The organism is Streptomyces sp. NPDC045287, from assembly GCF_056432325.1.
Window position 1 is genome coordinate 1 of sequence record NZ_JBWKJG010000031.1, and the last position, 49,499, is coordinate 49,499.

Annotated in this window: 39 protein-coding genes and 1 pseudogene; 29 read left to right on the plus strand and 11 right to left on the minus strand. The window is 73.6% G+C overall.

Annotation, left to right across the window (positions count from 1 at the left end; genetic code table 11):
• The 4 genes and pseudogenes from AC07D6_RS31755 to AC07D6_RS31770 all read left to right on the plus strand — a co-directional run.
• Positions 1 to 139: pseudogene (locus AC07D6_RS31755) on the plus strand (flavodoxin-dependent (E)-4-hydroxy-3-methylbut-2-enyl-diphosphate synthase); the annotation flags it as partial.
• A 180-nt stretch (positions 140 to 319) separates the two neighbouring features.
• Positions 320 to 1,165 carry a GNAT family N-acetyltransferase gene (locus AC07D6_RS31760; RefSeq protein ID WP_479050172.1) on the plus strand — a complete coding sequence of 282 codons (846 nt, stop codon included), beginning with the start codon at positions 320 to 322 and terminating at the stop codon, positions 1,163 to 1,165.
• 29 nt (positions 1,166 to 1,194) lie between these two features.
• Positions 1,195 to 1,734 carry a GNAT family N-acetyltransferase gene (locus tag AC07D6_RS31765; RefSeq protein WP_479050174.1) on the plus strand — a complete coding sequence of 180 codons (540 nt, stop codon included), beginning with the start codon at positions 1,195 to 1,197 and terminating at the stop codon, positions 1,732 to 1,734.
• A gap of 117 nt (positions 1,735 to 1,851) precedes the next feature.
• Positions 1,852 to 3,552, plus strand: coding sequence for a proline--tRNA ligase (locus AC07D6_RS31770; RefSeq protein WP_479050176.1), 1,701 nt, complete (start codon positions 1,852 to 1,854; stop codon positions 3,550 to 3,552).
• Between the two features lie 16 nt (positions 3,553 to 3,568).
• Here AC07D6_RS31770 and AC07D6_RS31775 read toward each other — a convergent pair whose 3' ends face one another.
• The 4 genes from AC07D6_RS31775 to AC07D6_RS31790 form a co-directional block, all read right to left on the minus strand.
• Positions 3,569 to 4,516: a slipin family protein gene (locus AC07D6_RS31775; RefSeq protein WP_315876349.1), complete on the minus strand. Its 948-nt coding sequence runs from the start codon at positions 4,514 to 4,516 to the stop codon at positions 3,569 to 3,571.
• A gap of 142 nt (positions 4,517 to 4,658) precedes the next feature.
• Complete coding sequence (locus AC07D6_RS31780) at positions 4,659 to 5,582, minus strand: aminoglycoside phosphotransferase family protein (RefSeq protein WP_479050178.1); 924 nt, start codon at positions 5,580 to 5,582, stop codon at positions 4,659 to 4,661.
• Positions 5,583 to 5,636: 54 nt separating this feature from the next.
• Entirely contained in the window at positions 5,637 to 6,053 is a 417-nt protein-coding gene (locus tag AC07D6_RS31785; protein ID WP_479050180.1) for a DUF4439 domain-containing protein, read from the minus strand.
• The gene (locus AC07D6_RS31790; protein WP_479050182.1) at positions 6,050 to 6,658 is read right to left on the minus strand and encodes a hypothetical protein; all 609 of its coding nucleotides are present in this window, start codon (positions 6,656 to 6,658) and stop codon (positions 6,050 to 6,052) included. Before AC07D6_RS31790 ends, AC07D6_RS31785 begins: the two co-directional genes overlap by 4 nt.
• Positions 6,659 to 6,813: 155 nt before the next feature.
• On the opposite strand from AC07D6_RS31790, the gene rimP reads away from it, so the two are divergent.
• The 9 genes from rimP (at position 6,814) to AC07D6_RS31835 (ending at position 19,346) form a co-directional block, all read left to right on the plus strand.
• A complete protein-coding gene (gene rimP, locus AC07D6_RS31795) occupies positions 6,814 to 7,314 on the plus strand; it encodes a ribosome maturation factor RimP (protein WP_315876353.1) in 501 nt (166 codons plus the stop codon).
• A gap of 2 nt (positions 7,315 to 7,316) precedes the next feature.
• On the plus strand, positions 7,317 to 8,336 hold the full coding sequence (gene nusA, locus AC07D6_RS31800; protein WP_315876354.1) for a transcription termination factor NusA: 1,020 nt from the start codon (positions 7,317 to 7,319) through the stop codon (positions 8,334 to 8,336).
• A gap of 111 nt (positions 8,337 to 8,447) precedes the next feature.
• The gene (locus AC07D6_RS31805; RefSeq protein WP_315876355.1) at positions 8,448 to 8,726 is read left to right on the plus strand and encodes a YlxR family protein; all 279 of its coding nucleotides are present in this window, start codon (positions 8,448 to 8,450) and stop codon (positions 8,724 to 8,726) included.
• Positions 8,727 to 8,876: 150 nt separating this feature from the next.
• A complete protein-coding gene (infB, locus tag AC07D6_RS31810; RefSeq protein WP_315876356.1) occupies positions 8,877 to 11,975 on the plus strand; it encodes a translation initiation factor IF-2 in 3,099 nt (1,032 codons plus the stop codon).
• A gap of 156 nt (positions 11,976 to 12,131) precedes the next feature.
• Positions 12,132 to 12,425, plus strand: coding sequence for a DUF503 domain-containing protein (locus AC07D6_RS31815; protein ID WP_315876357.1), 294 nt, complete (start codon positions 12,132 to 12,134; stop codon positions 12,423 to 12,425).
• A gap of 27 nt (positions 12,426 to 12,452) precedes the next feature.
• On the plus strand, positions 12,453 to 12,911 hold the full coding sequence (gene rbfA, locus AC07D6_RS31820) for a 30S ribosome-binding factor RbfA (protein WP_315876358.1): 459 nt from the start codon (positions 12,453 to 12,455) through the stop codon (positions 12,909 to 12,911).
• The gene (gene truB / locus AC07D6_RS31825) at positions 12,911 to 13,837 is read left to right on the plus strand and encodes a tRNA pseudouridine(55) synthase TruB (protein WP_315876359.1); all 927 of its coding nucleotides are present in this window, start codon (positions 12,911 to 12,913) and stop codon (positions 13,835 to 13,837) included. The genes rbfA and truB overlap by 1 nt, the downstream gene beginning before the upstream one ends.
• A 211-nt stretch (positions 13,838 to 14,048) precedes the next feature.
• Positions 14,049 to 18,353: a trypsin-like peptidase domain-containing protein gene (locus AC07D6_RS31830; protein ID WP_479050186.1), complete on the plus strand. Its 4,305-nt coding sequence runs from the start codon at positions 14,049 to 14,051 to the stop codon at positions 18,351 to 18,353.
• A gap of 39 nt (positions 18,354 to 18,392) precedes the next feature.
• Positions 18,393 to 19,346: a bifunctional riboflavin kinase/FAD synthetase gene (locus AC07D6_RS31835; RefSeq protein WP_315876361.1), complete on the plus strand. Its 954-nt coding sequence runs from the start codon at positions 18,393 to 18,395 to the stop codon at positions 19,344 to 19,346.
• Positions 19,347 to 19,402: 56 nt separating this feature from the next.
• Here the strand turns inward: AC07D6_RS31835 and AC07D6_RS31840 are convergent, their stop codons facing one another.
• The 4 genes from AC07D6_RS31840 to eccE all read right to left on the minus strand — a co-directional run bounded on the left by AC07D6_RS31840 (position 19,403) and on the right by eccE (position 25,260).
• The gene (locus AC07D6_RS31840) at positions 19,403 to 22,348 is read right to left on the minus strand and encodes an SCO5717 family growth-regulating ATPase (protein ID WP_479050188.1); all 2,946 of its coding nucleotides are present in this window, start codon (positions 22,346 to 22,348) and stop codon (positions 19,403 to 19,405) included.
• Positions 22,349 to 22,761: 413 nt separating this feature from the next.
• Complete coding sequence (locus AC07D6_RS31845) at positions 22,762 to 22,995, minus strand: DUF397 domain-containing protein (RefSeq protein ID WP_315876363.1); 234 nt, start codon at positions 22,993 to 22,995, stop codon at positions 22,762 to 22,764.
• Between the two features lie 184 nt (positions 22,996 to 23,179).
• Complete coding sequence (locus AC07D6_RS31850) at positions 23,180 to 23,896, minus strand: hypothetical protein (protein WP_315876364.1); 717 nt, start codon at positions 23,894 to 23,896, stop codon at positions 23,180 to 23,182.
• Positions 23,896 to 25,260: a type VII secretion protein EccE gene (gene eccE, locus AC07D6_RS31855; protein WP_479050191.1), complete on the minus strand. Its 1,365-nt coding sequence runs from the start codon at positions 25,258 to 25,260 to the stop codon at positions 23,896 to 23,898. The genes AC07D6_RS31850 and eccE overlap by 1 nt, the downstream gene beginning before the upstream one ends.
• A gap of 182 nt (positions 25,261 to 25,442) precedes the next feature.
• Between eccE and eccB the strand changes: the two genes are divergently transcribed.
• The 7 genes from eccB to AC07D6_RS31890 all read left to right on the plus strand — a co-directional run bounded on the left by eccB (position 25,443) and on the right by AC07D6_RS31890 (position 32,631).
• Positions 25,443 to 26,975, plus strand: coding sequence for a type VII secretion protein EccB (gene eccB / locus AC07D6_RS31860; protein WP_315876366.1), 1,533 nt, complete (start codon positions 25,443 to 25,445; stop codon positions 26,973 to 26,975).
• 16 nt (positions 26,976 to 26,991) lie between these two features.
• Positions 26,992 to 28,236 (plus strand): type VII secretion-associated serine protease mycosin, encoded by a 1,245-nt coding sequence (mycP, locus tag AC07D6_RS31865; RefSeq protein WP_479050193.1) that lies wholly within the window; start codon positions 26,992 to 26,994, stop codon positions 28,234 to 28,236.
• Between the two features lie 185 nt (positions 28,237 to 28,421).
• Positions 28,422 to 28,835 carry a hypothetical protein gene (locus tag AC07D6_RS31870; protein WP_479050195.1) on the plus strand — a complete coding sequence of 138 codons (414 nt, stop codon included), beginning with the start codon at positions 28,422 to 28,424 and terminating at the stop codon, positions 28,833 to 28,835.
• A gap of 5 nt (positions 28,836 to 28,840) precedes the next feature.
• Positions 28,841 to 30,541 carry a WXG100 family type VII secretion target gene (locus AC07D6_RS31875; protein WP_479050197.1) on the plus strand — a complete coding sequence of 567 codons (1,701 nt, stop codon included), beginning with the start codon at positions 28,841 to 28,843 and terminating at the stop codon, positions 30,539 to 30,541.
• Between the two features lie 26 nt (positions 30,542 to 30,567).
• Positions 30,568 to 31,830 carry a S8 family serine peptidase gene (locus tag AC07D6_RS31880; RefSeq protein WP_479050199.1) on the plus strand — a complete coding sequence of 421 codons (1,263 nt, stop codon included), beginning with the start codon at positions 30,568 to 30,570 and terminating at the stop codon, positions 31,828 to 31,830.
• Between the two features lie 76 nt (positions 31,831 to 31,906).
• Positions 31,907 to 32,266, plus strand: coding sequence for a WXG100 family type VII secretion target (locus tag AC07D6_RS31885; RefSeq protein WP_315876371.1), 360 nt, complete (start codon positions 31,907 to 31,909; stop codon positions 32,264 to 32,266).
• A gap of 62 nt (positions 32,267 to 32,328) precedes the next feature.
• On the plus strand, positions 32,329 to 32,631 hold the full coding sequence (locus AC07D6_RS31890) for a WXG100 family type VII secretion target (RefSeq protein ID WP_315876373.1): 303 nt from the start codon (positions 32,329 to 32,331) through the stop codon (positions 32,629 to 32,631).
• A gap of 376 nt (positions 32,632 to 33,007) precedes the next feature.
• Here the strand turns inward: AC07D6_RS31890 and eccCa are convergent, their stop codons facing one another.
• Positions 33,008 to 36,982, minus strand: coding sequence for a type VII secretion protein EccCa (eccCa, locus tag AC07D6_RS31895; RefSeq protein WP_479050202.1), 3,975 nt, complete (start codon positions 36,980 to 36,982; stop codon positions 33,008 to 33,010).
• A 262-nt stretch (positions 36,983 to 37,244) separates the two neighbouring features.
• On the opposite strand from eccCa, the gene eccD reads away from it, so the two are divergent.
• From eccD to AC07D6_RS31925, 6 genes are all read left to right on the plus strand, one after another.
• Complete coding sequence (gene eccD, locus AC07D6_RS31900) at positions 37,245 to 38,747, plus strand: type VII secretion integral membrane protein EccD (RefSeq protein ID WP_479050204.1); 1,503 nt, start codon at positions 37,245 to 37,247, stop codon at positions 38,745 to 38,747.
• Positions 38,748 to 38,949: 202 nt separating this feature from the next.
• Positions 38,950 to 39,240 carry a 30S ribosomal protein S15 gene (rpsO, locus tag AC07D6_RS31905; protein ID WP_023586232.1) on the plus strand — a complete coding sequence of 97 codons (291 nt, stop codon included), beginning with the start codon at positions 38,950 to 38,952 and terminating at the stop codon, positions 39,238 to 39,240.
• A 364-nt stretch (positions 39,241 to 39,604) separates the two neighbouring features.
• Positions 39,605 to 41,833, plus strand: a complete 2,229-nt coding sequence (locus tag AC07D6_RS31910; protein WP_315881662.1) for a polyribonucleotide nucleotidyltransferase — start codon at positions 39,605 to 39,607, stop codon at positions 41,831 to 41,833.
• The gene (locus AC07D6_RS31915; protein ID WP_479050207.1) at positions 41,830 to 43,209 is read left to right on the plus strand and encodes a M16 family metallopeptidase; all 1,380 of its coding nucleotides are present in this window, start codon (positions 41,830 to 41,832) and stop codon (positions 43,207 to 43,209) included. Before AC07D6_RS31910 ends, AC07D6_RS31915 begins: the two co-directional genes overlap by 4 nt.
• Positions 43,210 to 43,245: 36 nt before the next feature.
• A complete protein-coding gene (gene dapB / locus AC07D6_RS31920; RefSeq protein WP_315881664.1) occupies positions 43,246 to 43,998 on the plus strand; it encodes a 4-hydroxy-tetrahydrodipicolinate reductase in 753 nt (250 codons plus the stop codon).
• 5 nt (positions 43,999 to 44,003) lie between these two features.
• On the plus strand, positions 44,004 to 44,456 hold the full coding sequence (locus AC07D6_RS31925; protein ID WP_315881665.1) for a tetratricopeptide repeat protein: 453 nt from the start codon (positions 44,004 to 44,006) through the stop codon (positions 44,454 to 44,456).
• Between the two features lie 82 nt (positions 44,457 to 44,538).
• Here the strand turns inward: AC07D6_RS31925 and AC07D6_RS31930 are convergent, their stop codons facing one another.
• A complete protein-coding gene (locus AC07D6_RS31930) occupies positions 44,539 to 45,093 on the minus strand; it encodes a hypothetical protein (RefSeq protein WP_315881721.1) in 555 nt (184 codons plus the stop codon).
• Positions 45,094 to 45,187: 94 nt separating this feature from the next.
• Positions 45,188 to 45,427: a hypothetical protein gene (locus tag AC07D6_RS31935; protein WP_315881722.1), complete on the minus strand. Its 240-nt coding sequence runs from the start codon at positions 45,425 to 45,427 to the stop codon at positions 45,188 to 45,190.
• 165 nt (positions 45,428 to 45,592) lie between these two features.
• Here AC07D6_RS31935 and thyX point away from each other — a divergent pair, with 165 nt between their 5' ends.
• From thyX to AC07D6_RS31950, 3 genes are all read left to right on the plus strand, one after another.
• The gene (gene thyX / locus AC07D6_RS31940; protein ID WP_315881723.1) at positions 45,593 to 46,333 is read left to right on the plus strand and encodes an FAD-dependent thymidylate synthase; all 741 of its coding nucleotides are present in this window, start codon (positions 45,593 to 45,595) and stop codon (positions 46,331 to 46,333) included.
• Between the two features lie 208 nt (positions 46,334 to 46,541).
• Positions 46,542 to 47,441 carry a 4-hydroxy-tetrahydrodipicolinate synthase gene (gene dapA, locus AC07D6_RS31945; protein WP_315881724.1) on the plus strand — a complete coding sequence of 300 codons (900 nt, stop codon included), beginning with the start codon at positions 46,542 to 46,544 and terminating at the stop codon, positions 47,439 to 47,441.
• 109 nt (positions 47,442 to 47,550) lie between these two features.
• On the plus strand, positions 47,551 to 49,236 hold the full coding sequence (locus AC07D6_RS31950; protein WP_315881725.1) for a ribonuclease J: 1,686 nt from the start codon (positions 47,551 to 47,553) through the stop codon (positions 49,234 to 49,236).
• Positions 49,237 to 49,499 lie beyond the last annotated feature (263 nt).

The following is a 49,499-nucleotide window of genomic DNA, read 5'->3' on the forward strand; positions in this document are numbered from 1 at the left end:
CTTCGTGAAGGGCGAGGTCATCAAGACCGTGCCGGAGTCGAAGATCGTCGAGACGCTGATCGAGGAAGCGATGAAGATCGCCGAACAGATGGAGAGGGACGGCGTGCTGTCCGGCGAGCCCGAGGTCTCCGTCGGCTGACCCACCCGGCCGCCCGGTCCCGCACCCCGTGCGCCGGCCGCGAAGCCGGGACGCACGGGCGGGAGGGCGCCCCCGCGGGCCGCGGCGGGCCTGGAAACGGCCCGCCGCCACCGCGCCCCGCATGGTCGCGGCGGTGCCGGGTACAGTGCGGTGACCGACAGACCCACTGGTGAGGCCCCCGTGTTGACGCACACCACCACCCGGGTCCTCGAACCCGGGGACCTCGGCGCCGCGCTCGCAGTCCTCGACAGCGAGCCGGTCGCCAACGCGTTCGTCACCGCCCGCGTCCAGGCCGCCGGCCTCGATCCGTGGCGCCTCGGCGGCGAGATGTGGGGCTGGTACGACGAGGGGCGGTTGCGCTCCCTGTGCTATTCGGGCGCCAACCTCGTCCCCGTCTGCGCCACCCCCGAAGCGGTCCGCGCCTTCGCCGACCGCGCCCGCCGCACCGGCCGCCGCTGCTCCTCGATCGTCGGCCCGGCCGAACCGACCGCCGAGCTGTGGCGCCTCCTCGAACCGAGCTGGGGCCCCGCCCGCGACGTGCGGCCCCACCAGCCCCTGATGGTCACCGAGCGGCCCGCCGCCGACGTGGAGCCCGACCCGCTGGTCCGCCGCGTCCGCAAGGACGAGATGGACCTGATCATGCCGGCGTGCGTGGCGATGTTCACCGAGGAGGTCGGCGTCTCCCCGATGGCGGGCGACGGCGGGCTGCTGTACCAGGCGCGCGTCGCCGAGCTGGTCTCCTCCGGCCGGTCCTTCGCGCGCGTGGAGGACGGCAAGGTCGTCTTCAAGGCGGAGATCGGCGCGGCCACGCCCAAGGCGTGCCAGATCCAGGGCGTCTGGGTCGCCCCCGAGTACCGGGGGCGGGGCCTCTCCGAAACGGGCATGGCCGCGGTCCTGCGGTACGCCCTCGCGGACGTGGCGCCGGTCGTCAGCCTGTACGTCAACGACTACAACAAGCCCGCCCGGGCCGCGTACCACAGGGTCGGCTTCCGCGAGACGGGCGCGTTCATGAGCGTGCTGTTCTGAGGGCGCGCGCGGGACGTAGGGTTCGGGCCATGGATGACGTCGTGGTGGTCGGACCGCTCGACCTGACCGCGCGGGTGGACGACGCGCTGGCCGTGCAGGCCCTCGCCTTCGGGCTCAGCGAGGGCGAGGTCGCGGTGCGCCGCCACATCGTGGTCCGCCACATGGCCTGCCGGGGCGCCCGCGCGTACGGCGCGACCACCCCGGACGGACGCCTCGTCGGCTTCGTGTACGGCATGCCCAACGACCGTGCCCACTGGTGGTCGACGGTCGTCCAGCCGTACCTGGTCCGCGAGGGCAACGACGGCTGGCTCGACGACTCGTTCGTCATCACGGAGCTGCACGTCCACCCCGCCCACCAGGCCCGCGGCATCGGCACGGAGCTGATCACCACGATCACCGGCACGGCGGACGAGCCCCGCTCGATCCTCTCGGCCATCGACACGGAGAGCCCCGCCCGCAGGCTGTACCGCTCCCTCGGCTACGTGGACCTGGCCCGCCGGGTGCACTTCCCGAGCGCCCCCCGCCCGTACGCGGTGATGGGCGCCCACCTGCCCCTGCGCCGGGGGTAGGACCGGGCCGCCGCCGCGCCCCCGGGCGGCGCGGCGGCGGGGCCACTGATTTCCGCGGGCCGGGGGCGCCCGGCTAACCTCCTGCCCATCACACTTTTCACCGCAGGAGAGATCCCCATGGCCCAGGTCCAGCGCATGTCCCGGTTGATGGTCAAGACACTGCGCGACGACCCGGCGGACGCCGAGACGCTCAGCCACAAGCTGCTCGTCCGCGCCGGTTACGTCCGCCGCAACGCCGCCGGCATCTGGTCCTGGCTGCCGCTGGGCAAGAAGGTCCTGGAGAACGTCTCGCGCGTCGTGCGCGAGGAGATGGACGCCATCGGCGCCCAGGAGGTCCTCCTGCCCGCCCTGCTGCCGAAGGAGCCGTACGAGGCGACCGGCCGCTGGGACGAGTACGGCGCAGAGCTGTTCCGCCTCCAGGACCGCAAGGGCGCCGACTACCTGCTCGGCCCCACCCACGAGGAGATCTTCACCCAGCTGGTCAAGGACCAGTGCACGTCCTACAAGGACCTGCCGGTGATCCTCTACCAGATCCAGACCAAGTACCGCGACGAGGCCCGCCCCCGCTCGGGCATCCTGCGCGGCCGCGAGTTCCAGATGAAGGACTCGTACTCGTTCGACACGACGGACGAGGGCCTCGCCGAGTCGTACCGCCTGCACCGCGAGGCGTACGTGAGGATCTTCGAGCGCCTCGGCCTCCACCACAAGATCGTCTCCGCGACCTCCGGCGCCATGGGCGGCTCGGCGTCCGAGGAGTTCCTGGCCCCCGCCGCGGCGGGCGAGGACACCTTCGTGTACTGCCCGTCGTGCGACTACGCGGCCAACACCGAGGCCGTCACCTTCGCGGGCGGCGAGCCCGTCGACGGCTCCGCGCACGGCCCGGTGGAGGAGCTGGACACCCCGGACACGCCGACCATCGAGACGCTCGCCGAGCACCTCGGCGTACCGGCCTCCGCGACGCTGAAGAACCTGCTGGTCAAGGTGGACGGCGAGATCGTCGCCGTGGGCGTCCCCGGTGACCGCGAGGTCGACCTGGGCAAGCTGGAGGACCACCTCGCGCCGGCCGTCGTCGAGATGGTCACCGCCGAGGACTTCACGGGCCGCCCCGACCTGGTGCGCGGCTACGTCGGCCCGCAGGGCCTGGAGAAGGTCCGCTACATCGCCGACCCGCGCATCGCCCCCGGCACCGCCTGGATCACCGGTGCCAACAAGCCGGACACGCACGCGAGGAACGTCGTCTGCGGCCGCGACTTCCAGGTCGACGACTACCTCGACGTCGTCGTGGTCGAGGAGGGCGACCCCTGCCCGAAGTGCGGCACGGGCCTGAAGCTCGACCGCGCCATCGAGATCGGCCACATCTTCCAGCTCGGCCGCAAGTACACCGACGCCTTCCAGTTGGACGTGCTCGGCCAGAACGGCAAGCCGGTCCGCGTGACCATGGGCTCGTACGGCATCGGCGTCTCGCGCGCGGTGGCGGCCCTCGCCGAGCAGACCGCCGACGACAAGGGCCTGTGCTGGCCGCGCGAGATCGCCCCGGCGGACGTCCACGTCGTCGCGGCGGGCAAGGCGCTCCAGACGGAGCTGGCCCTGGAGGTCTCCGAGAAGCTCCGCGAGGCCGGGCTGCGCGTCCTGGTCGACGACCGGGCGGGCGTGTCGCCGGGGGTGAAGTTCACCGACGCCGAGCTGATCGGCGTGCCGAGGATCCTCGTGGCCGGGCGCCGCTCGGGCGAGGGCGTCGTCGAGCTGAAGGACCGCCGCACGGGCGAGCGCGAGGAGCTGACCGTCGAGGAGGCGGTGGCCCGCCTCACGGCCGCGTAGCGCTCGGAGGGCACCCTCAGAGGCATCCCGCCGTACCGGCGCCGTCGTCCCGCACCGGGACGGTCGGCGCCGGTGCGCGTACGGGCCGCGCGGTCGCCGCGCGGGGCGCCTCCAGGGACGGGGCGGGGCCGCCGTCCCCGGCCGGGGCGGTGGCGGGCCCGGGGCGCCCGTCCGCCTCGTCCCCGGCCGCCCGGTGCTCGGCGGCCTCCGCCGACCGCTCCAGGAAGCGGAGCAGCTCCACCGGGATCGGCAGCACGAGCGTGGAGTTCTTCTCGGCGGCGACGGCCATCACCGTCTGGAGCAACCGCAGTTGGAGGGCGGAAGGCGTGTCGGCCATCTCGCGCGCGGCCTCCGACAGCTTCTTGGACGCCTGGAGCTCCGCGTCGGCGTTGATCAGCCGCGCCCTGCGCTCGCGGTCCGCCTCGGCCTGCCGGGCCATGGAGCGCTTCATGGTCTCGGGCAGTGACACGTCCTTGATCTCGACGCGGTCGATGGTGACGCCCCACTCGACGGCCGGGTTGTCGATCATCAGTTCCAGGCCCTCGTTGAGCTTCTCCCGGCTGGAGAGCAGGTCGTCCAGGTCGCTCTTGCCGATGATCGAGCGCAGCGACGTCTGGGCGATCTGCGAGACGGCGAACCGGTAGTCCTCGACGCGGATGACGGCCTCGACGGGGTCGACGACCTTGAAGTAGATCACCGCGTCGACCCGGACGGTGACGTTGTCGCGGGTGATGCCGTCCTGGGCGGGCACGGGCATCGTCACGATCTGCATGCTCACCTTCCGCATCCGGTCGACGAACGGGACGACCAGGGTGAGCCCCGGCCCCCGCACCCGGCTCCGCAGCCGCCCGAACCGCAGGACGACGCCCTGTTCGTACTGCTTGACGACCCTGACGGCGGCCCCGACGTACGCGATGGCGGCCGAGCCCGCCAGTACGGCCGCGGTCAGCAGTTCCTCGCCCATGACGACCCCCTGCCGTCGAGTCGAACCCAGGTGCGACACAAGGGTTACGCCCCATAGTGCACCGATATGGCCGAAACGGGCAGTGTCGTGCGGCCGTGTTCTCCGTGCGACGGCGCCCCGGTCGCCCGGAGTCCCCGGCCGGTCACAGCCAGCCGGCGAACTCCAGCAGCGGCTCCGCCTCGCGGTCCCGCCCGGCCGCCAGCGCACGGGTCCCCGACTCGACCGCCCGGAACAGCGTCCAGCCGCGCAACCGCTCCCGGTCCACGTCCAGGGAGTCCGCCAGCCGGTGCACCCGCCGCCGCGCCGCCGCCGCGCCGGACGCCTCCGCCACCAGGTCCTCGACCCGGTCGCGCACCAGCCGCGCCAGGTCGTACGCACGCTCGCCCACCACCGGCTCCGGCCCCACCGCCAGCCACGGAGCCCGGTCACCGGCCAGCACCTTGCCCTGCCGGAAGCAGCCGTGCAGCAGCAGCGCCTCGGACGCGTCCGCCAGCAGCCCGGCGCGGGCCTCCAGCGCAGCCGCCACCAGGGCGCCCACCGCCTCGTCCGCCCGGTACGCGGCCATCGCCTCCGCCCGGGGCGCCGTCCGGTCCGCCACCGACTCGAAACGGTGCCCCTCCGGGGGCTCCACCCACAGCCGCCGTACCGTACCGGCCGCCTCCAGCAGCGCCTTCGCCTCCGGCAGCGACCGCAGCGACACGTCCGGCCGCAGCCGCTCCAGCAGCAGCCCGGGCCCCTCGCCGGCGTCGTCCAGCAGCCGCACCGCGCCCCAGCCGTCCCAGTGGGCGAGCGCCTCCCGCTCCCGGTCGGGCGCGGCGAACGGCGGCGCCAGCTTCAGCGCGGCCGGCTCCCCGCCGCCCCGCCGGGCCAGGACCACCACGCTGCTGCGGCCGCCCGGCTCCACCACCCGCTCGGCGGCCATGCCGCGCCCGGACAGCGCCCGGCGGACGGTGTCCGGCAACCCGTCGAGCCACGTGCTCGCGGCGGCCTCGCCGTACGTTTCGCCGAGCGCCCGCACCAGGCGGCGAGGCGGTTCGGACACGGGGGCGTCAGCGGCGTGGGCCATGCGTGCGGGGCCACCTTTCGGTCCTGCGGCGCGAGCCGCGCGGGGAAGCGGGGCTCACGGTCGCTCGGCGAGCCCAGGAAAGGCTACGCCGCCGCCGCGCCAGCGGACGGCCCGCACCGCCGCCTCCCGCAGCGCGGCCGCCGCGTCCCGGCGCAGCGCGCCCCCGGCGGCCCGTACGAGGTCGGCGTACACGCCCGCGACCCGGTCCTCCAGCTCGGCGGCCAGCCGCACCGCCCCGTCCCCGTCCGCCACCGGGAACGGCAGCGCGTACGCCGGCGCCGACGCGGCCGGCGTGCCGCCCAGGTCCCGCACGGTCCGGGCCGCCGCGTCCCGCCGCGCCCGGTGCGCCGCGTGGGCCGCCTCCGCCTCCGCCCGCCTGGCCGTCCCGACCCGGGCGCCGACGACGCCGTACCCGTACACCGCGGCGTGTTCCGCCGCCAGCACCGCCTGCGCGGCCTCCAGGGCGCTCACGCCCGGCTCCCCTCGCCGAGCAGGTAGGCGTGCGCGGCCCCGGCTGCGGCGACCGACGCCAGCAGGCGGGCCAGCTCCGGGGGCGCGGCCACCAGGGCCGCCGCGTGCGCCGCCGCGGTGCGCGAGGCCAGCGCGGCCAGCTCCCCGAGCACGGCGCCCGGCTCGGCCGGCACGCCGCGGGGGAACGGGCCCGCGCCGAAGCGCGGCGCCGGGGACGCGGCGCCGTCCGCGCCGGGGGCCGTGCCCGTCGGGGTCGGGGACGCCGTGCCCGCCGGGTCCGGGGACGCCGCGCCGGGGGCCCGCTCGCCCGGAGGGGCCAGCGCCGCCACGTGGCGGGCCGTCGCCTCACGGAGCGGGGCCAGCCGGCCGCCCAGCGCGGGATGGGCGTCCAGCGCCTCGTCGTAACCGGCCAGGAGCACCCCGCTCGCCGCCGCCGACCTGCGGCGCAGGACCGTTTCGGCACGCCGTGCCGACTCGGCCGCCGAGGGGCGCGGGAGGCCGCCCCCGCCGGAGCCCGGGCCCGAGCAGCCGGCCAGCGCCCCGGACACCCCGGACGCCGTCGCCACCGCGAGCGCACGCCTCCGCGTCACCTCCGTGCGCCCCACGTTCACTCCTTCGGGTACACCACTTCGAAGATCACCGCAGGCGAGCGTACCCGCGGGCCGGTCCGGGGTGGACGGCAACACCCCCCGGGACCGGATACCCTTTGTCTGACACGCGACGAACCCACAACAGCACACGCGGCCGAGGAGTCACCCGGATGAGCACCACCCAGAGCGAGAGGCTGCGCGGGTTGCTGGAACCGCTGGTCACCGCCAGGCAGCTGGATCTCGAGGAGATCGAGGTGTCCCGGGCGGGCCGCCGCAGGGAGCTGAGGGTCATCGTCGACTCGGACGACGGCGTGGAACTCGACGTCTGTGCCGAGCTGAGCCGCGCCATCTCCCAGACGCTCGACGAGACGGACGCGATGGGCGAGGAAGAGTACGTCCTCGAGGTGAGCTCGCCGGGCGTCGACCGCCCCCTCACCGAACACCGCCACTTCGTGCGCGCCACCGGCCGCCTCGTGAAGTTCCGGCTGCACGAGGGCGGCGACCTCGTCGCCCGCATCCTCGGAGTGGACGAGGAGGGGCTCGACCTGGAGGTCCCGGGCGTGAAGGGCCGCAAGGCCACCGCCCGGCGCCTGGAGTTCCCCGAGATCGCCAAGGCGCGCGTGGAGATCGAGTTCAACCGCAAGGACAAGAAGGAAGAGGAGGAGGCGTAGCCGTGGACATCGATGTGAAGCTCCTTAAGGGCTTGGCACATGAGAAGGAGATCCCCTTCGAGCTGCTGGTCGAGGCGATCGAGTCGGCCCTCCTCATCGCCTACCACCGCACCGAGGGAGCCCGCCGCCACGCCCGCGTCGTGCTGGACCGCCAGACCGGTCACGTGACGGTGTGGGCGAAGGAGGACCCGGCCGACCTGGAGGAGGGGCAGGAGCCCAAGGAGTTCGACGACACCCCGTCGGACTTCGGCCGCATCGCGGCGACCACGGCCCGCCAGGTCATCCAGCAGCGGCTGCGCGACGCCGAGAACGACATGACGTTCGGCGAGTACGCGCGCCGCGAGGGCGACATCGTGGCCGGCGTCGTCCAGCAGGGCAAGGACCCCAAGAACGTCCTGGTCAAGCTGGACGACAAGCTGGAGGCGATCCTCCCCGTCCAGGAGCAGGTGCCCGGCGAGGAGTACACGCACGGCCTGCGCCTGCGCACGTACGTCGTCCGCGTCGCCAAGGGGGTGCGCGGTCCGTCCGTCACCCTGTCGCGCACGCACCCCAACCTCGTGAAGAAGCTGTTCGCGCTGGAGGTCCCGGAGATCGCCGACGGTTCCGTCGAGATCGCCGCGATCGCCCGCGAGGCCGGCCACCGCACGAAGATCGCCGTACGGTCGACGCGCTCCGGCCTCAACGCCAAGGGCGCCTGCATCGGCCCGATGGGCGGCCGGGTGCGCAACGTCATGGCGGAGCTGCACGGCGAGAAGATCGACATCGTCGACTGGTCCGACGACCCGGCCGACATGGTGGCGAACGCGCTCTCCCCGGCGCGCGTCTCCAAGGTCGAGGTCGTCGACCTGGCGGCCCGGTCCGCCCGCGTCACCGTGCCGGACTACCAGCTGTCCCTGGCGATCGGCAAGGAGGGCCAGAACGCCCGCCTGGCCGCCCGCCTCACCGGCTGGCGCATCGACATCCGGCCGGACACCGAGCAGCCCGCGCAGTCCGCCGGGGAATCCCGGGAATCCGGGGAATAGAGACCGCCGTGGTCACGTTGGGCTACAGCGAGACCACGACGGGATCACGACAACAACCGTTCGATTTTTGCCCCAAAGGGGTGAGGTCGGTGCGGGGAGGTAGACTTAAGCGTGTCTGGCCGGACGCATGCCCGCGCATGCCCTGAGCGAACCTGTGTGGGATGCCGGGAGCGGGCGGCCAAGAGCGATCTGCTGCGCATCGTGGCGATCGAGGGTGAGTGTGCCCCCGATCCACGCGGTACGCTGCCCGGTCGGGGTGCCTATGTGCATCCCGTCCAGTCCTGCCTCGATCTGGCGGTCCGCCGCCGGGCGTTCCCCCGGTCCCTCCGGGTCCAGGGTCCGCTCGACACCGCGGACGTGCACCGCTACGTCGAGCAGGCGACACCGTAAGAAAGAAGTACGGCACGGGGAGAGCCCGTGCGGTCAGGTACCTCGCGAGTGGAAGTAGGTCGAGATTGCGATGAGCACTCGATGAGTACGCGATGAGTACGCCCATGAAGTAGCGACGGTCCGGCGGTAACCGGACCTCAAAGGAGCGAAGTGGCTAAGGTCCGGGTATACGAACTCGCCAAGGAGTTCGGTGTGGAGAGCAAGGTCGTCATGGCCAAGCTCCAGGAACTCGGTGAATTCGTCCGTTCGGCGTCATCGACGATCGAGGCGCCGGTTGTCCGTAAGTTGACCGACGCTTTGCAGGGACCCGGCTCCGCCGGCAAGTCCGCTGCCAAGCCCGGCGCGCCCCGCAAGGCCGCGCCCCCCGCCCCCGCCAAGCGCGAGGGCGGCACCCCCGCGCCCGCCAGGCCCGCCGCGCCGTCCCCGGCGCAGGCCGGCGGCGCCCCCCAGGCCCCCAGGCCGGCAGGGGAACGCCCGGCCGCCCCGAAGCCCGGCGCCCCCGCGCCGCGGCCCGCGGCCGCCGAGAAGCCCGCGGCGCCGGCCCCCGGCCCGCGTCCCACCCCGGGTCCGAAGCCCGCCCCGGCCGCCAAGCCGGCCCCGGCGGCCCCGGCCCCGACGAAGCCCGAGTTCACCGCGCCCCCGTCGGCTCCCGCCGCCGGTCCCCGGCCCGGTGCCACCCCCGGCCCCCGCCCCGCCGCGCGTCCCCAGACGCCCGGTGGCCAGCAGGGCGGCGGACGCCAGGGCGCCCCGCGCCCCGGCCAGCAGGCCCCCCGTCCGGGCGGCCGTCCGGCCGGCCCGCGTCCGGGCAACAACCCGTTCACCTCCGGTGGCTCCACCGGCATGGCGCGCCCGCAGGCGCCCCGTCCGGGCGGCGCCCCGCGCCCCGGCGCCCCGGGTGCTCCCGGCGGCCCGCGTCCGCAGACCCCCGGCCAGGCCGGTCCGCGTCCGCAGGCGGGCCCCGGCGGCCCGCGCCCCACGCCCGGCTCCATGCCGCGTCCCCAGGCTCCGCGCCCGGGTGGCGGCCCGGCCGGTAACCGCCCGAACCCGGGCATGATGCCGCAGCGTCCCGCTGCCGGCCCGCGTCCCGGCCCCGGTGGCCGCGGTCCCGCGACCGGTGGCCGTCCGGGTGGTCCCGGCGGTCGTCCCGGTGGTGGCGGCGGCTTCGCCGGTCGTCCCGGCGGTGGCGGCGGCGGCTTCGCCGGTCGTCCCGGCGGCGGCGGTGGCGGCGGTGGCCGTCCCGGTGCTCCGGGCGGTGGCGGCGGCTTCGGCGGCGGCCGTCCCGGCTTCGGCGGCCGTCCCGGCGGCCCCGGTGGCCGTGGTGGCACGCAGGGCGCGTTCGGCCGTCCGGGCGGTCCCGCCCGCCGCGGCCGCAAGTCGAAGCGGCAGAGGCGCCAGGAGTACGAGGCCATGCAGGCCCCGTCCGTGGGCGGCGTGATGCTGCCTCGCGGCAACGGCGAGACCGTTCGCCTGTCGCGCGGTGCGTCCCTCACCGACTTCGCGGAGAAGATCAACGCCAACCCGGCGTCGCTCGTCGCGGTCATGATGAACCTCGGCGAGATGGTCACCGCCACGCAGTCCGTCTCCGACGAGACGCTGCAGCTCCTCGGCGACGAGATGAACTACACCGTTCAGATCGTCTCGCCGGAGGAGGAGGACCGCGAGCTGCTCGAGTCCTTCGACCTGGAGTGGGGCGAGAACGAGGGCGGCGAGGAGTACCTCACTCCGCGCCCGCCGGTCGTGACCGTCATGGGTCACGTCGACCACGGCAAGACCCGCCTGCTCGACGCGATCCGCAAGACGAACGTCGTCGCGGGCGAGGCCGGTGGCATCACCCAGCACATCGGTGCCTACCAGGTGACGACCGAGGTCAACGGCGAGGACCGCAAGATCACCTTCATCGACACCCCGGGTCACGAGGCGTTCACCGCCATGCGTGCCCGCGGTGCCAAGTCCACCGACATCGCGATCCTCGTGGTGGCGGCGAACGACGGTGTGATGCCCCAGACGATCGAGGCGCTGAACCACGCCAAGGCGGCCGACGTGCCGATCGTGGTCGCGGTCAACAAGATCGACGTCGAGGGCGCCGACCCGGTCAAGGTGCGCGGTCAGCTGACCGAGTACGGCCTGGTGGCCGAGGAGTACGGCGGCGACACGATGTTCGTCGACATCTCCGCCAAGCAGGGTCTGCACATCGACTCCCTGCTGGAGGCCGTGATCCTCACGGCGGACGCCTCGCTCGACCTGCGGGCCAACCCGGAGCAGGACGCGCAGGGCATCGCCATCGAGTCGCACCTCGACCGTGGCCGCGGCGCCGTCGCGACCGTCCTGGTCCAGCGGGGCACGCTGCGGGTCGGCGACACGATGGTGGTCGGTGACGCGTACGGCCGCGTCCGGGCGATGCTCGACGACAAGGGCAACAACGTCGAGGAGGCGACCCCGTCGACTCCGGTCCTGGTCCTGGGTCTCACCAACGTCCCGGGCGCCGGCGACAACTTCCTCGTCGTCGACGAGGACCGCACGGCCCGCCAGATCGCCGAGAAGCGCGCCGCGCGGGAGCGCAACGCCGCCTTCGCCAAGCGCGTCCGCCGGGTGTCCCTCGAGGACCTCGACAAGGTGCTCAAGGCCGGTCAGATCCAGGAACTCAACCTCATCATCAAGGGCGACGCGTCCGGTTCGGTCGAGGCCCTCGAGTCCTCGCTGCTCCAGCTCGACGTCGGTGAAGAGGTCGACATCCGGGTCCTGCACCGCGGCGTGGGTGCGGTCACCGAGTCCGACATCGACCTGGCGATGGGCTCCGACGCCATCGTCATCGGCTTCAACGTCCGCGCGGCCGGCCGTGCCGCGCAGATGGCGGAGCGCGAGGGCGTCGACGTCCGCTACTACTCGGTGATCTACCAGGCCATCGAGGAGATCGAGGCGGCCCTCAAGGGCATGCTCAAGCCGGAGTACGAAGAGGTCGAGCTCGGTACGGCGGAGATCCGCGAGGTCTTCCGCTCGTCCAAGCTGGGCAACATCGCGGGTGTCCTCATCCGGTCCGGCGTGGTCAAGCGCAACACCAAGGCGCGCCTCCTGCGCGACGGCAAGGTCGTCGCGGAGAACCTCAACATCGAGGGTCTGCGTCGCTTCAAGGACGACGTCACCGAGATCCGCGAAGGCTTCGAGGGCGGTATCAACCTCGGAAACTTCAACGACATCAAGATCGACGACGTCATCGCGACGTACGAGATGCGCGAGAAGCCGCGCGGCTGACCCAGCCCGCGCGACATCAGGAGCGGAAGCCGGGGCCGGTCGGCGGAAGGAATTTCCGTCGATCGGCCCCGGCCGCTGCGTGTACGGTTCGGATGTCCCCGCCGGTGAACGGCGGGGGCCTACCGAACCCGAACCGGCGGGACATCCGGACTGTCCATGTATGTGGGGACGCTGTCCTTCGATCTGCTTCTCGGCGACGTACGGTCGCTGAAGGAGAAGCGCTCCGTCGTCCGGCCGATCGTCGCCGAACTCCAGCGGAAATTCGCGGTGAGTGCGGCGGAGACCGGCAACCAGAACCTCCATCGCAGGGCCGAGATCGGCGTGGCGATGGTCTCCGGGGACGCCGGGCATCTCACAGGGGTACTGGACCGGTGTGAGCGCCTCGTCGCCGCGAGGCCCGAGGTGGAGCTGCTGTCCGTACGGCGGCGCCTGCACACCGATGAAGAGTGAACGCAAGACGGAAGAGGAGACGGACCGGTGGCCGACAACGCGCGGGCCCGCAAGCTGGCCGATCGCATCCAGGTCGTGGTCGCGGAGACCCTGGACCGGCGAATCAAGGATCCGCGGCTGGGCTTCGTGACCATCACGGACGCCCGCGTCACCGGCGACCTGCGGGAGGCCACGGTCTTCTACACGGTCTACGGTGACGAGGAGGAGCGCGCCGCGTCCGCGGCCGCGCTGGAGTCCGCCAAGGGCGTCCTGCGCTCCGAGGTCGGCAAGCAGACCGGCGTCCGCTTCACGCCGACGCTGACGTTCGTCCCGGACGCCCTGCCCGACAACGCCCGCACCATCGAGGACCTCCTCGACAAGGCGCGGGCCAAGGACGCCGAAGTACGCCAGGTGTCCACCGGCAAGACGTACGCGGGCGAAGCCGACCCGTACCGCAAGCCCGGCGAGGACGAGGCCGAGGACGACGAGGACGGCGCCGGCGCCTGATGAGCAACGCAGCACACGCCCTCCCGGCCCGGGCCGGGAGGGCTCCCCAAGACGGCCTCGTCATCGTCGACAAGCCGTCGGGGTTCACCTCCCACGACGTCGTGGCCAAGATGCGCGGCATCGCCCGCACCCGCCGCGTCGGCCACGCCGGCACGCTCGACCCCATGGCCACCGGCGTCCTCGTCCTGGGCGTCGAGAAGGCCACCAAGCTCCTCGGCCACCTCGCGCTGACGGAGAAGGAGTACCTGGGCACCGTCCGGCTCGGCCAGAACACCCTCACCGACGACGCCGAGGGCGAGATCACCTCGTCCGCCGACGCGTCCCGCGTGACCCGCGAGGCCGTCGACGCGGCCGTGGCCAAGCTGACCGGCGACATCATGCAGGTGCCGTCGAAGGTGAGCGCCATCAAGATCGACGGGAAGCGGTCCTACGCGCGCGTGCGGGGCGGCGAGGAGTTCGACATCCCGGCCCGCCCGGTGACCGTCTCCCAGTTCACCGTGTACGACATGCGCGACGCCGTCGCCGACGACGGCACCCCCGTCGTCGACCTGGTCGTCTCCGTCGTCTGCTCGTCCGGCACGTACGTCCGGGCCCTCGCCCGCGACGTCGGCGCCGACCTCGGCGTCGGCGGGCACCTCACCGCGCTGCGCCGCACCCGCGTCGGCCCGTACAAGCTGGACGCCGCGCGCACCCTGGACCAGCTCCAGGAGCAGCTCACCGTCATGCCCATCGCGGAGGCGGCAGCCGCCGCCTTCCCGCGCTGGGACGTCGACGAGCGGCGCGCGAAGCTGCTCCTCAACGGCGTTCGGATCGACATGCCCGCCTACGAGCGGGGCCCCGTCGCGGTCTTCGGACCGCAGGGCCGCTTCCTGGCCCTGGTGGAGGAGCGCGGCGGGAAGGCCAAGAGCGTCGCCGTCTTCGGCTGACCCCCGCCCCGGGGCTCCGGGGCGGGGGCCCCACCGTGGAGCGGGCCGGTCGCCCGCGCCCGCTCCACGATCCCCCTCCTGATGTCTCTGTCCGCGCCGGGATGCCTATTCACCCACTTGGCCGGGCGCTCGGAGTGAACAAGGGGGCATTTGGGGGCGCGTCCGATGGACGCGTTTCCCGGCGTGATCGGCCCGGTCCTACGGTCGACCCATGGCACGACAGGACCGGACGACACTGGTACGCATCTGTGATCAGGCGGGCCGGACGCGAGGCTCCGGCTTCGTCGCCGACCACCTCGGCACGGTCGTCACCAGCCACGAAACCGTCGACGGCCTGGAGCGGATCGTCGTCCGCACCCCCGACGGACGCGCCCACACGGCGAGGGCCGACGCCGTCACCGCCCTGCCCGCCGACGCCCTCGCCCTCGTCCGCACCGACGGGCTCGGCGTCCGCCCCCTGCCCATCGCCTCCCGCCCCGCACCCGCGGCGGGAGCGTACGTACACGTGTACGCCCACGGCTGGCGCGAGGCGCGCGTCCTCGGCGTCGCGCGGGCCACGTACACCGGCGCCGAGGGCTCCCACCCGGTCGACGAGGCCCTGGTGCTCGCCATCGGCACCGAGGGCCGCGAGGCGCTGCGGCGCGGCGGGGAGGCCGCCGGGGGACCCGTCCTGGACGCCGCCACCGGCACCGTCCTCGCCGTCCTCGCCGGCGCCCTCCGCACCGACCACCGCGCCGCCGGGCTCGCCCTGCCCCTGGCCCGCGCCGCCGCCCGCGCCCCCGGCGGCCCGCTCGCCGCCCTCCTCCACCGCAACGCCGCCACGGTCCCGGCCCACGGCCCCGACCTGAACCTCGCGGGCGCCCTCGAACTCGCCGCCCTCACGCACCCCGCCCTCCCCCTCGCCCGGACCGTCGCGCGGCCCGGCATCGCCCACCGCCTCGACCTGTTCGCCGCCGCCCCCCACGGCCCGGACCACCCCGTCGTCTGCGGGGTCGTCGGGGAACCCGGCACCGGGCGCACCACCGCCCTGGGCGCCCTCGCCCACCGGCGCGCCGCCGCTGCCGCCCCCGAGCCGACCGTGTGGCTGCGCGGCGCCGACCTGCGGCCGGGCGACGTCTCCCTGGGGGACGCCGTGAGCCGCGTCCTGGACCGTGCCGAGCGGGCCGCCACCGAGGCCCGCGGCGACCGGAACGCCCACCCGGAGGCCCGTGCCACCGCCCCGGGCGCCCTGGCCCGGCACGTCGCGCGGATCGCCTGGGACGCGGGCCGGCCGCTGCTCGTGCTGCTCGACGCCCCCGAGGAGGCACCGCCGCCCTTCGCGGACCGGCTGCCCTCCTGGACCGCCGAGACGGTGCGCTGGCTGCGGCGGCACGGCGTACGGCTCGCCGTCGCCTGCGGGCCCGCGCACTGGGGGACGGCCGGTGCCCTGTACCCGCCGGGCGCGCTGTACCGGCCCGGCGCGTCCGCCGGTCGGTTCCCCGCCGCCGTGCCGGTCGGGGACCTGACGCCCGAGGAGGCCGAGGAGGCCCGCGCACGGTACGGGCTGCCCGCCGGGACCCTCGCGGCGGCCGACGCGCGCCACCCGCTGGCGCTGCGGCTCCTCGCGGACGTACGGGCCGCGCTGCCCGGCGCGGTACCGGGGCGGGCCGGGCGGGCCGACGTCTTCGCCGCCCACCTGGACCTGCTGTGCCTGCGCGTCGCCCACCGCGTCGCCGCCGGGTGCCGGCCGGCGCTGTCGGAGGCGGAGGTCCGCGGCCTCGCCGCCCGGGCCGCCGACCGCGTCCGCGAGGCGGCCCGGCGCTGTCTCGGCCCCGGCCACGGCGAACTGGACCGGGCCGGGTTCGAGGAGTTGTTCCCGTGGGGCACCGGTTGGGCGTCGGCGGTGCTCGCGGAGGGGCCGCTGGTCGCGGCGGGCGCGGGCTACCGGTTCGCGGACGAGGAGTTCGGGGAGTGGCTCCAGGCCCTCCACGTCGACGTGGACGCGGCCCTGGACGCCCTGGTGCACACCCGCCGCGACACGGCCCCGCCCCCGGACCGCCTGCCGTGCGTCCCCCCGGCCCCGGGCCGCGTGCCGGCGCCGGCGATCCCGGCCGCCGGTCCGGCCCCGGCCGCCCTGCCCGCGCGCCCGACCGGGTACGCCATCCCGCCGGTCCCGCCGGTCCCGCCGTTCCCCCCGGCGCTGCCCGGGAGGGCGGGCCCGGTGGGCCACGGCCCCCGGCCGCACGCGGCCGGGCCGGAGCCGGCCACCGGACCCGGCGGACACGCGGTCGCGCCCGGAGTCGTGGCCGGGCCCGGGCACCCGGTCCCGCCGGGTTACCCGGTCCCGGCCGGGCACGCCTTCCCGCCCGGCGGGACGGTGCGGCCCGGGAACTCCTCCGCGCCCGGCGCGCCCGCCCCGCTCGACCACGGCACGTCCCCCCGGCCCGGCCCGGAGGGGCACATCGCCCTGCCGGGCCGGGCCGCCTTCCCCGACACCGCCCTGCCCGGTCACCCGGTCCCGCCCGGCCACCCGGCCCCGCCCGCGCGGTTCGCCCGACCCGAGTACGGCGGAGTGCCCAGGCAGACACCCCCGGGCGGGTACGCCGTTCCGCCTGGGTACGCCACTCCGTCCGGGTACGCCGCTCCGCCCGGGTACGGCACGCGGTCCGAACGGCGGGCGCCGCTCGGCCAGGCCGTCCCGCCGACCGTCCCGCCGCCGCGCACGGCCCCGCCCGGACCGGCCTCCCGGCCCGGTCACGGCGACCCGCGCGGTGCCCTCCTCCCGGCCGGGCCCGTCGACCGCCCGCTGCCGCCCGGCGTTCCCGCGCCGCGCCCCGCGGGGGTGCCCCCGCACCGGGTCGGCGTCGTGGTGGGGGCGTTGCTGCTGCTGGAGGGGGGCCGGGGCGCCGAGGCGCTCGCACGGAGGCTGGAGCGGCTCGCCCGCCACGAGGGCGGGCCCGCCGACGCCGGCTGGTGGGCGGGCCGGCTGCTGCGGGACACGCTGCTGCGCGTCCGGGACGCCCGGCCGTACACCGGTGTCCTGCGGCAGTTGGCCGAGCGCCTCGCGGCACGGCCGGCCCCCGGCGACCCCGACGTGTACGGGGCGCCCTTCTGGGAGCGGCTCCGCCTCGGCGAGGACGAGCGCCTGGACCTCCTGCGCCGCGTCCTCCCCGCCGACGCCCCGTCCCGCGCCCCGCGCCGCCCCGGCTACCTGGAAGCCGTCGCCCGGCGCCTGGCCGCCGACCCGCGCGGCGTACAGCCCCTGCTGTGCCGGTGGTTCACCGACGAACGGCCGCTCTCCGCCGAGCCCGGCTCCCACGTCCGGCCCACCGTCGCAGGCGTCGCCCAGGCACTGCTCCACACCCACCGGGACCTCGCCGTCGACGACCTGTGCGAGGCCCTCGTCACCACCGCCCACCCGCGCGCCGACGAGCTCCTCACCGGCCTCGTCCACGACGACCCCGCCGCGCTGTGCCGCGCGGTCGACCGCTGGGCGCACGACGACGCGCGCCCCGCCCGCCGTGTCGCCGCGGCGGCGTACGGGCCGCTCCTCGCCGCCCGCGTCACCGACGGCGGCGACCGCGAACTCCTCCGGTACGCCGCCCTCGCCCTCCTCGCCCGCCCCGGGGACCGTTCCCTGCACGGCGCGGCCCTCGCCGTCCTCGTCCACGACCCGCACAGCCGCACCCGCCACCTGGCCCAGGCCCTCGCGGCGTTCCGGGCCGGCGACCGCGGACTGCCCGCCCGGGCGCTGACCGCCGCACTCGCCACCCACCCCGAGCCGGTCCTCGCCGCCTTCCGCGCCCGGCTGCGCAGCGGCGGCCCCGCCGTGGCCGCCGACGTCCTCGGCGCCCTGGCCGACGTGGACACCCCCGAGCTCGCCGGGTGCGCCGCCGCCCTCGTCCGCGGGTACGTCGACGGCCACCCGGAGGGCGCCGCGCACGCCGCCGCCCACGTCGACCGGCGTCTGGAGCGGGGCCCCGCCGTCCGCGCCGACCTGTTCCCGCTCGTCACCGACCTGCTGCGGGGCCGCCCCGCCGAGGTGCGCGCCGCGCTGGTCCCGGTCCTGGCCGCACCCGGCACGCCCGCGTCGCGGGCCCTGCGCGGCGAACTCCTCGACGTACTCCTCGACCTGGAGCGGGACGAGCGCCCCGACCCCGCCGTGCCGGAGGCGCTGTTGCGGGCCGCCGCCCACGGCGCGGCGGGGCGCCCGGAGTCCCGCACCCGGAACCTGGTCCTGCGGAGCGGCGAGCTGCTGGCCCGTACGGCCGAGGGCGCGGCGGTCCTCGACCGGCGGCTGGCCGAGCTGGCCGACGAGGTCCCCGGCTTCGCCGCGCTGCTGGGCGCCTGGTTCGCCGGGGACCCGCGGCGGTGGGCGGCCCTCGCGGGCCCCGCCGTCCGCCGCGCGGTCGAGCGGCACGCCGCGCCGGGGCCCGGTGACGGGGCCGCCGCTGTGGCCGGGCGGGTACGGACCGCTATGCCGATGCGGAACGAACCACGGGGGCATGGCACCCTTAGACCTGCGTATCGGTCATGACGCATTGACGTACACGGGTTCGGGCGAGGAGCGGTCACAGTGCAGCGCTGGCGAGGCTTGGAGGAGATTCCCCAGGACTGGGGGCGCAGCGTCGTCACCATCGGTTCCTACGACGGCGTCCACCGCGGGCACCAGCTCATCATCGGGCGGGCCGTGGAGCGCGCCCGTGAGCTGGGCGTCCCCGCCGTCGTCGTCACCTTCGACCCGCACCCCTCCGAGGTCGTCCGCCCCGGCAGCCACCCGCCGCTGCTCGCCCCGCACCACCGGCGGGCCGAGCTGATGGGGGAGCTGGGCGTCGACGCGGTGCTGGTCCTGCCGTTCACGACCGAGTTCTCGAAGCTGTCGCCGGCCGACTTCATCGTGAAGGTCCTGGTCGACAAGCTCCACGCGCGCGTGGTCGTCGAGGGCCCCAACTTCCGCTTCGGCCACCGCGCCGCCGGCAACGTCGACTACCTCGCCGAGCTGGGCGCCACGTACGACTACGAGGTCGAGGTCGTCGACCTGTACGTGACGGGCGAGGCGGGCGGCGGGCAGCCGTTCTCGTCGACGCTGACCCGGCGCCTGGTCGGCGAGGGCGACGTCGCGGGCGCCGCCGAGATCCTGGGCCGCCCGCACCGCGTCGAGGGCGTCGTCGTCCGCGGCGCCCAGCGCGGCCGCGAGCTGGGCTACCCGACGGCGAACGTGGAGACCCTGCCGCACACGGCCGTCCCCGCCGACGGCGTCTACGCCGGCTGGCTGACCGCGAACGGCGAGCGGATGCCGGCGGCGATCTCCGTCGGCACGAACCCGCAGTTCGACGGGACGGAGCGGACCGTCGAGGCGTACGCCATCGACCGCGTCGGCCTGGACCTGTACGGGCTGCACGTGGCCGTCGACTTCCTCGCCTACGTGCGGGGGCAGAAGAAGTTCGACTCGATCGAGGCGCTGCTGGAGGCCATCGCGGACGACGTGAAGCGCTGCCGTGAGCTGACCGGGGAGTACGACGCCCGCTGAGGCCGTACGAGGAGGGCCCGCACCGTGGGGACGGTGCGGGCCCTCCTGTCGTGCCGTCACTCCCGGGGCGGGGCGGGGGCCTGCGGCGGCTGCTGGGGCCAGGCGGGGGCCGGCGCGGGCGCGTCGGGGTCGCCGTACGGCACGCCGCCGGACTGGGGCGGCTGCTGGGGCTGGGGCGGCTGGTCCGGCCAGTTGGCCGGGGGCTGCTGCGGCCAGCCCTGCGGGGGCACATCCGGCTGGGCGAACTGGGCGGGGGCCTGCGGCGGCTGCCCGTACGGCTGCCCGGGCGCGGGCTGTCCGGGTACGGGCTGCCCCGGTACGGGCGGCTGACCGCCGTACGGGGGCTGACCGCCGTACGGGGGCTGGGCGGCGTACGGCTGGCCCTGGCCCGGGTGGCCCGGCATTGGCGGCTGGCCCTGGCCCGGGTGGCCCGGCATCGGCGGGGCCATCTGCGGCGGCATGCCGCCGTGCCCGTCACCGGTCCACAGCCCCTGCGCCTGCTGCGCGCGCGTGAAGTCCTCGGCGACCATCGCGGCGAGGTTGAAGTACGCCTCCCGCGTCTTCGGCCGCATCATGTCCAGGTCGACCTCGGCGCCCGCCGCCAGGTGCTCGTCGAACGGCACCACGACGACACCCCGGCAGCGCGTCTCGAAGTGCTGGACGATGTCCTCCACCTTGATCATCTTGCCGGTCTCGCGGACACCCGAGATGACGGTGAGGGAACGCTGCACCAGCTCGGCGTACCCGTGCGCGGAGAGCCAGTCCAACGTCGTGGACGCGCTGGAGGCGCCGTCGACGGAGGGGGTCGAGATGATGATCAACTGGTCGGCGAGGTCGAGCACACCGCGCATGGCGCTGTACAGCAGACCCGTGCCGGAGTCGGTGAGGATCACCGGGTACTGGCGGCCGAGCACGTCGATCGCCCGCCGGTAGTCGGCGTCGTTGAACGTCGTGGAGACGGCCGGGTCCACGTCGTTGGCGATGATCTCCAGTCCGGAGGGCGCCTGCGAGGTGAACCGGCGGATGTCCATGTACGAGTTGAGGTACGGGATCGCCTGGACCAGGTCGCGGATGGTCGCGCCGGTCTCGCGCCGCACGCGGCGGCCGAGCGTACCGGCGTCCGGGTTCGCGTCGATGGCCAGGATCTTGTCCTGGCGCTCACTGGCGAGGGTGGAGCCGAGCGCCGTCGTCGTCGTGGTCTTGCCGACGCCGCCCTTGAGGGAGATGACGGCGATCCGGTAGCAGGACAGGACGGGCGTGCGGATCAGTTGGAGCTTGCGCTGGCGCTCCGCCTCCTCCTTCTTGCCGCCGAGCTTGAAGCGGGAGCCGGCGGAGGGGTTGCGGCTGCTCTTGGGCTTCTGCTTGGTGTTGCGGAGCAACCGGTCGGAGGAGAGCTCGACCGCCGCCGTGTACCCGAGCGGGGCGCCCGGCACGGACGGCTGTCGCTGGTCGTGCGCCACCGGGGAGGGCCAGGCGGCGCCGGTACGGGGGTCGGCGGCGGGCGCGGGGGAGGGCGCCTGGGGCTGGGCCCGGCCCTGGGGGTGCGGGAAGCCGTACCCGTCCTGTGGCTGGCCGGGCTGGCCGGGCTGGCCGGGCTGGCCGGGGTGGGCCTGCGGGGCGGGGTGGCCGGGGTGTTGCGGGGTCTGGCCGGGGTGGACCGGTGCGCCGTACCCGCCCTGCGGCTGCGCGGGCGCGCCCTGCCCGGGCGCCTGGCCCGGCGGGGGGCCGTACGGGTTCTGGGGCTGGGCGGGCCGGGGCTGTTCCGGCACCTGGCCCTGCGGGAAGCCGTAACCGCCCTGCGGCTGCCGGGCGTCGGGCGCGGGCGGCTGCGCGTGCGGGTGGGGGAAGCCGTACCCGTCCTGCCCGGTCGTCCGGCCCGCCGGGAAGCCGTACCCGCCCGGCTGTACGGCGGCCTGCGGGTTCGGGAACGGGGCTGCCGGCGGCTGCGGTGCGCCGGGCGCGGGAGCCGCCCCCGGCCACACGGGCGCGGGCGCCGGGGCGGGCGGGGCCGACTGGTCGGCAGTGGGCGCCGGTACGGGCCACTGCTGCGCCCCGGGCGGCGCCGCCGGCTGGAACGCGGGCGGCAGCGGCGGCAGACCCGGCACGGCCGGCCCACCGCCCGGGGCGTCCTGCTGGGCGGGCTGCGGCGGCCACGGCTGCGACGTGGGCTCACCGGCTGCCGGAGTGAAGTCCTGCGCGGGCGCGGCGTCCGCCGCCGGCTGCTCGGCGGACGGCTGGTCAGTGGACGGCTGGTCAGTGGACGGTCGGTCGGTGGACGGCTGGACGTCACCGCCGTCGGCCGGCCCGTCACTCCGGTCACCACCGTCACCGGAACCGTCCGCCGGCGCCTCGTCCCGAGGCTCCGTACCGGCGCCGGACCCGTCGGCCCGGTCGTCACCGGCCTGCCCGTCGTCCGCCGCGTCGCTGGCCGGTACCCGCTCCTCGTCCGGGGCGACGGCGCTCTCCGGGGCGACGGCGGTGTCGCCCTCCGCCGTACCGCCGTCCCCGGCCCGCCTCTCGCCCTCGCTCCCGCTCTCGGCCCCGCCTGCGGCCTCTGCCTCCGCGCGCTTTGCGGCCTCGTCCGTCTCGTGCTGCGGCGCGGCGGGGGAGAAGCGCGTCGTGGCCCCGCCCCCCGCGTCACCCCCGCCGAACGGCTGCGCCGCGGGAACAGGGGCAGGGGCAGGGGCCGGCTCGTGCACCGCGGGCGGGGCGGCGGGCGGCGCGGACGGCACGGGCGGCACGGGCGGCGGCGTGGAGTGCGGCTGGAACCCCCCGCTCTGCGGCAGGCCGGGAACGGCGATGGGCTGCCCGGTCGGCGGCGGGGGAGGCGTCACCGCACCCGGCGACGGGGCGTCCGCGCCCCCGGCGTTCTGCGTGTACCAGGCGGGCGGGGTGTAGTCGATGGTGAACTCACCCGTCATCTCGGCGGCGTCCACGTCGGACGGATCGTCGACGGGAGGAGCGTTCCATCCCCGGTGGATCTCGTCCCGATCGCCGTTCACTTTGCCTCCTGGTGTGGTCGAGCACCCTTGTGCCGTCGTGGGTGTGGGCGACCGTTCCCGTCGTCCGCGGCCCGGCTCTCCCCTGCGGGCACCGCACGCCCGCGCGGGGTCACGGCCGGCCCCTCCCACCCTAATCGCCGACGGCGCCCGCGCGTCAGGCCCGTCGATCGGCGAGGGCGCCACCGGACCGGTGGACCTCACCGCCATGTGACGCCACCACACCCCTGTGTGAGGAGAGGGTGGAGCGAAAGCCTTCAAAAGCCGACATGTTGACAGCGTCTCACGGCTCCGCGCACCGGTGCGGCCTCTCCAACAATCAGGTCTCGGCCGCCCGCCCCTCCACGCGGAAGGACCCCGCCCGCCCGGGGGTCCCGGGCCGCGGGGTCCGCCGCCACCGCCGTGCCGTCAGCGGTTCACTTCAGGTCGAACTCCCCGTCACGCGCCCCCAGGACGAACGCCCGCCACTCCGCCTCCGTGTAGCGCAGGACCGTGTCCGGGTCCAGCGACGACCGCATGGCGACCGCGCCGCCGGGCAGGTAGGCGATCTCGACGCGCTCCTCGTCGGGGCTGGTGCCCGGAGGGCCGTGCCACTCCACCCCGGAGATGTCGAGGGCGTACAACTCGTCCTTCTCCTGTGCGCTGCCCATCGCTCGAGTCCTTTCGGTAACGGCTGGGACGAACGTGCCCCTTCAGGAGCCCCGCCCGGTCGGCTGCGACGGCGGCTGCGGCTGCGGCACGCGTCACGTCCCGGCATCTTAGAGCCGGACGCGCCGCGGGGCCGGGCCACTTGACAGACGGCACGGAACCCCTCGGCGGTTCTCCGCCGCGGCCTCAGTCCATCCGCCGGGCCGCGCCCAGCAGCCCCGTCTCCGCGTCGGTGCCGCTCGTCATCACCCAGTGCCGCTCCCGCCCCGCGCACCACAGCGTCACGCCGTCCGCGAGCGTCGGCAGGGCCTCGTACTCGGCCCGCGCCAGTCCCAGGATCCGGCCGATCTGCTCCGCCTCCTGCGGGGAGACCCGCTGCACGCCCACGAGCGTCGCGGCGCGCATCAGCCGGGGCGCGACCGGACTCAGGTAGGGCAGCAGCGTCAGCACCGACTGCCACGGCGACGACACGACCCGGCCCCGCGGCGGCCGCATGCCGCAGTCGCGGACGACCACGACCGGGCTGCCGACCGTGGCGCCCATCGGCGGCACCCGGCCCACGTCGTGCAGCGTGACGCACTCCAGACCCGCGCCGGCCGCGTGCGCCAGCGCCGTCCACGCCTGCGCCCGGCCGGTCTCGACGGCCACCCGGGCGCCCGTGCCCGCCGCGCGCAGCGCCAGCACCTGCGCCGTCCACAGGCCGCCGATGAGCAGCACGTCGTACGGGGTGGAGCGGTGGAAGCCCACGATGCGCGGGTTGCCCTCCGCGTCGTCCCCGATGACCACGCCGTCGTCGCCGACCGGCAGGGACAGGGCGCCCATGCCGTCCGCGGCGACGCTGTGGCCCGCGTGGCGCGGGCCGAACAGTCCGCGCGGGGCGCGTGCCGACCGTGCTCCGAACATCACTGCGTCCCTCCCAGCGGTAGCGTCGCCAGCACCCCGGGCAACTGCTCCCGGTCGAGCCGCACCAGACCGACCTTCGCCGACCGGGCGGCCTGCTCCAACGCCCGCCGCACCCCGATGAGTTCGGTGTCCGAGCCGCCGGTGATCCGCACGTACCCGGCCACGTCCACGGTGCCCTGCCGCGATCCGCGGCGCATCGCGAGGCCGAACGTCGTCGCGTACGCGGGCGTCGCCGTCAGCAGCGACACGAGCCTCGCCAGCGGGGACCCCTCGCCGCCGTCGGCCAGGTCCGGCCAGCGGCCCACCGCGTACGTCGTGTGCCAGCGGTCGTCGCACCGCCACACGCGCGCCGTCTCCACCGTGCGGCGCTGCGGCGTGGCGTCCGGGCGGTGCGCGCGGGCCGCCAGCCGGGGGCTCGCGCACGCCGCGGTCGCCATCGTGGAGTTCAGCTCCTCCTGGTCCAGTACGACGGCCTCGAACCCGGCGCCCGTGATCCTGCTCGCCACGTGGTCCGCCGCGCGCACCAGGCACCGCTGGGCGCCCTCGAGACCGCCGCCGCGCGCCGCGATGGCCTCCCGGCAGCGCTCCGGGTCCAGCTTCAGCGCCACCCACGTCATCCGCAGGGCGGGCGCCCCGGTGCGCTGCTGCAGCGGCGCGTACGAGAGCCGGGCCACCGCCTGCTGCGGCAGGTGCGGCGCCGGTGCGGAACGCACCTGCTGCACCAGTTGCGCCGACTCCAGCACGATGTCGTCGACCTCCAGCGCCCCGCCCAGCAGCGACAGCGGGAGCGTCCGCGCGCCGAACGCCGGCCGCGGCGCGGCGCCGCCCGCCTCGACCCGGACGACCGCGGTCAGGAACGTGCCGTCGCCGAGCATGCCGACGGTGCGCCGCTTCCGGTCGACGTAGGGGAACGGCCGGAACCCCGGCAGCCCCTCCACGATCGGCGCCAGCGACGGGTCGACGTCCACGGCGGAGGGCGCGGCCGCCCGGCGGCGGGCGCGCAGGGCCAGCGCCGTCGACGCCCAGTCCGGCACGGCCCGGCCGCGGCGGCGCACCACCGCGAGCAGCACGAGCACCACGGCGACGGACAGCGTCGGGACCAGCCACAGGCCCCGCAGCGCAACCCCGACCGCGGCCAGCGCCAGGGCCAGTTCGACCAGGACCAACTGGCGCAGTTGGAAGGGCCCCACGCGGCCGACCCGCGACAGCGGGCGCGGAACGGGGGCGGGCGCGGAGCCGGGCGCCGGGGAAGCCGGGGCGGAACGATGTCCTCCGGTCCGGCGGCCGTTGCTGCGTTGCCGGCGGGAACGGGCGGGGCGTCCCTCGCCGGACCGCCTCGTGCGCGCGCGCGTCGCCGTACCCATCGCCGCGTTGCCCCCTCGTGTCCGTAAAAGCCGAATTCACACGGCCGTTGACCGGGCGATCACCCTACCTGAGCAAAGCGGCCCGGCCGCCAGCAGGCATAGTAGGGGGCGGTTACGACGGCCGGTGCCCCTTGGGGACCAGGGGGACGCGGCGGCCCAGCGGGGAGAGGGACAGCGGATACATGGCATCGCGTCGGGACGAACTCAACGCCTACACCTTCGCGAAGCGGAGGCTCGTCGCCCAATTCGTCCAGCCCAACTCCACCGGCTCGGAAGAAGGCGCGCCCCGCCCGCTGCGCGCGGTGCTGCCCGGGATCATCGTGGGCGTCGTGGTGCTCGCCGTGTTCGGCGCGTGGGGAATGTTCCGCCCGGTCGCCCCGAAGAACTGGGACCGGCCCGGTGAGAACGTCATCATCGCCAGTAAGTCGACAACACGCTATGTCGTCCTGGAAACCGGCAGGACGAAACAGCTGCACCCGGTCCTCAACATGGCCTCCGCGAAACTCCTGCTGAATCCCGACAAGGGAACGGTCATCAAAGTCGACGAATCCGTACTCGACAGCGGAAAGATCCGGCACGGCGCCACCCTCGGAATTCCGTACGCGCCCGACCGCCTCCCCGACGCGAAGGAGGCCGGCACCGCCAAGCGCTGGGCCGTGTGCGAGCGCCCCGTCGAGGGCGGCCGCGCCATCCAGAAGGCGGCGTTCGTCTTCGCCGACCGCGAGAAGGGCAGGACCGAGGGCCCCGGCCGGCTGAGCGGCGGCGACCTCCTGTACGTCGAGGGGCCCGCCCCCGACCGCACCCGGTACATCGTGGACGCCCAGGGCACCGCGTACCCGGTGGAGAAGAACGAACTGCTGCTCCGCCAGCTCGTCGGCCAGGGCCGCACCCCGCAGCGCGTCTCCGCCGGCTGGTTGGAGACCCTCCACGAGGGCGACGAGATCACCTTCCCCACCATCGACGGCGAGCCCGGTTCCCCCGCCGGCGTCCCCGGCGAGCTGGACCCCGAGGTGAACAAGGTCGGCATGGTCCTCACCGCCACCGACGGCACCAGGAAGCAGCAGTACGTCGTCCTGCCCGGCCGGGTCGCGCCCGTCTCCGACTTCACCGCGAAGCTGCTGCTGAACAGCCGCGAACTGATCGAGCTCGGCCAGGACGGCCAGGCCACGTCCGTCAGCGCCGCCGCCTTCCGGCCGGGCGAGGCGTTCGGCCGCGACAAGAAGTGGCCGCGGGACGCCCCGAAGCCGGTCAACTCCGCGAGCACCGGCGAGGGCAGCCGCAACACCGTCTGCAACGTGCTGCGCGAGGTCGACGAGGACAACGGCTCCACCACCCTCGGCACCTGGGTCGGCGAGGACTTCCCGGCGCCCCTGCCGACCGGTTCCAGCAGCGCGTACGTCACCCCCGGCACGGGCCTCCTCTTCCGCCAGTTCACCGGCTCGCGCACCGACGCCGGCTTCCTCTTCCTCGTCACCGACACCGGCCTGCGGTACGCGATGCAGTCCAACGGCGACAACCCGGCCGACGACTCCGGCATCGGCTCCTCCGGCTCCGAGGACGAGAAGAAGGCGCGCCTCCTGGAGGCGCAGCAGGCCCAGAACCGGCTCGGCTACAAGGACGTCGACCCGCAGCCCGTACCGGCCGCCTGGTCGGCGTTCCTGCCGACCGGTCCGCGCCTGTCGACGGCGGCGGCACGGCAGCCGCAGGGCTCGTGAGGCGGAGGCGTACGCGATGAGGTCCACGAACAGGCGACGGGCGGCGGCCCTGGCGGCGGCGGCGTTCCTCGGGGTCGCCCTGCCCGCCCCGCCGGCCGCGGCGGACACCCCCGGCCAGTGCACGTACCCCGGCAAGCCCTACGAGGGCCGGCCCTGGGCGCTCCAGCGGGTCCTGCTCGACGAGCTGTGGAAGCAGTCCACGGGCAAGGGCGTCCGCGTCGCCGTCATCGACACGGGCGTCGACGTGAAGCACCCGCAGCTGAAGCCGGCCGTCGACACGGGGAGCGGGATCAACCTCATCCCGAAGGACGCCGAGGACGAGCACGGCAACAAGGTGGAGCGCGGCAGGGAGGACGGGACGACCGACACGGTCGGCCACGGCACGAAGGTCGCCGGCATCATCGCCGCGCGCCCCATGAAGGGCACCGGCTTCGTCGGCCTCGCCCCGGACGCGACGATCATCCCCATCCAGCAGAACGACGCCGACGGCAACGGCACGGCCGCGACGCTGGCGACCGCCATCCGGCACGCCATCGAGGAGGAGGCCGACGTCATCAACATCTCCCAGGACACGGCGAACGCCATCGAGCCGACACCGCTCCTGAAGGACGCCGTCCAGGAGGCCCTGGACAAGGAGATCGTGGTCGTCGCGTCCGCGGGCAACGACGGCCTCGACGGCAACGTGAAGAAGACGTACCCCGCCTCCTACGAGGGCGTCCTGGCCGTCGCCGCCTCCGACCGCAACAACGAGCGCGCCGCCTTCTCCCAGTCCGGCGACTTCGTCGGCGTCGCCGCACCCGGCGTGGACATGATCACAACGGTGCCGGGCGGCGGCCACTGCGCCGACAACGGCACCAGCTTCTCCGCCCCGTACGTCGCGGGGATCGCCGCGCTCATCAAGGCCAAGCACGAGGACTGGACGCGCAAGCAGATCGTCGCCCAGATCCAGCAGACCGCGGAACGCTCGATCGCCGGCCACGACCGGCTCGTGGGGTGGGGCGTCGTGGACCCCGTGCGGGCGCTGACGGAGGACGACAAGCCCATCGAGGCCCCGGTCGCCCACGAGGGCGTCACCAAGGCGGAACCGCCGACACCGGCCGAGCTCCACCTGGGCGAGACGCCCGAACAGCGCAACGCCCGCCTCGCGACGTACGTCGTCGTGGGCGGCGGCGTCCTCGTCGCCGCCATCGCCGGCACCGCGATCGCCCTGCGCGACGCCCGCCGCCGCAGCCGTACGACGACGCGTCCCGCGAACGGGTGAGGACGTGCGCGGCCACACCGCAACCGGGGGGCCTTCCCGCGCCGTCCACGCAGAAGACGCGTCACGGGCAGGCCACTTGGGGCTGTCGGAGGCACTGGATAGAGTGGCGGGCGTGCGATCGGTGAATAGCGCAAGAGTTTGATCGCCATGCGTGACCGCTGGAACAACGGGGAGGGACAAGGGTCATGGGCGACCTTGAGCGCGGCGCAGGCGCGCTACGAAATTTCCAGTCCAAGATCAACGCGCTGCTGACGGAATTCGAGAACGGCCCCGGCGGCAGCCAGAAGGTCGCCGAGCACACCATCGAGCGCGGCGCCTTCAGCGGCACCGGTCTGCCCTTCGCGGAAGCGGACGGCTTCTTCGCGCAGTACGCCCGCGTCCACAGGGAACTGGTGTCCCTCTCCAAGCTCCTGGCCGACCAGATGGAGCTCCTGCGCCTCGGCGCCCACGCGGCCGACGTCGGCTTCGACAACGTGGACGAGGACACGCGCCGCCGCTTCCACGCCATCCAGGACCGCCTGGAAGTGGCGGCGGAGGAGCGGCAGAAGCAGGAGAAGCCGGACCACGACATCCAGACCGGTACGAAGGACCTGGGGTAAGGCCGATGGGAACCGAAGACAAGAACCTCACCCCCGAGCAGCAGCAGAGCCAGGAAGCGTCGAAGATCCGGACGACGTTCACCGCCACCGACCGGCTGGAGCGCTTCTCGGCCCAGTTCGAGCGCATGGGCTTCGGCACCGGCAGCGGCCCCGGCGGCTTCTTCGGCAAGACCAACTTCGAGAACGCCCCGCTCAACGCGATGCTGGACCTCCTCGAAGCGGCCAACCCGGCCGACCTGGAGGCCGCCGGCACGGCCCTGGAGGCCGCCCGCAAGGCGCTCAACGACGCGGCGCGCGACCTCAAGAAGGACGCCGCGGCCGTGGACCTGAAGGGTGAGGCGGGTACGGAGTTCCAGCGCTTCGCCGCCGACCTCGCGACGTACACGTACAACCTGGCGAGCTTCGCCAACGTCGTGGGCGCGCAGATGAAGGTCGCCAGCACGGGCCTGGCCTCCGTCCGCAACGCCCGCCCGCCCCGCGACAACCGCCCCGACCCGAAGAAGCCCACGGACTTCCCCCCGTCGGAGCGCACGGCGGACAACGAGGACTACCAGAAGGCCGTCAAGGCGGAACGCGACCGCCAGGAGGCCATCAACCAACTGAACCGCCTGGCGTCGTTCTACGCGGTGTCGGAGCAGACCCTGGCGTCCCAGGAACCGCCGAAGTTCCCGGAGCGGCTGAAGGCGGCGGTGCCGCCGCCGACGGGCACGGGCGCCGTCGGAGACGGCAGCGGTTCACGGGCGGTGCCGCCCACGGGCGTACAGCGTGGTACCGGCGCCGAACAGCCGCAGGCCGCCTACGGGGCCGAGCGCGGCGGTACCACTGGTGTGCCGCCGCGTGCGGACGTCCTCGGCCCCACGCCGCCACCCGCGACGCTGGACCCGTCGATGCAGATCGACACCGTCACCGCCCCGCCCCCTCCGGTGACGGCCCCGCCCGCACCCACGCCCACGCCGACCACTCCCACGGGTGGTGGCGGTCCGGTCACGCCGCCGCCCATGGCTCCCGGACTCCCGAACACGGGGAAGGGGCCGGGTACCAGCCGTGTTCCCGGCACCCCGGCGGTTCCGCGCCCGGCGGGCCCGGCCACCAGCCAGGTCGGCCGTCCGGGTGTTCCCGGGGGCCCGCACGCGGGGCAGGGCGGTCCCGGCCAGGCGGGGCGCACCACCGGACCCGGTCAGACGAACATGGTCGGCCGGCCCGGAGCGCCCGGCACCCCCGGTACGCCCGCCGCTGGACGCCAGGGCGTGATCGGTGGCCAGGGCCCGAACAACATGGTGGGCCGTCCCGGTGCCCCGGGCACGCCGACCGCCGGACGTACGGGCGGCCCCGCACCGGTCACCGGCCGGGCGAGCGGAGGGATCGTGGGCGGCACGCCCCAGCCGCGCACGGCCGCGGGCGGTGCCGGCGGCTCCCGTATCCCCAGGGGTACGGTGATCGGCGGCGAGGGCGCGGCACAGGGCCGGCCGTCGGCTGCACGACCCGTCACGGGGGGCGTCATCGGGGCGAACCCGGGTGCGGGGGCCCGTTCCACGGGCCGGGGCGCGCCCAGTGTGAACGGCGTCGTGGGCACCCCGCGCTCGCAGCGGAACAAGGGCCGGAAGGACGAGGAGCACACCGGTTCCGAGCGTCCCGACTACCTCGTGGAAGACGAAGAGACGTGGACGGCCCGGCGGCGCGGCGCCGTTCCTCCGGTGATCGACTGAGGACAGGAAAGGTGCGGGGAGCCAGGATGACAGCAGGAACGACGCGTCGGTTGCGGCGGCGGGTCACATGCGCGGTCGCGTTGGTCGGCGCGTGGGCCATCGGATTCGTCGGCCTGGCTCCCTCCGCCGTCGCGGAGGACATGCGCGCCCAGCAGTGGTACCTGGACGCGATGCACGTCGACAAGATCTGGAAGAAGACCACCGGCCAAGGCATCAAGGTCGCGGTCATCGACACGGGTGTCAACGCGTCCACCCCCACCTTGCGGGGACAGGTCCTCAAGGGCCTCGACGCAACGAAGGTCAACGGGAAGACGGACGACAACAGCGGCCATGGCACCACCATGGCGGAGCTGATCGCCGGCACAGGACGGGCAGGCGGCATCCAGGGGCTGGCCCCCGGAGCCAAGATCATCCCCTTCCGCACGAACGTGTCCGGCTCCGACGAACTCGACAAGAACCCGTGGGCGCTCGAAGACGCCGTTCGCGCCGCAGCTGACAGCGAAGCGCAGATCATCAACATGTCGTTCGCCTACAGGTACAAGACGGACCGCATGGTCGAGGCGGTGAAGTACGCCCAGAGCAAGGGGAAGTTGATGTTCGCGGGCGTGGGGAATGACGGCGACGGGGAGAACAAGCGACTCTACCCGGCGGCCTTTCCGGAAGTCGTCGGAGTAGCGGCAACCGATCGTGAGGGAACGGTGGGCGAGTTCTCCCAGCACGGCAGCTTCGTCGATATCGCCGCGCCGGGGAAGGGCATTCCGGGCTGGTGCGACGCCAAGTTCGACGGGTACTGCATCAATCAGCAGGGCACGAGCCATGCCACCGCCATCGCCTCCGCCACCGCCGCGCTGATCTGGTCCCTGCACCCCGACTGGACCGCGAACCAGGTCCTGCGCGTCATGTTCGAGAGTGCGGGCCGGAGCGAGGGCTGGAAGCCCGGCACGACGAGCAGCTACCTGGGCCACGGCATCGTCCGCCCCGGCGCCCACATCAACCGGGGCCTCGGCAAGCCCGGTGACCCGGACATCAACCCGTTGACGAACGAGGACACGTCCGGCGCGGGCGGTGGTTCGTCCGCGTCACCCGCATCGTCCGCCTCACCCGCCGCGTCTGCACCAGCTTCGTCACAAGCCCCGCAGGGCCAGGCCACACCCGGCGCGACCGTGGCAGGCTCCAGCGAGGAAGCCGGGGACGGGAGCTCCCTCGGCCTCATTCTTGGCGGCGCCGCGGCCGTGGTCGTCGTCGCGGGGGGAGTCTTCCTCTTCGCCCGCAAGCGCCGTACGCCATAGCGGCAGGAACCGAGCCGCCCGTACCCGACGGTGGCGATCAGACCCACCGAGAACCTCCAGAGAGGAAGCACATCGCATGGCAGTCCAGAAGGTTAATGGCGTTGCCCTCAAGGGGTTGCAGGACGAGCTCACCCGCAACTTCGACGACGTGAAGAGCCAGCTGTCCGTCCTGCAGGCGACCATCGACAGCCTGGAAGGCGCCTGGGCCGGTATCGGTGCCGGTGCGTTCAACCAGAAGCAGGACGCGATCAACCGCAACATGGTGGGCATCGGCAAGCTCCTGCTGAACTTCCAGGAGGCCATCGAGGCGGCCCGCACGATCGCCGGCAACACGGACACCGAGGTCGAGGCCGCCCTCCGCGGTGTCGACGTGGCCGAGGGCTACTCGGGCGACGCCAAGGCCGAGGCCCGCACGTCGAACCTCAGCAACTACTGACCTCTCCCGGCCGCGCACCGTTCGCGGCCGGCACACGACAGCTCGACGCGGTTGGAGGACCGATGGCGAACAACAACGACGGCACGATGATTGTCACTTACGCGAAGCTGGAAGACGCCGCGCGTGACATCAAGAAGCAGGCCGACCGGCTCGACCAGAGCCTGAAGAACATCCAGGCGAAGATCAAGTCGATCTCGTCCCTCTGGGAGGGCGAGGCCCGCGAGGCGTACAACACCGCGCAGGCCGACTGGGACCGCAGGGCGATGCAGATCCACACGTCGCTGGTCCAGATCTCCAACGCGGTCCGCGAGGCGGCCCCCGCGTACCAGCAGGGCGACAAGAAGGCCGCGTCGAACTTCATGTAGGAAGCGGCACGGCCGACATCGGCGGCAAGGGGCGGACACGCGCGGGAGGTGTCCGCCCCGACTGCTGCCACCGTCGCCCCCGCCCCGCCCCCGCCCGCGCCGACGGGATCCGGCGCCCGGCATCGGGATCCGGCGCCCGCCCCCGTCACGCCGGTACGTCGGATGCGCGCCGCGCGGGGGAGCCACCGGCCGCGCGCCCCGTCGCGCCGGGAAGCCGCCGCCGACCGCGAACCGCGCCGCGCTCTCCCGCGGCGGCCCGACCCGTCCCCGCCACCGCGCCCGTCCCCGCCACCGCGCCCGTCCCCGCCACCGCGCCCGGAACCACCGAGGGGCGCCCGCCTCTCCAGGCGGGCGCCCCTCGGTGGTTCCGTGATGCCTACCGCACGTCCGACGGCATCAGACCCGTCTGCACCAGCGGGTTGCCGCGCTGGCGGGAGACGAAGACGCCGCGGCCCGGGGGCATCGGACGGGGGCGGACGCCGCCCAGGACCTCGCCCTCGTGCGGGTCGCCCGACAGGATGACGCCCTGCGCGCCCAGCTCCATCATGCGCTGCATGAACGGCTCGTACGCCGAGCGGCTCGCGCCCGCCGAGTTGCGGGCGATGATGAACCGGACGCCCACGTCCCGCGCGAACGGCAGCAGCTCGGTGAGCGGTGCCAGCGGGTTGCCGCTGGACGTCGACACCAGGTCGTAGTCGTCGACGACCACGTACACCGTCGGGCCCTGCCACCAGCTCCGGTCCCGCAGCTGCTGCGCGGTGACGTCCTCCGCCGGCGTGCGGCGCCGCATCAGCCCCGACAGGGCCTCCACGTGGTGGTCCATGTTGTTGGACATCGGCACGTACTCCGCCAGGTGCGTCGGCGGGGTGGCATCCAGCAGCGCGCGCCGGTTGTCGATGACGAACAGCTTGCAGCTGTCCCCGTCGTACCGCTCGCTCAGCTGCTTGACGAGCAGCCGCAGCAGGTTCGACTTGCCCGACTCGCTCTCGCCGAAGACCAGGAAGAACGGGTCGCGTTCGAAGTCCACGAAGACCGGCGCCAGGTTGTTCTCGTCGATCGCGAAGGCGACGCCGCGCTCCGGGTGGGCGAAGCCCGCGGGCAGGTTCGCCGCCGGCAGCTCGCGCGGCAGGAGCCGCACGCCCGGCGCGCCCGGCAGCGTCCAGTGCCGGGACACCTCCTGCGCCATCGCCGCCGTCGCCTCCGACAGGTCGCTGTCCGAGTTGATGCCGTCGATCCGCGGCACCGCCGCCATGAAGTGCAGCTTCTCCGGGGTGAGGCCCCGGCCCGGCACGCCCGCGGGCACGTTTTGCGCGACCCGGCGGTCCAGCTCGGAGTCCATCGGGTCGCCGAGCCGCAGCTCCAGCCGGTTCATCAGGTGGTCCTTGAGGTTGGCGCGCACCTCCATGGACCGCGACGCGGTGAGGACGAGGTGGATGCCGTAGCCGAGGCCGCGCGCCGCGATGTCCATCACGAGGTGCTCCAGCCCCTCGTAGTCGGAGCGGAAGCTGCCCCAGCCGTCGATGACGAGGAACACGTCGCCCCACGGCTGGTCCGTCACCGGGATGTCGCCGCGCGCCCGCAGCCGCCGGTACGTGGCGATCGAGTCGATGCCCGCGCTGCGGAAGTACTCCTCGCGCCGCGACAGGATGCCGTACACCTCCGCGACCGTGCGCCGCACCCGCTCCGGGTCGAGGCGCGAGGCGACACCGCCCACGTGCGGCAGCCCCGCGACCGCCGACATGCCGCCGCCACCGAAGTCCAGGCCGTAGAACTGCACCTCGTGCGGCGTGTGCGTCAGCGCGAACGCCGAGATGATCGTCCGCAGCAACGTCGACTTGCCGGACTGCGGACCGCCCACGATCTGCATGTGGCCCGCCGCGCCCGAGAAGTCCCGGTACAGCGTGTCGCGACGCTGCTCGAACGGCTTGTCGACCACGCCGACCGGCACGACCAGCCGGCCCGCGCCCTCGAAGCCCGGCTGCGTCAGCCCGCGCCCCGGCACCTCGGCCAGACCCGGCAGCAGCTCGTCCAGCGGCGGCGGGTTGTCCAGCGGCGGCAGCCACACCTGGTGCGCCTCCACGCCGCGGCCCTCCAGCCGCCGCACGATCACGTCCAGCACGGAGTCGGCGAGCGCGTCGTCCTCCGGCCGGCCCCCGTCCGGCCGCGCGGCCCGGGCCGCCGGCTGCACGTACCGGATCGGCACCGGCGCCGCCGTGAACGGCACCGGCCGCCGGTCCACCGGCAGCGAGCCCCCGGCCTCCGCCAGCGCCTGCGCGTTGGAGCGGTACACCCCCGACACGTACGCCGCCTTGAACCGCACCATCTCGTCCGTACCGAACTTCAGGTACCCGGAACCGGGCACGTTCGGCAGGTGGTACGCGTCGGGCACGCCGATCGCCGCGCGCGACTCCGCCGTGGAGAACGTCCGCAGGCCGATCCGGTACGACAGGTACGTCTCCAGGCCGCGCAGCCGGCCCTCCTCCAGCCGCTGCGACGCCAGCAGCAGGTGCACGCCGAGGGACCGGCCGATGCGGCCGATCTGCACGAACATCTCGATGAAGTCCGGCTTCGCGGTGAGCAGTTCGCTGAACTCGTCGATGACGAGGACGAGCGAAGGGATCGGCTGGAGGGGGGCGCCGGCCGCGCGCGCCTTCTCGTAGTCGTGGATGTTCGCGTAGTTGCCCGCGTCACGGAGCATCTCCTGGCGGCGGTTCAGCTCGCCGCGGATGGAGTCGCCCATGCGGTCGACGAGCGTCAGGTCGTCCGCCAGGTTGGTGATGACGGCGGCGACGTGCGGCATCTGCGACATGCCGGCGAACGTCGCACCGCCCTTGAAGTCCGCGAGGACGAAGTTCAACGTCTCCGACGAGTGCGTGACCGCCAGGCCCAGCACCAGCGTCCGCAGCAGCTCCGACTTGCCGGAACCGGTCGCGCCGACGCACAGGCCGTGCGGGCCCATGCCCTCCTGCGCGGCCTCCTTCAGGTCCAGCATGACCGGCGAGCCGTCCTCGCCGACACCGATCGGCACGCGCAGCCGCTCCGACTGCGACCGCGGCCGCCACGTCCGGCTGACGTCGACGGAGGCGGCGTCGCCGAGGTTCAGCAGGTCGGTGAAGTCCAGGTTCGCCAGCAGCGGCTCGTCGTCGTCGCCACCCGACGCCATCCGCAGCGGCGCCAACTGGCGGGCCAACGCCTCGGCGGCCTCCGGGCTCAGCCCGTCCGGCGTGCCCTCGTACACGAGCCCGTGGCCCGACTCCAGCCGCAGCTCGCCGGGGTGGACCACCACCGAAAGCTGGCCGCGCGCCCCGGCGCCCTCGCCCCGGACGACCTCGACGATCGTGACGCCCTGCAGGCCCTCCGCGGCGGCCAGCGGCGACATCGGCGGCACCGTCTGCCCGTCGAGCACGACCACGACGTGCGGCCGGTCCAGCAGCGGGTGGTCGCCACCCTGGAAGCGCGGCCGGCCCTCCAGCAGCCCGGCGAGCAGGTCCTGCAGGTCCATCGGGTCCGTGGTGATCAGGCGCCGCGTGCCCGCCCCGTCGACGGCGCCCCGCGCCTGCACGTGCGGCAGCCACTTGGCCCACTCCCACCGCGGCGCGGCGTCCTGGCCCGCGGCGACGGCGATGACCAGGTCCTCGGGCGAGTGCAGCGACGCCAGCGAGGCGACCATGGCGCGCGCGGACGCCCGTACGGACTCCTGCTCACCGCTCACCGTCACGTGGTAGAAGGCGCGCAGCGACACCGCCATGGGCAGCCCGTCGAGCGTGCCGTGCGTCGCCAGGAACTGGCGCATCGCGCCCGCCGTCAGCGGCTCCAGGTCGTCCACCGGCGCCGTCTCGGGGGCGACCAGCGGCGTGGCGAGCTGCTGGCTGCCCAGGCCGACGCGCACCTGCCCGAAGTCGTCGTCGCCCACGCGCCGCTCCCACACCCGGCTGCCCTCGGCGACCAGCGCCCACAACTGCTCGGGGGAGGGGTGCAGGTAGAACTGGGCGTCACGCTGGAGGCGCGCGGTCCGCAGCACGGCACGCCGCGTCTGGTTCAGGTACTTGAGGTAGTCGCGCCGCAGGTCGGCGAGCTGTCCCTGGGTGCCGCGCCGGTACCGCACCAGCATCGCGATGCCCATGCCGACGGTCGACGCGATCATCACCATGCCCATGATCCGCATGATCGGGTTCGGGGTCATGAAGAAGAACACGACGGAGCCGCCCATGCCGAGCATCGGCAGGATCTGCATCAGCGCCCCCTCCTGCTGCCCACGGGGCAGCTCGGGCGGCGGTTGCACCTGCACCTGCTCGCTGGGCACTTCGGACGGCAGGACCCGTGGTGGGCGCTTGACGACGATCTGGCTCACAGCTCACCAATTCCCTTGCCGGACGGAAACGTTCCTATCGGCGCCCCCGTGGCGACGGGTTCCATCCGCGGTTGGGGATCCTACTTGCGTGGGGGGTGACGGCCGGGCGGTAGGGTGACGCGACGGATTTGCGGACCCGTGAACTACCGCAAAACAGGGGGCATTCGAAGCGCAGGCAGGCGCTTTGGCCACGACGGCGCCGGCACACCGCCGTCCACGCCCGAGAAGTCACCGTTCTCACGAGGGGAAGCAGAAGGTGAGCATGACGGCCCAGGCGGCGGCCACCACGACCGGCCACCCGGCTCCCGCGACGCCGTCCGGCGGCGGAACCGGCTTCTGCCGCGTCACCGTCGTCGCGCCCGACGGACGCGTCGACGTGGCGCTGCCCGAGGACATCCCGGTCGCCGACCTCTACCCGGAGATCCTCCGGCTGTCCGGCCAGAGCCCCGCCGAGGGCGGCCCGGTCGGCTACCACCTGGTCCGCCGCGACGGCACGGTGCTCGACGCGGCCAGGTCGCTGGCGGCCCAGCGCATCCTCGACGGCGAGCTGCTCTCCCTGCGGCCCTTCGCCGAGTCGCTGCCGCCGGCCGTCTTCGACGACGTCTCGGACGCCGTCGCCTCCGCCGTCGCCCGCGACCGCCGCTTCTGGACGGACGCGCTGATGCGCGGCTCCGGCCTGTTCGGCGGCTCCGTCCTGCTGGTGCTGCTCGCGTTCGTCCTGTGGCAGGCCGACCCGCGCCACGACACGCACGGACTGCCGGGCATCCTCGCCGGCGTCGCCGCGCTGCTCCTCCTGGCGCTCGCCTGCGTCCGCGCCCGCGTGTACGACGACCGCGGCTCGGCCGTCGCCCTCGGCCTCGGCGCGATGGCGAACGCCGCCGTCGGCGGCTCCGGACTGCTGTCGTTCGCCGCCGGCCAGGGCCCGGGCCGGCTGCAGTTCCTGCTCGCCTGCGCCGCCGTCCTCGTCACGTCGCTGATCCTCATGCTCGTCGCGCCCTCCGGCGACGGGCCGTTCGTCGCGTTCGTCTTCGCCTCCGCCGTGGGCCTGCTCGTGACGTTCGCCGCGATCCTGACGGGCATCGGCCCCGTGGAGACCGCCGCGGTCTGCCCGCCCCTCGCCGTCGGCGCGCTCGCCTTCCTGCCCGGCCTGTCCACCCGCCTCGCCCGGCTCCCCATCGGCTTCGACCCGCCCCGCACCACCGTCGGTGGGTACGACGGCGGCGACGGCGCCCCGCAGGGCCCGGTCGACGCCGCCCGCATCGCCGCCCAGGCCCGGCGCGGCCACGAACTGCTCGTCGGCCTGGTCGGCGGCTGCGCCCTGGTCGCGGTCACCGCGGCGGGCGTGCTCGGCTTCTCCGACAACGTGTGGGGCCAGCTCCTCGCCCTCGCCACGGGCGCCGCGATGATGATGCGCGCCCACCTGTTCCGGTACTCCGCGCAGGTCGGCTGCGCGCTGGCCGCCGGCCTCGGTTCCCTCGTCCTGCTCGGCCTCGGCCTGTGCGTCAACCCGCCGGAGGGCGTCGTCCGCGCCGCGCTGCGCGGCGACAGCGGGGCGCTGGACCTGCGCACGGTGTGGCTGGCCGCGGCCATCGCCCTCGTCGCGGCCCTGATCGTCGCCATCGGGCTGATCGTGCCGAACAAGGGCGTCACGCCCTTCTGGGGCCGCTTCCTGGAGATCGCGGAGGGTTTCTTCCTGCTCACCCTGGTCCCGCTCTGCCTGGCGGTCTTCGACGTCTACCACGCGATCCGCGCCCTCACCTCGTGAGCGCCTCGTGAGCACGCCGCACGGCGGCACGTCGTACGGCGCCCACGCGGACTGGTACGCTGTGTGACGGCCGTTTGTGTACGCGCCCCCGGAGCATCTGGGAGCAGCGCTCATCGAGCCTTCGCCTCCGAGTCACGGAAGTCCCCCTGAGACCAAGACCAGGGGCACTCGCGGGCGCATCGAACACCAAGAGGAGTACCGAGTGTCTCTCGACGCCGCCACGAAGAAGCAGATCATGGCCGAGTTCGGCACCAAGGAGGGCGACACCGGCTCCCCCGAGGTCCAGGTCGCGCTGCTCTCCCGCCGCATCTCGGACCTGACCGAGCACCTGAAGACCCACAAGCACGACCACCACTCCCGCCGTGGTCTGCTGATCCTCGTCGGCCAGCGCCGCCGCCTGCTGCAGTACCTGGCCAAGAAGGACATCCAGCGCTTCCGCGCGCTGGTCGACCGCCTCGGCATCCGCCGCGGTGCGGCCGGCGGCGCCAAGTAAGACGCCGTGAGGGGAGCGGTTCCCGACGACAGGGAGCCGCTCCCTTTGCTGTACGCGTGTACCGCACGCGGTGATCGGAATGCGATCCTGGGTACAGGCTCAGTAATCTGGTCGCACAACGACACAACGAACACCCCATGACGCGGACGGAACCGGACGCGTTCATGGCACGGAGGAGAGGCCGCCTCGCCGTCGCCGGTCCTCGGTAGTGGCCCCCGGGCCCCATGGGACGCAAGGTCCCAGGGCGCACCCGGGTGCTTCGATCGAAGACCGGCCCGCAGACAAGGCGAGATCTCTCCGCTCCCCGTCCCGCGCCACACGGGCGCACGGACGAAAAGACGACAAGCAAACGGAGAAACCGCTGGTGGAGAACGAGACCCACTACGCCGAGGCCGTCATCGACAACGGCCCCTTCGGCACCCGCACCATCCGCTTCGAGACGGGCCGCCTGGCCAAGCAGGCCGCCGGCTCGGCCGTCGCGTACCTGGACGACGACACCATGGTGCTGTCGGCCACCACCGCGTCCAAGAAGCCCAAGGACCAGCTCGACTTCTTCCCCCTGACGGTCGACGTCGAGGAGCGGATGTACGCGGCCGGCAAGATCCCCGGCTCGTTCTTCCGCCGCGAGGGCCGGCCCTCCGAGGACGCGATCCTCACCTGCCGCCTGATCGACCGCCCGCTGCGCCCCTCCTTCAAGAAGGGCCTGCGCAACGAGATCCAGATCGTCGAGACGATCATGGCGCTCAACCCCGACCACCTCTACGACGTGGTCGCGATCAACGCCGCCTCCTGCTCCACGCAGCTGGCCGGCCTGCCCTTCTCCGGCCCCATCGGCGCCACCCGCGTCGCCCTCATCAAGGGCCAGTGGGTCGCCTTCCCGACGCACACCGAGCTCGAGGACGCCGTCTTCGACATGGTCGTCGCGGGCCGCGTCCTGGAGGACGGCGACGTCGCGATCATGATGGTCGAGGCCGAGGCCACCGAGAAGACCATCGAGCTGGTCAAGGGCGGTGCCGAGGCCCCCACCGAGGAGGTCGTCGCCGCCGGTCTCGAGGCCGCGAAGCCGTTCATCAAGGTCCTGTGCAAGGCCCAGTCGGACCTCGCCGCCAAGGCCGCCAAGCCGGTCGGCGAGTTCCCGATCTTCCTCGACTACGAGGACGACGTCCTGGAGGCGCTCACCGCCGCCGTCAAGACGGAGCTCGCCCAGGCGCTCACCATCGCCGGCAAGCAGGAGCGCGAGAACGAGCTGGAGCGCGTCAAGGCGGTCGCCGCCGAGAAGCTGCTCCCGCAGTTCGAGGGCCGCGAGAAGGAGATCTCCGCGGCGTACCGCTCGCTGACCAAGTCCCTGGTCCGCGAGCGCGTCATCAAGGACAAGGTCCGCATCGACGGCCGCGGCCTGACGGACATCCGTACGCTCGCCGCCGAGGTCGAGGCGATCCCGCGCGTGCACGGCTCCGCGCTGTTCGAGCGCGGCGAGACGCAGATCCTCGGCGTCACCACGCTGAACATGCTGCGCATGGAGCAGCAGCTGGACACCCTCTCCCCGGTGACCCGCAAGCGCTACATGCACAACTACAACTTCCCGCCGTACTCCACCGGCGAGACCGGCCGCGTCGGCTCCCCGAAGCGCCGCGAGATCGGCCACGGCGCCCTCGCCGAGCGCGCCCTCGTGCCGGTGCTGCCGTCGCGCGAGGAGTTCCCGTACGCGATCCGCCAGGTGTCCGAGGCGCTCGGCTCCAACGGCTCGACGTCCATGGGCTCGGTCTGCGCGTCCACGATGTCGCTGCTGAACGCCGGTGTGCCGCTGAAGGCCCCGGTCGCCGGCATCGCCATGGGCCTGATCTCCCAGGAGATCGACGGCAAGACGCACTACGTCACCCTCACCGACATCCTCGGTGCGGAGGACGCCTTCGGCGACATGGACTTCAAGGTCGCCGGTACGAAGGAGTTCGTCACCGCCCTCCAGCTCGACACCAAGCTGGACGGCATCCCGGCCTCCGTCCTGGCCGCGGCCCTCAAGCAGGCCCGCGACGCCCGCCTCCACATCCTCGACGTGATGATGGAAGCGATCGACCGCCCGGACGAGATGTCCCCGAACGCCCCGCGGATCATCACCGTCAAGATCCCCGTGGACAAGATCGGCGAGGTCATCGGCCCCAAGGGCAAGATGATCAACCAGATCCAGGAGGACACCGGCGCCGAGATCACGATCGAGGACGACGGCACCATCTACATCGGTGCCGCCGACGGCCCGTCCGCCGAGGCCGCCCGCGCCACGATCAACGGCATCGCCAACCCGACCATGCCGGAGGTCGGCGAGCGCTACCTGGGCACGGTCGTCAAGACCACGACCTTCGGTGCGTTCGTCTCGCTCCTCCCGGGCAAGGACGGCCTGCTGCACATCTCGCAGATCCGCAAGCTCGCCGGTGGCAAGCGCGTGGAGAACGTCGAGGACGTGCTCGCGGTCGGCTCCAAGGTCCAGGTCGAGATCGCCGAGATCGACCAGCGCGGCAAGCTCTCCCTCATCCCCGTCCTCGCGGACGAGGAAGGCGCCGAGGGCACCGAGGACGCGAAGGACGACACCGACAAGTGACGTCCCGTAGTCTCCGGACGACGGCCCGCACCTCCTCGGAGGCGCGGGCCGTCGCCCGTACCCAAACGCTTCTCCCCGGCAAGGACGGCATCGGCACGGTCCGCCGCACCACCCTCCCGGGCGGCCTCCGCGTCGTCACCGAGACGCTCCCCTCCGTACGCTCCGCCACCTTCGGGATCTGGGCCCACGTCGGCTCCCGCGACGAGACGCCCACCCTCAACGGCGCCACGCACTACCTGGAGCACCTCCTCTTCAAGGGCACGCGGCGGCGCAGCGCCCTCGACATCTCCGCCGCGATCGACGCGGTCGGCGGCGAGATGAACGCCTTCACGGCGAAGGAGTACACGTGCTACTACGCGCGCGTGCTCGACACGGACCTGCCGCTCGCCATCGACGTCGTCTGCGACATGCTCACGGGCTCGCTGATCCTCGCCGAGGACGTCGACGCCGAGCGCGGCGTGATCCTCGAAGAGATCGCGATGACCGAGGACGACCCGGGTGACGTCGTCCACGACCTGTTCGCCGAGACGATGTTCGGCGACACCCCGCTGGGCCGCCCCGTCCTCGGCACGGTCGACACGATCAACGCCCTCACCCGCGACCAGATCGCCCGCTTCTACAAGAAGCACTACGACCCGACGCACCTGGTCGTCGCCGCCGCCGGCAACGTCGACCACGCCGCGGTCGTCCGCCAGGTCCGCCGCGCCTTCGAGAAGGCCGGCGCCCTGACCCGCGCGGACGCCGTCCCGGTCGCCCCGCGCGACGGCCGCCGCGCCATCCGCACGGCCGGCCGCGTCGAACTGGTCAACCGCAGGACGGAGCAGGCCCACGTCGTCCTCGGCGTGCCCGGCCTCGCCCGCACCGACGAGCGCCGCTGGGCCCTGGGCGTCCTCAACACCGCCCTCGGCGGCGGCATGTCCTCCCGCCTCTTCCAGGAGGTCCGCGAGAAGCGCGGCCTGGCCTACAGCGTGTACTCGTACACGTCGGGCTTCGCCGACTGCGGCCTGTTCGGCGTCTACGCGGGCTGCCGCCCCAGCCAGGTCCACGACGTGCTGCGGATCTGCCGCGACGAACTGGACCGGGTCGCGGGCGAGGGCCTGTCCGACGACGAGATCGCCCGCGCCGTCGGCCAGCTCTCCGGCTCCACCGTCCTCGGCCTGGAGGACACCAGCGCCCTGATGAACCGCATCGGCAAGAGCGAGCTGTGCTGGGGCGACCAGATGTCCGTCGACGACATGCTGGCCCGCATCGCCGCCGTCACCCCCGACGAGGTCCGCGCGGTGGCGTCCGAACTGCTCGGACAGCGGCCGTCGCTCGCGGTGATCGGCCCGCTCAAGGACAAGCAGGCGGACCGCCTCCACGCGGCCGTCTCCTGACCCGACCCCTCCGCCGCAACCCGTAAGGAAGCAAGCATGAGCAAGCTGCGCGTGGCCGTCCTCGGCGCCAAGGGCCGCATCGGCTCCGAAGCGGTACGAGCCGTGGAGGCCGCCGACGACATGGAACTCGTCGCGGCCCTGGGCCGGGGCGACTCGCTGGACGCGCTCACCGAGAGCGGCGCCCAGGTCGCCGTCGAGCTGACCACCCCCGACTCGGTGATGGACAACCTCGACCACTGCGTCCGCCACGGCATCCACGCCGTCGTCGGCACCACCGGCTGGACCGACGAACGCCTCGCGCGGCTGCGGGGCTGGCTCGACGCCAGCCCCGCCACGGGCGTCCTGATCGCCCCGAACTTCTCCATCGGCGCGGTCCTCACGATGAAGTTCGCGCAGATCGCCGCCCCCTACTTCGAGTCCGTCGAGGTCGTGGAGCTGCACCACCCCCGCAAGGTCGACGCCCCCTCCGGCACGGCCACCCGCACCGCCCAGCTCATCGCCGCCGCCCGCGCCGACGCCGGCTGCGCCCCGCAGCCCGACGCCACGGCCACCGCCCTGGACGGCGCGCGCGGCGCGAACGTGGACGGCGTCCCCGTCCACGCCGTACGCCTCCGCGGGCTCCTGGCCCACCAGGAGGTGCTGCTCGGCGGCGAGGGCGAGACGCTCACCGTCCGCCACGACTCGCTGCACCACAGCAGCTTCATGCCCGGCATCCTGCTGGGCTGCCGTCGCGTCGTCTCCGCCCCGGGCCTCACCTTCGGCCTGGAGCACTTCCTCGACCTCGGCTGACCCCCATGGGCGCGAAGATCACGTACTTCGTCATGGCGGCCTTCCTGGCCGTCTGGTTCGTCCTGGTCGGCGGCCGCGGCGTGGCCCTGATCCAGCAGGGCACGGCCATCACCGTGACCCTCGGGCTCGCGGCGATGGTCCTGCCGGCGATCGGCGTGTGGTTCCTCTGGATGAACACCCGGTTCGTCACCAAGGCCAACCGCCTCGCCGCCGAGCTGGAGGCCGAGGGCGGCCTGCCCGCCGACGAACTGCGCCGCACCCCCGACGGGCGGATCGACCGCGATTCGGCCGACGAGGTGTTCGCCAGGCGCCGCGCGGAGACCGAGGAGGCGCCGGACGACTGGCGCTGCTGGTTCCGGCTCGCCGTCGCCTACCGCGACGCCCGCGACACGCCCAGGGCCCGCAAGGCCATGCAGCGCGCGATCGCCCTGCACGACGAGCGGCCCGTCGCGTCCTGAGCGGCGGGGCCCGCCCCACGGCCCGTGCCCCGCGTCCCGGTCGACCGGGACGCGGGGCACGGGCCGTTCCGGGGCCGGCGGGTCAGGAGACGGGCGCGTACTCCGCGTTCCACGCCTCGACGGAGTCGGCGGCCCGGTCGAAGGCCTCCACCCGCGCCAGGAAGTCCGCGCTGTGGTCGGTGAGCAGCGTCAGCGGCTCCCCGTCGCCATGCCGTACGAGCAGCAGCGCCTGCCCCTGCACCGTCCGCGGCAGGCCCAGCCACCGCACCGGCTGCTGCACGGTCCGCAGCGACGCGGCCCGGGCCCACGGCACCGTGACGGTGCGGAAGAACCGCACCTGACGCACCCCGTGCCGGCTCACCCACGTGCCGACGCGCAGCAGCCGCAGCGCCACCGCGATGACCAGCGCCGCGGCGCCCAGACACGCGCCCGCGGCCGGCAGGGCCCCGGCCAGCGCGATGATCAGGGTCGCCAGCAGCATGAAGGAGGCGATCAGCAGGGCCAGGGCCGCCGCGATCACCCGCCAGGGGCCGGGCCGGTAGGGGCGACGCCACTGGTCGTGGTCGTCGAACGGGAGCGCGATGTCGCCGCTCGTGGCTTCGAAAGCGCGGTCGGCCGTCAGGAAGGGCAGGGGCACGACAGATCCTTAACTCTTTGCACGCTCGTTCGGGCTGTGCCCGGTGAGGCTACCCAGCGCCCCCGCACCCGGCCACAGCAGGGGCGCGTACGGGTCAACGGCCCTGAGAGGCCTCGGACTGCTGCGCGTGCCCGGCCTGCGGGCCGGCCTGCAGCGCCGGCATCCCGAACAGCAGCGACCCCACGAGCCCGGCCACCACGGTCAGTCCGATCAGCGTACGGCCGGCGATCTCCGAGAGGCCGGGACGCTGCCGTGCCGGAGGGGTGACGTTGCTGCGGAAGCGGTCGGTCTCCGCGACGAACGCGAACGGGACGGCCTCTCGCCGGGGGTGCATGGTGTGCTCTCCTCCTGTGTCGACAGTGAAATGCCGCTACTACCCGATACAGACGCTTGTACGAGCGGTTTGGTGCCCCGATCCGCCGAACCACCGGCGGCGAAGCCCCGACCTCGTTCTGGCTAGAGTAGGCGCGCCCGTCTACGCCACGCCGGAAGGACACCCGTGCCCCCCACTCCCGCTGAGAGCGCCAAGCTGCACTTCCGCAGTGATGTGACCGTTGACCTGGTCAGGAGCAGCGCCCATGACTCGGACGTGCTCTGGGCGGCCCGCGTCTCGACCGCCGGGGAGCAGTCGCTCGAGGAGCTCACGAAGGACCCGGAGCGCTCCAAGGGGCTGATCAACTACCTGATGCGGGACCGGCACGGCAGCCCCTTCGAGCACAACTCGATGACGTTCTTCATCAGCGCCCCGATCTTCGTCTTCCGCGAGTTCATGCGGCACCGCGTGGGCTGGTCGTACAACGAGGAGTCGGGCCGCTACCGGGAGCTCCAGCCGGTCTTCTACGTCCCGGACGCCTCCCGCAAGCTGGTCCAGGAGGGCCGCCCCGGCAAGTACGTCTTCGTCGAGGGCACGCAGGAGCAGCACGAGCTCGTCTCGCGCGCGATGGAGGAGTCGTACCTCCAGGCGTACGAGGCGTACCAGGAGATGCTCGCCGCCGGCGTCGCCCGCGAGGTCGCCCGCTCGGTCCTCCCCGTCGGCCTCTACTCGTCCATGTACGCCACGTGCAACGCCCGCTCGCTGATGCACTTCCTGGGCCTGCGCACCCAGCACGAGCTGGCGAAGGTCCCCTCCTTCCCGCAGCGGGAGATCGAGATGGTCGGCGAGCGCATGGAGGCGGAGTGGGCCAGGCTCATGCCGCTGACGCACGCCGCCTTCAACAAGAACGGCCGCGTCGCGCCGTAGCGCGGACCCGCCGGTCCCGGGGTCCGGGGCTGTACGGACGTACGGATGTACTGTCCGAAGTGTCCGTATTGCGGCGCTCTGAGAAGTTCATCTAGGCTGATCAAACGGACCCGGCACTGCTTGAACCCCCGAGCAGGCGGTGCCGGGCTCCGCTCCAGCCCGTCCCCGAGGGAACCCCACGCGCTGAGCAGCGAGTAGCGTGTTACCCATGGCTCCGATCTCCACTCCGCAGACCCCCTTCGGGAGGGTCCTCACCGCCATGGTCACGCCCTTCACGGCGGACGGCGCGCTCGACATCGACGGCGCTCAGCGGCTCGCCGCCCACCTCGTGGACGCGGGCAACGACGGCCTGGTCGTCAACGGCACCACCGGCGAGTCCCCGACCACCAGCGACGCGGAGAAAGACCAGCTCGTACGAGCGGTCCTGGAGGCGGTGGGCGATCGCGCCCACGTCATCGCGGGCATCGGCACCAATGACACCCGTCACACCCTCGAACTGGCCCGGGCCGCGGAGCGCGCCGGCGCGCACGGCCTGCTCGCCGTCACGCCGTACTACAACAAGCCCCCGCAAGAGGGCCTGTACCGGCACTTCACGGCCGTCGCCGACGCCACCGGGCTCCCCGTGATGCTCTACGACATCCCGGGCCGCAGCGGCGTCCCCATCGACACCGAGACGATCGTCCGCCTCGCCGAGCACCCGCGCATCGTCGCCAACAAGGACGCCAAGGGCGACCTCGGCCGCGCCAGCTGGGCCATCGCCCGCTCGGGCCTCGCCTGGTACTCCGGCGACGACATGCTCAACCTGCCGCTGCTCTCCGTCGGTGCCGTCGGCTTCGTCTCCGTCGTCGGCCACGTGGTCACCCCCGAGCTGCGGGCCCTCCTCGACGCCCACCTCAGCGGCGACGTCCAGAAGGCCGCCGAGATCCACCAGAAGCTGCTCCCGGTCTACACCGGCATGTTCCGCACGCAGGGCGTGATCACCACCAAGGCCGCCCTCGCCCTCCAGGGACTCCCCGCGGGCCCCCTGCGGCTGCCCCTCGTGGAGCTCTCCCCGGCCGCGACCGAGCAGCTGAGGACAGACCTCGCCGCCGGCGGGGTAGACCTGTGACAACGGACTTCACAACTGAATAGCAGCAACACAACCCTTTGTACCTGCATGAAAGTCACGCGCGCCACGTGTCTCAGCGGCACGTGGCGTGTGTGGTGAGGAGAGTCTTTTGAGCCATCCGCATCCTGAACTCGGTGCCCCGCCGAAGCTGCCCCCGGGCGGTCTGCGCATCACCCCGCTGGGCGGTCTCGGCGAGATCGGCCGCAACATGACCGTCTTCGAGTACGGCGGCCGACTGCTGATCGTCGACTGCGGCGTGCTCTTCCCCGAGGAGGAGCAGCCCGGCATCGACCTGATCCTGCCGGACTTCACGATCCTGAAGGACCGCCTCGACGACATCGAGGCCATCGTCCTCACCCACGGTCACGAGGACCACATCGGCGGCGTCCCGTACCTGCTCCGCCTCAAGCCGGACATCCCCCTGATCGGCTCGAAGCTGACCCTCGCCCTGATCGAGGCGAAGCTCCAGGAGCACCGCATCCGCCCCTACACCCTGGAGGTGGCCGAGGGGCAGCGCGAGGTGCTGGGCGCGTTCGACTGCGAGTTCATCGCGGTCAACCACTCCATCCCGGACGCCCTGGCCGTCGCCATCCGCACCCCCGCGGGCATGGTGGTCCACACGGGCGACTTCAAGATGGACCAGCTCCCGCTGGACAACCGCCTCACGGACCTGCACGCGTTCGCCCGGCTCAGCGAGGAGGGCATCGACCTCCTGCTCAGCGACTCCACGAACGCCGAGGTCCCCGGCTTCACCTCGCACGAGCGCGACATCTCGAACGTGATGCGCTCCGTGTTCGCCGGCGCCCAGCGGCGCATCATCGTGGCGAGCTTCGCCAGCCACGTGCACCGCATCCAGCAGGTCCTCGACGCGGCGTACGAGTACGGCCGCAGGGTCGCGTTCGTCGGCCGCTCGATGGTGCGCAACATGGGCATCGCCCGTGACCTGGGCTACCTGCGCGTACCGCCGGGCCTGGTCGTCGACGTGAAGACCCTCGACGACCTGCCGGACCACGAGGTCGTGCTCGTCTGCACGGGTTCCCAGGGCGAGCCGATGGCGGCCCTGTCCCGCATGGCCAACCGCGACCACCAGATCCGCATCGTCCAGGGCGACACGGTGATCCTGGCGTCGTCCCTGATCCCGGGCAACGAGAACGCGGTCTACCGCGTGATCAACGGCCTGACCCGCTGGGGCGCGAACGTCGTCCACAAGGGCAACGCCAAGGTGCACGTCTCGGGCCACGCCTCGGCCGGCGAGCTGCTGTACTTCTACAACATCTGCAAGCCGAAGAACCTGATGCCGGTGCACGGCGAATGGCGCCACCTGCGCGCCAACGCCGAGCTGGGCGCCATGACCGGCGTCCCGAAGGACCGCATCGTCATCGCCGAGGACGGCGTGGTCGTCGACCTGGTCGACGGCAAGGCCAAGATCGTCGGCAAGGTCCAGGCGGGCTACGTGTACGTGGACGGCCTGTCGGTCGGCGACGTCACGGAGGGCGCACTCAAGGACCGCCGCATCCTCGGAGAGGAGGGCATCGTCTCGGTCTTCGTCGTGGTCGACTCCACGACCGGCAAGATCGTCGGCGGTCCGCACATCCAGGCGCGCGGCTCCGGCATCGAGGACGGAGCGTTCGACGCGGTGCTCCCGAAGGTCGAGGACGCGCTGAACAAGTCGGCCCAGGACGGCGTCGTGGAGCCCCACCAGCTCCAGCAGCTGATCCGCCGCACCATCGGCAAGTGGGTCTCGGACACGTACCGCCGTCGTCCGATGATCCTGCCCGTGGTGGTGGAGGTCTGACGCTCCACCAGGCCGGGCCGGAGCGGGGCGACCTCGATTTGCATCGGGGCGCCCCGCTCCAGTACGTTTACGGCTCCGCCCGAGGGGAACCCGGTACGTTCACGCACCGGAGGGGACCCGGAGGAGCGGAAAATCCGACTCAGAACTTCTGATAAAGTCGGAAAGCGCCGAAAGGCGAAAGGCCCTCCAACGGCCGCTGGATACGAAATTCGGACCGGGAACGGAACGGAAAACGGATCTGGTAGAGTTGGAAACACCGAAGG

Excerpts from the sequence above, each read along its gene's own strand:
- mycP (WP_479050193.1), top strand. The coding sequence starts at position 26,992 with ATGAGGTCCACGAACAGGCGACGGGCGGCGGCCCTGGCGGCGGCGGCG.
- AC07D6_RS31880 (WP_479050199.1), top strand. The coding sequence starts at position 30,568 with ATGACAGCAGGAACGACGCGTCGGTTGCGGCGGCGGGTCACATGCGCG.
- AC07D6_RS31935 (WP_315881722.1), bottom strand. The coding sequence starts at position 45,427 with ATGCACCCCCGGCGAGAGGCCGTCCCGTTCGCGTTCGTCGCGGAGACC.
- AC07D6_RS31870 (WP_479050195.1), top strand. The coding sequence starts at position 28,422 with ATGGGCGACCTTGAGCGCGGCGCAGGCGCGCTACGAAATTTCCAGTCC.
- eccB (WP_315876366.1), top strand. The coding sequence starts at position 25,443 with ATGGCATCGCGTCGGGACGAACTCAACGCCTACACCTTCGCGAAGCGG.
- AC07D6_RS31780 (WP_479050178.1), bottom strand. The coding sequence starts at position 5,582 with ATGGCCCACGCCGCTGACGCCCCCGTGTCCGAACCGCCTCGCCGCCTG.
- eccE (WP_479050191.1), bottom strand. The coding sequence starts at position 25,260 with ATGGGTACGGCGACGCGCGCGCGCACGAGGCGGTCCGGCGAGGGACGC.
- AC07D6_RS31875 (WP_479050197.1), top strand. The coding sequence starts at position 28,841 with ATGGGAACCGAAGACAAGAACCTCACCCCCGAGCAGCAGCAGAGCCAG.
- dapB (WP_315881664.1), top strand. The coding sequence starts at position 43,246 with ATGAGCAAGCTGCGCGTGGCCGTCCTCGGCGCCAAGGGCCGCATCGGC.
- AC07D6_RS31845 (WP_315876363.1), bottom strand. The coding sequence starts at position 22,995 with ATGGGCAGCGCACAGGAGAAGGACGAGTTGTACGCCCTCGACATCTCC.
- AC07D6_RS31770 (WP_479050176.1), top strand. The coding sequence starts at position 1,852 with ATGGCCCAGGTCCAGCGCATGTCCCGGTTGATGGTCAAGACACTGCGC.
- AC07D6_RS31850 (WP_315876364.1), bottom strand. The coding sequence starts at position 23,896 with ATGTTCGGAGCACGGTCGGCACGCGCCCCGCGCGGACTGTTCGGCCCG.
- rimP (WP_315876353.1), top strand. The coding sequence starts at position 6,814 with ATGAGCACCACCCAGAGCGAGAGGCTGCGCGGGTTGCTGGAACCGCTG.
- AC07D6_RS31885 (WP_315876371.1), top strand. The coding sequence starts at position 31,907 with ATGGCAGTCCAGAAGGTTAATGGCGTTGCCCTCAAGGGGTTGCAGGAC.
- truB (WP_315876359.1), top strand. The coding sequence starts at position 12,911 with ATGAGCAACGCAGCACACGCCCTCCCGGCCCGGGCCGGGAGGGCTCCC.
- AC07D6_RS31830 (WP_479050186.1), top strand. The coding sequence starts at position 14,049 with ATGGCACGACAGGACCGGACGACACTGGTACGCATCTGTGATCAGGCG.
- AC07D6_RS31890 (WP_315876373.1), top strand. The coding sequence starts at position 32,329 with ATGGCGAACAACAACGACGGCACGATGATTGTCACTTACGCGAAGCTG.
- dapA (WP_315881724.1), top strand. The coding sequence starts at position 46,542 with ATGGCTCCGATCTCCACTCCGCAGACCCCCTTCGGGAGGGTCCTCACC.
- AC07D6_RS31765 (WP_479050174.1), top strand. The coding sequence starts at position 1,195 with ATGGATGACGTCGTGGTGGTCGGACCGCTCGACCTGACCGCGCGGGTG.
- AC07D6_RS31925 (WP_315881665.1), top strand. The coding sequence starts at position 44,004 with ATGGGCGCGAAGATCACGTACTTCGTCATGGCGGCCTTCCTGGCCGTC.
- eccD (WP_479050204.1), top strand. The coding sequence starts at position 37,245 with ATGACGGCCCAGGCGGCGGCCACCACGACCGGCCACCCGGCTCCCGCG.
- AC07D6_RS31775 (WP_315876349.1), bottom strand. The coding sequence starts at position 4,516 with ATGGGCGAGGAACTGCTGACCGCGGCCGTACTGGCGGGCTCGGCCGCC.
- AC07D6_RS31815 (WP_315876357.1), top strand. The coding sequence starts at position 12,132 with ATGTATGTGGGGACGCTGTCCTTCGATCTGCTTCTCGGCGACGTACGG.